This window comes from Streptomyces shenzhenensis (genome assembly GCF_003688995.1).
Taxonomy (GTDB): Bacteria; Actinomycetota; Actinomycetes; order Streptomycetales; family Streptomycetaceae; genus Streptomyces; species Streptomyces shenzhenensis_A.
The window spans coordinates 1-55,101 of sequence record NZ_PENI01000026.1 but is presented as its reverse complement, the minus strand read 5'-3'; the positions used below and the strand labels follow the sequence as shown (position 1 = coordinate 55,101).

Below are 55,101 nucleotides of genomic sequence, written 5' to 3'. Positions count from 1 at the left end.
GCGGTGTCGTCGAGGAGCCGACGCTGCGGCCCTACGCCCTGCTGTGGCTCGCCGAGCACGACGGCGCCGACGCGGAGGACGCCCACGAGGTCCTCACCCGCGAAGAGGCCACCTGGCTGTGGGTCGACACCGCCGCCGCCGTCACCGACCACGGCGAGGCGTCGATGCTTGTGCGCCATCTGGAGTCCGCGGTGCAGCCCACCGTCCCGCGGTTGCTCGCCGAGGTGCGCGCGGTGGGGCACCCGCGCACCGTGCAGGTCCTGGTCGCGCTCGCCGCCGCGCACCCCGACCCGGCGCTGGCCAAGGCGGTACGCCGGGCCGCCTTCCAGGTGCACACCGGCGGATAGGGCGCGCCGGAGCGGGTCAGATCCCTATCTCGGGGGCGTACGTCCCGAAGCTCCAGATGTTGCCCTCGGCGTCCCGGGCCGTGTAGTCCCGCGAGCCGTAGTCCTGGTCCGTCGGGGGCAACAGGATCTCCGCGCCGTGGTCCACGGCCCGCTGGTGGTGCGCGTCCACGTCGTCCACCACGATGTACACCCCCGCCGGGCCCGCGTCCCTCATCAGCGTGTCGAAGACACCGCCGCGGCCCTTGGAGCCCAGCATCACCGCGCCGTTGCCCTGCACCAGCTCGGCGTGCACCACCGAGCCGTCCTCTCCCTCGTACACCGACAGCTCGGTGAAACCGAAGGCCTCGGTGAGCTGCTCGATCGCCGCTTTCGCGTCCGCGTACAGCAGCGTCGGGTAGATGCTCGGACGCCCTCCGCCCGTGCCTGCCATGCCGATCACTCCCCTGTGTACATGCCGCACCGAGGCCCGCTCACGGGCCGGTCCGTCGCACGGATCCGATCTGCTGCCCAGTCTTGCACCCGGCACTGACAACGCCTGGCGGCAACCGGCCCGTGCTTCACCGGAACGTGTCGCAGCACCCCAAGCCCTGGTCTTCGCGTCCCACCCGAGCCGATGGCGGCCGACCCCGAGGAAGCGGCCGAGGAACGGCGCCCGCCCGGCGCCCTGCGGGGGTCGCGCGGCCGACGGGCGCGCCCCGCCGCCCCGGCACCGCCTGGCTACGCTCTGCGCCTGTTCGGTGGGCCATCGGCGCCGAAGGGGGCGTGGTCGTCCACCGCGGCGCGGGGCACCATCCTGCCCGGCGGGGGAGGACCGGAAGGGGCGCGGCGCCGCCGCCCGGGCCGTGCGCCCACCCCCGCTCCGGCCCTCGCCCTCGTACTCACCCTTTCTCCTCGTGGCCGGGCTCCTCGCCGTGCCCCACCGCGCACGGCCCCCAGGGCCACGCCGCCCCGGCGCTCCGCACCCGCGGCGCGGCCGTGGAGGCATACGACCCGACCGACGGCGAGCGGCGCCGGCGCCATGCGCACGAGGGCCGCCGCCCGCTAGGCCCTGTCGTCAAATTCCCTCCCCCAGCCTCCGGCCGGGAGGTGCCCCCAGCCTCGCGACGCCATGCACCCCCACTCGCCGCACCGGACACAGGCCCAAGTACATCCAGTACGAGGACCCACGCCCGGCACACCGAGAGCACGCTCCCCCAAGCTCTCGACTCCGCTCGACCAGGGGGGACCCCTGCGACGCCGCAGGACCCGCCCTCCGGGCGGACGACGGGAATCTGACGACAGGATCTCGCCGTGCTCCCCGCGCGCGGGCACGCGATCGCCCTCTGGGACGGCGGACTCGTCACCGACACCGACGGCCGCTCCGTGCGCTGGCACCGCCCGCTGCCCCAGGGCATGCCCGCCGTGGTCACCTCGCACCGCATCGCCGACGGGGACCTGCGCCGGGTCCCGCCCGCGCGCGAGGGCTGCGCGTTCCGCCCCGGCCGCGCCTTGCGGCGGGGCCCGAACCTGCGAACAAGCAGCCGACGGAGGGAGCCAGCCCGAGTGCTGGACCCGGGCCGCGCAGGCGGCGCCGGGGCACGGCGGGGCGCTGCCCGCAGCGGGGGAGCGGGTCGCGATCGTCGGCTGCGGCACCTCGTCGCGCAGCCCTGCGCACGGGGTGCCTGGACCGATCAGCTGGTCGCCGTCGGCGACCTGGGGCCCGTCGCCCCGCACCGGGACCCGGGAAAACCGCTTGCGCCGCCCCGTTAGACTGACCCCTATGGCCATTCTCCTCGCGCATTAGACGGCGGGAACGTCCTCAGCCGCCCATCCCGCCAACGACTTCGCCCTGGAGTCTGTCCATGATTTCCGCCTCCGGCATCGAGCTGCGCGCCGGTGCCCGCGTTCTCATCGAGAACGCCACCTTCCGTGTCGCCAAGGGCGACCGTATCGGCCTCGTCGGCCGCAACGGCGCCGGCAAGACCACCCTCACCAAGATCCTGGCCGGCGAGGGCATCCCCGCCGCCGGGACCGTCACCCGCTCCGGCGAGGTCGGCTATCTGCCGCAGGACCCGCGCACCGGCGACCTCGACGTCCTCGCCCGCGACCGCGTCCTGTCCGCGCGCGGCCTCGACGTGCTGATCCGCAAGATGCGCGAGAACGAGCAGCGCATCGCGACCGGCACGGGCGCCACCCGTGACAAGGCGATGAAGCAGTACGAGCGCCAGGAGACCGAGTTCCTCACCAAGGGCGGGTACGCCGCCGAGGCCGAGGCCGCCACCATCGCCGCCGCGCTCAATCTGCCCGACCGGGTGCTCGGCCAGCCGCTGCACACGCTCTCCGGCGGTCAGCGCCGCCGTATCGAGCTGGCCCGGATCCTGTTCTCGGACGCGGACACGCTGCTGCTCGACGAGCCCACGAACCACCTCGACGCCGACTCCATCGCCTGGCTGCGCGACTACCTGAAGACCTACCGCGGCGGCTTCATCGTCATCTCGCACGACGTCGACCTGGTCGAGACGGTCGTGAACAAGGTGTTCTACCTGGACGCCAACCGTTCGATGATCGACGTCTACAACATGGGCTGGAAGCTCTACCAGCAGCAGCGCGAGGCCGACGAGAAGCGCCGCAGGCGCGAGCGGCAGAACGCCGAGAAGAAGGCCGCCGCGCTCAACGCCCAGGCCGACAAGATGCGGGCCAAGGCCACCAAGACCGTCGCCGCGCAGAACATGGCACGCCGCGCCGACAAGCTGCTGTCCGGCCTCGAAGCGGCCCGCCAGTCCGACAAGGTCGCCAAGCTCCGCTTCCCGGAGCCCGCGCCCTGCGGCAAGACCCCGCTGATGGCCGAGGGACTGTCGAAGTCGTACGGCTCGCTGGAGATCTTCACCGACGTCGACCTCGCCATCGACAAGGGGTCGCGGGTCGTCATCCTGGGCCTCAACGGCGCGGGCAAGACCACCCTGCTGCGGCTGCTCGGGGGCGTGGAGCAGCCGGACACCGGCATGGTCGTCCCCGGCCACGGCCTCAAGCTCGGCTACTACGCGCAGGAGCACGAGACCCTGGACGCCGACCGCACGGTCCTGGAGAACATGCGCTCGGCGGCGCCCGACATGGACCTGGTCGAGGTCCGCAAGGTGCTGGGTTCGTTCCTGTTCTCCGGCGACGACGTCGACAAGCCCGCCGGTGTCCTCTCCGGCGGCGAGAAGACCCGGCTCGCGCTCGCCACGCTCGTCGTCTCCGCGGCGAACGTGCTGCTCCTGGACGAGCCGACCAACAACCTCGACCCGGCGAGCCGGGAGGAGATCCTCGGCGCGCTGCGCACCTACGCGGGCGCGGTCGTCCTGGTCACCCACGACGAGGGCGCGGTGGAGGCGCTCCAGCCGGAGCGGATCATCCTGCTGCCGGACGGCGTGGAGGATCTGTGGGGCGCCGGCTACGCGGACCTCGTCGCCCTGGCTTGATCGAAAGAATGATCCACAGGCTATGGATCATTCGGCCCATCGGTGATCCATCATCTGTGTGAGATCTCCTCGTATCCGGGTGTGTCCTACATCCATTTCACGGCCGATCCCTTTGTCGACAAGGGGTCGGCCGTGCTGCGTCTCTGACCTGCTGCTTCGCGAATGAATCCGTTCGGCGGTATCGACGGCACCCATCGGAACCAGTGATTCCACTTGTGGGGATGTGCTCCTGTCGTCAAAACCGTGTCTCACGGACCTTGCCGAATGGGTGGCCATCGGGCCCGGGAGGGGTGATCATGAGGGGACCAGAGCGCACTTCCCATGAGGAGGCACGGGTGGCCGAGACTCTGAAGAAGGGCAGCCGGGTGACCGGCGCCGCGCGCGACAAGCTCGCGGCAGACCTGAAGAAGAAGTACGACTCCGGTGCGAGCATTCGGGCGCTGGCCGAGGAGACCGGCCGCTCGTATGGCTTCGTACACCGGATGCTCAGCGAGTCGGGTGTAACGCTGCGCGGGCGTGGCGGAGCGACCCGGGGCAAGAAGGCCGCATCGTCCTGACCACCGAGCGGCCCATCGGCTTCGACGGTGGCCACCCGGCCGGTCCTCCCGCAGTGCCCCAGAGGGGCCTGGGAGCACCGCAGACCGGCGGGGTGGTTACTGTGCAGTCACTTAGCATGCCGTACGGCACTGCGTGTTGACCGCACTCATCGGAGGCGCCCCATGGCTTCGCCCGACCAGGACCTCGCTCCCGCACTCGACAAGGACGGCGTACGGCTCACCGTCGACGACACGCTCGCCACGGTGACCCTGACCCGTCCGGCCAAGCGCAACGCCCAGAGCCCCGCACTGTGGCGGGCGTTGGCCGAGGCCGGGCGGTCGCTGCCGGGCACCGTCCGGGTCGTCGTGCTGCGCGGCGAGGGCAAGTCCTTCTCCGCCGGGCTCGACCGGCAGATGTTCACCCCGGACGGCATTCCGGGCGAGCCGACGTTCACCGATCTTGCACGCCGCGACGACGCCGAACTGGACGCGAGCATCGCCGGCTTCCAAGAGGCATTCACCTGGTGGCGGCGGAACGACCTCGTCTCCGTCGCCGCCGTACAGGGGCATGCCATCGGTGCCGGCTTCCAGCTCGCCCTCGCCTGTGACCTGCGCGTCGTCGCCGACGACGTGCAGTTCGCGATGCGCGAGACCAGCCTCGGGATCGTGCCCGACCTGACGGGCACCCACCCGCTGGTCGAACTGGTCGGATACGCCCGCGCGCTGGAGATCTGCGTGACCGGACGGTTCGTCGGCGCCGAGGAGGCGGTGAGCTGCGGGCTCGCCAACCTCGCGGTGCCCGTCGGCGAACTCGACGCCGCCGTACGCGACCTGGCCGGGGCGCTCCTGGCCGCGCCACGCGACGCCGTGGTGGAGACCAAGGCCCTGCTGCGCGGGGCGGGCGCACGCGGCTACGAGGAGCAGTGCGCCGCCGAACGGGCCGCCCAGGCGCGTCGGCTGCGGGATCTGGCCGGCGTCGGCGAGTGAGGCGCGCACCGGCCCGGCGGGACGGCGCTCAGCCCACCGCGGTGACCAGCACCGCCACCGTCGGACGCCCCTCCAGCGCCGCCGCCACCGCCGTACGCACCTGACGGACCACGTCCCGCGGCCGGTGGCCCTCGGCCACCGCCAGCTCCACCCGGACATGCCGGTGCGGCAACGCGGCGGACCCGTCCCGCCGTTCGTCGCAGTGCACGCCCCGGCCCCGACCGCCCAGGCCGCCGGTCAGCCGGACCACGCCCGGCACGGACCGGGCCGCCGTCGCCGCGCGGATCTCGTCGGGGTCCGTGCCCTCCCGGGCCAGGGGCGGCTGCGGCATCCGCGCCTTCGTAGGTTCCGCCGGCCCGTCCAGCAGCTCGGTGACCCGCAGGTCCACGTCCCTGACCGTCAGCCCGAGCCGCCGGTCAGCGGCCGTGGACAGCGCCAGCCGGAGCCGGGACGCCGCCTCCGGCAGCGGCGCGGCGGCCGTCGCCGCGAAGTCCGCCGCCACCCGCAGCGGCCCCGGCGGCAACGCGCTCGGCGGCGGCGGTACGGCGGGCTCGGCCACCTCGTCCGGATCGGCGAGCGTGATCCGCAGCGCCCCCAGGCGCACCCCCGGCACCTCCGCCGCCGCGCGCCGCAGCACCGCCCGCGCCGCCGCCTCCGTGATCCAGCCGCCGTCCCGCGCGCCGCCGAGCGGCAGCAGCCTGCCGAGCCCCACCTGTTGCCGTACCGCCCGGGCCCATGGATCCTCCGCTGTCATTCCTTCAGCCTGCCCCATTCCCGGCGCACGATCCGGTCACCGCACATACCGTGGTCGAAGGACGACGACCGGAAGGGACGCACGGTGATGAGCGACACGACGGAGCAGAACCGGACGACGGGCTCAGAGGACGAGAACGAGACACCGGTGCAGACCCGCAAGGCCACCAAACGGGGCGGCGGGGACCCGGCGACCCGCGGCCGGACCACCATCGCGGACGGCGTCGTGGAGAAGATCGCCGGGCTCGCCGCGCGGGACGTGCTGGGCGTGCACGCGATGGGGAGCGGGCTGAGCCGGACCTTCGGCGCCGTCCGCGACCGGGTGCCGGGCGGTTCGAAGTCGGTGACCCGCGGGGTGAAGGCCGAGGTCGGCGAGGTGCAGACCGCGCTCGACCTGGAGATCGTCGTGGACTACGGCGTGTCCATCGGCGACGTGGCCCGGGACGTCCGGGAGAACGTGATCGCCGCCGTGGAGCGGATGACCGGCCTCGAGGTGGTCGAGGTCAATATCGCGGTGAGTGATGTCAAGCTCCCGGAGGAAGAAGAAGAGGAGCCGGAGCCGCGGATCCAGTGACGCTCGGGCGGTGACGGGACCACGCGGTTGTTGGAGCGGAGGAGGGCGGCATGAGCATGGCCGTGGTCGGCATGATCGCCGGGATGGCGCTGGGCTTCGCCGGGTACTTCGGCGGATTCGGTGCGTTCCTGCTGGTGGCGGCCCTGGGGGCGATCGGGTTCGTGGTCGGCCGGTTCCTGGAGGGCGACCTGGAACCGGGTGACTTCTTCAGGACCCGTGACGACAAGGGCGAACGGCGCCGATGACGACGGTGAGCGGTGCCGTGGGCGAGCCGGTGAGCGCAGGGGCCGACGCGGCGCGCGGTCCCGTGACCGGCGTCGTGCCCGGCGAGCGCGGCGCCACCCGGATCGCCGACCGGGTCGTCGCGAAGATCGCCGCGCAGGCCGCGCGGGAGGCCGTCGGCCGGCTCCCGAAGGACGCCGCGCCCCCGCACGCGACCGTCGTCGTGCGCCCCCCGGTCGTCGAGTCCGCCAGGACCAGGGGCACCGCCACCGCCTCGGCCCGGGTCCGCGTCCATCTCGAACTCGACTACCCGACCGACATCGGCGCCCGGTGCGCGGCCGTGCGTCGTCATGTGGCCGAGCGGGTAGGCGCGTTGGTGGACATGGAGGTGCCGGAGGTCGCCGTGGAGGTCGAGCGGCTGCATCCGGCACCGGGGCACGGCGCGGACGGGAGGACGCGATGAGTGAGCCCCAGGGCGCGGAGACCGGGGTCGTCGAGAAGTCGGCCGGCCCGGCACTCGATCAGTCCGCCTCGGCCGCGGACTACGATCCACCGCCCGCCGCGCCGGGCCCAAACGGCCGGGACGGCCGGTTCTGGTCCGTGCGCCGGGTGCCCGCCGGCATCGTCGCGCTGCTGCTCGTGCTCGGCGCGGGTGTCTTCCTGTACGACATCGCCGCCGTACGGGTCCACCAGCCCGCGATGCACTGGCGCCGCGCACTGGCCCACCAGCTCGCGCAGCGGCCCCTCGACGACATCTGGGTGCTGGCCGGCGCCGGTGTCGCCACCCTCCTCGGCCTGTGGCTGATCGCGCTCGCCGTCACGCCGGGCCTGCGGAACCTGCTGCCGATGCGGCGCAGCCACCCCGATGTCCGGGCCGGGCTGCAGCGGGCCGCCGCCGCCCAGGTGCTGCGCGACCGGGCCATGGAGGTCTCGGGCGTGCGGTCGGTACGGGTGCGGATGCGGCGCCGGAAGGCCGACGTCCGGGCCGTCGCGCACTTCCGTGAACTCGACGAGGTACGCGCCGACCTGGACCTCACGCTCGCCGCGGCGGTCCGGGGACTGGGCCTGGTCCGGCCGCCCGCCCTGTCGGTGCATGTGGCCCGGCCCGGACGGAGGGGGTGACGCGGTGCTCCGGATCGTCAACCGAGTGCTGATCGGGATCATCGGGCTGCTGCTGGTCGCCCTCGGCGGCCCGGTGCTGGCCGTGGGCCTGGGCGTCCGGCCGCCGTCCTGGTGGATCCACGGCGGGCCGCACGACGTGCTGCTCAGCGACGCCCGGCGGACCCGGTGGCAGCACGCCGGCTGGTGGTGGCCCGCGGTCATCGCCGGGCTCGCCGTCCTCGTCCTGCTCGCGCTGTGGTGGCTGACCGCGGTGCTGCGTCGCCGTCGGCTGGCCGAGGTGCTCGTCGACACGGGCGACGGCGCGGGTGCGCTGCTGCGCGGCCGGGCCCTGGAGACCGTGCTCGTCGACGACGCGGCCCGGCTGGACGGGGTGGCCCACGCCCAGGCGACGCTGACCGGCCGCCGCACCGCCCCCGGGGCCCGGATCTGGCTCCAGCTGGAAGCGGACGTCAACCCCGGCACGGCCCTGCGACAGCTCGCCGACGAGTCCCTGGCCCGCGCCCGCGACTCCGCGGGCCTGTCAGCGCTGCCGGCGGAAGTACGCCTACGCGCGGTCAAGCACCGCGCGGAGCGAGTGACTTGACGGCCGGGGCTCGCTCGGCGTCGGTGTTGTGGGGTCAGAAGCCGTGGCGCATTCCGCCGTCGACCGGGATCATGATGCCGGTCAGGTAGGAGGCGGCCGGGGACAGGACGAACGCGGCCACCCGGCCGAACTCCGCCGGCGTGCCGTACCGGCGCAGCGGGATGCGTGCCTCGTTCGCCGCCCGGGTGACCGCCGGGTCCGCGGACAGCCCGTCCAGCTCGCGCACCCGGTCCGTGTCGATACGGGACGGCAGCAGCCCCACGACCCGGATCCCGCGCGGCCCCAGCTCGTCCGCGATCGACTTGGCGAAGCCGGCCAGCCCGGGCCGCAGCCCGTTGGAGACCGTCAGCCCGGGGATCGGCTCGTGCACCGACCCGGACAGCACGAACCCGATGACACCGCCCTCCGACAGCTCGGCGGCCGCCGCGCGAGCGACCCGCACCGCGCCCAGGAACACCGCTTCGAACCCCGCCCGCCACTGTTCGTCCGTGTTGTCCGCGACGAACCCCGGCGGCGGCCCGCCGACGCTGATGAGCACGCCGTCGAAGCCGCCGAACCGCTCGCGGGCGGTCGCGATCAGCCGCGCGGCGGCGTCCGGGTCGGCGTTGTCCACGGCGACCCCGACCGCGTCGCCGCCCAGCTCGGCCGCCGCGTCGGCGACCCGCTGCCCGTCCCGCCCCGTGATGACCACCTTCGCCCCGTCGGCGACCAGTTCGCGCGCGGCGGCGTTGCCAAGGCCGCGCGTGGCCCCCGTGACGACGTACACCCGGTCCTTCAGTCCAAGATCCATGGCCCCTATCCTGCCCCGCCGCCCCCGAGCTGTACGAGGGCGGTGTTCACCAGAGCGATATGGCTGAACGCCTGCGGGAAGTTGCCCAGCTGGCGCCCGGCCACCGGGTCGTACTCCTCGGACAGCAGCCCCACGTCGTTGGCGAGTCCCACCAGCCGCTCGAACAGCTCCCGCGCCTCCTGGGCACGGCCCGTCAGATGCAGCGCGTCCGCGAGCCAGAACGAGCAGGCCAGAAAGACGCCCTCGCCGCCCGGCAGCCCGTCGATGCCGGTGCCGGAGCCGGCATAGCGCCGAACGAAGCCGTCGTGCCCCAGCTCCGCGCGGACCGCGTCCACCGTGCCGATCACCCTCGGGTCGTCCGGCGGCAGGAACCCGACGCGGGGGATGAGCAGCAGGGCGGCGTCCAGCTCCCGCGAGCCGTAGTACTGGGTGAAGGTGTTCCGGTCCGGGTCGTAGCCCTTCTCGCACACCTCGCGGTGCACCGCGTCCCGCAGCTTCCGCCAGCCCGCCATGTCCCCGGGGAGCTCGGGGTACTCCTCCAGCGTGCGCACCGCCCGGTCGGCGGCCACCCACACCATCACCTTCGAGTGCACGAAGTGCCGGCGCCCGCCGCGCACCTCCCACAGCCCCTCGTCCGGCTGCTGCCAGTGGGTGCGCAGCCATTCAAGCAGGATGTTCTGCATCGACCACATGTGCGGCTTCGGCGACAGCCCGGAACGCCGGGCCAGCCACAGCGAGTCCAGGACCTCGCCGTACACGTCGAGCTGCAACTGGCTGACGGCGCCGTTGCCGATCCGCACCGGCGCCGAATCGGCGAAGCCGGCCAGCCACGGCAGTTCGAACTCGGGCAGCCGCCGCTCACCGGCCACGCCGTACATGATCTGCAGGTCCGCCGGGTCGCCCGCGACCGCGCGCAGCAGCCAGTCGCGCCAGGCCTCGGCCTCCCTGTGGTAGCCCGCGGACAGCAGGGCGCCGAGGGTGAGGGTGGAGTCACGCAGCCAGCAGTAGCGGTAGTCCCAGTTGCGCACGCCGCCCAGTTCCTCGGGCAGCGACGTGGTGGCCGCGGCGACGATGCCGCCGGTCGGCCGGTAGGTGAGCGCCTTGAGGGTGATCAGGGAGCGTACGACGGCGTCCCGGTACGGGCCGTCGTAACGGCACCGGGCCGCCCAGCGCCGCCAGTCCCGGACGCTGGAGCCGAGCGCCTCGTACGGGTCGACCAGGCCGGGCCGCGGCTCGTGCGAGGGGTGCCAGGTGAAAACGAAGGCGACCCTCTCGCCCTCCGCGACGGTGAACTCGGAGTGCGTGCCGAAGTCCTTGCCCCAGGTCCGCACCTCGGGCTCGCTGCGCAGCCACACCGAGTCCGGTCCGGCGACGGCGACGCGGTGGCCGCCGGAGCGGCGCATCCACGGGATGATCGAGCCGTAGTCGAAGCGGAGGCGGAGCGCGCTGTGCACGGTGACGCGCCCGCTGACGCCCTCCACGATCCGGATCAGATCGGGGGCGCGGTCGCGCTGCGGCATCAGGTCGGTGACCCGGACCGTCCCCTGCGGGGTGTCCCACTCGGTGTCGAGGACCAGCGTGTCGGGGCGGTAGCCGCGGCGGGTGCACCTGTCCGCGCCCACGGGCGCGATCCTCCAGTGCCCGTTCTCCTCGTCGCCCAGGAGCCTGGCGAAGCAGGCGCCGGAGTCGAAGCGGGGCAGGCACAGCCAGTCGATCGAGCCGTCCTTGCCGACCAGGGCAGCGGTCTGTTCATCGCCGATGAGGGCGTAGTCCTCGATGCGGGGGTGCACGGGAATCCGGGTTCCCGGTGCGCCGACGGGGCAATCCGGGGCGCGGCCGGGCGGGTGATGCGCCCGGCGGTCACACGGCGGCCGGCTCCGCCCGCGGTGTCGACTCGCCGTCCGCCGTCCTGGCCCGCTCCCGCGCCTCCCGGCGGGCCAGGACGACCCAGCCGACCGGGACCGCGGCGGCGAACAGCCACCACTGGACCATGTACGCGTAGTTCAGCGGGGCGTCTTCCTTGCCCGGGTCGGAGATCTGCTGCGGGGTGTCGCCCTTCGGTTCGGGGGCCGTCTGCTCGACGTAGCCGCCGAGCACGTCGGTGCCGAGCCGCCGCGCCTCCTCCGCGCTGTTGATCAGCATGATCTGGCGGTCCGGCAGCCCCTCGACGTTCTTGATGCCGCTCGCCGCGGTCGTCTCGTCGGCCTTCAGTCGCCCCGTGATGGTGGTGCGGCCCGCGGGCGGCTCGGGGACCTTCGGGAAGGCGGTCTGGGACCCGGTCGCCGGGATCCAGCCGCGGTTGACCAGCAGCACCTTGCCGTCGCCCAGTACGAACGGGGTGAGGACATGGAAGCCGACCTCGTCGTCGGAGTTGACGCGGCGGCGGACCACGACCTCGTGGCCGGTGTCGAAGGTGCCGGTCGCGGTGACGCTGTGGTAGCGCTCCGTGCGGGTCACCCTGTGTCCGGGCGAGGTCAGCTGCTCCACGGGTACGGGCTCGGCGGACAGGGCGTCGGTGACCAACTGGTTCCGGGCGCTGCGCTCCTCGTACCGGTGCTTCTGCCAGAAGCCCAGCTCGATCATCACAGGGATCAGGAGCAGGGTGATCAGGGTGAGGATCACCCACTGCCGGGTCAACAGGAAGCGGTACACCAGTCGACCGTACAACTCCGGCGTCGGGTGCATTCAGTCGGGTACCGGTTCACACCCGGTCCACGATCCCCGTCTTCCCCGCGGAGCGGGCGCAGTGGGCGCCGCAGTACCACTGGCCGTCGGCCTCCACGCCCTGGCCGATGATCGAGACCTGGCAGTGCTCGCAGACCGGGGCCATGCGGTGGATCGCGCAGGAGAAGCAGTCGAAGACATGGACCGCGCCCTGGGCGTGCACCTCGAATGTCATTCCGTATTCATTGCCGCAAACTTCGCATTTCGCCATGGGGCTCAGAGTGGGTGGTCACTGTCGCCCGAGCGAGCGACAGCCGGGCGAGTCGCCCGCCAATCACCCGTCCGTACGGCGGCCTGCCGGCCTGGCATGCAGCTGGCTCCCGCACGGTGGCCCGGACGCGCACTGGGCCGCCCGCCGCCTGACCCCCGGCGTACCTCCGCCCGTCGCCCGCCGCACCGTCGTCCGTCGCCCGGTACGCAGTCGGCCGCCCGTCGTACGGCAGCCCGGGCGTGTGGTGTTCCGCTGTCGCGCCGTCGCCTGACACCGGCCGCACCGACGCCCGCCGCACCGACGCCTGACCCCCGGTGCACCGACGTCCGTCGCCCGGTGCGCAGTCGGCCGTCCGTCGCGCTGTCACCCGCAGGCCTGGCGTGCAGCAGGCCGCCTGTCGTACGGCGCCCCGGACGTGTGCTGGACCGCCCGGCGCACCGTCATCCGGCGCGGTGCGCAGTCGGCTGCCTGCCGCACCGTCGCCCGACACCCGCCCTCGCACCGACGTCCGTCGCACCGCGCGCAGTCGCCCGCCGCACCGGCGCCCCGCGCACCGTCCATCGCGCGGTCACTGCCGTGGGGGCGCCGGTTCCACGTCTCTCAGTAGCTGGCCGAATGCCGCCTCGTCGATCACCGGTGTCCCGTACTGCCGGGCCTTGACCACCTTCGAGGTGCCCGAGTCGGGGTCGTTCGTGACCAGCAGGCTGGTCACGCGGGACAGGCTCGTCGCCACATGCAGCCCGGCCTCGGTCGCCCGGTCCTCCAGCAGCTCCCGGTCGACCGACGTGTCCCCGGAGAACGCGACCCGCATGCCCTGCTTGAGCCGTCCGCCCACCTCCCAGCGCCCCGGGTTGGGGTAGGGGCACGCGGGCCGCCTGCGGGCGGGACGCCAACTGCTCGGCCCGTAGCCGCCGCCCGCCTGCCGGCCGATCCGCGGCGCGGGCGTGTCGTTCCACTCGGTCAGCGGCCGGCACTCCAGCAGCGGCAGGCGGACATCACCCTGTGCCGCGGCCCGCAGGCTGGGCCGGAAGGCCTCCGCGAGCACGCGCGCGTCGTCCAGCGCGTGGTGCGCCTGCCGCTGTACGACGCCGAAGTGCGCCGCCAGCGACTCCAGCTTGTGGTTGGGCAGCGGCAGCCCCAGCTCCTTGGACAGCGCGATCGTGCACAGCCGCTGACGCACCGGCGCCTCGCGCTTCGCGCGCGCGTACTCGCGTGCGATCATCTGCCAGTCGAAGACGGCGTTGTGCGCGACGAGCACCCGGTCCGCCAGCCGGTCGGCGAACTCCTCCGCGATGTCCGCGAAGAGCGGCGCCTCCGTCAGTACCTCGCTCGTCAGACCGTGGATCCACACCGGGCCCGGATCGCGCTCCGGGTTGACGAGCGTGTACCAGTGGTCCTCGACCTCGCCGTGCGCGTCCAGCCGGTAGACGGCCGCGGAGATGATCCGGTCGTCCCGGGCCAGGCCGGTGGTCTCCACGTCAACGACCGCGTATCCCCTCGGATACGCGGCCGGCCACCGGGTGGGGGAGGACGCTGCGGTCGTACGGTCTTCGAGCATGGTCACTGAGGATACGGGCCGGGACCGACAGCCCGGTCCCCGAGGCTCCCGGCGCCGCCCGTCGTACCGGATCCGGCGTCAATTCGCCTCCCGTACCACACGGTTCGGGCGCTGGTGCCGCGTCAGGCCGGCAAGGTGCGCTCGCGCCACGGCCGTTGCGCGCCCGGCGCCCGGGAGCGTCGCTGCGGGCGCGCCGGAGCGCGGGGTGCGATCCTCCGTCCTGTGACGGAACCGACGCAACCCCCGCACGACGAGCCGCACGGCGGCGCGCTCGGCTCCCGGCTGAACTGGCTGCGGGCGGCCGTCCTCGGGGCGAACGACGGCATCGTGTCCACGGCCGGACTCGTCGTCGGCGTGGCCGGGGCGACGAGCGACCGTGCCGCCCTGCTCACCGCCGGACTCGCCGGACTGCTCGCCGGTTCGATGTCGATGGCCGCGGGCGAGTATGTGTCCGTGTCGACCCAGCGGGACTCGGAGCGGGCCGCTCTGGCCCTGGAGAAGCGGGAGTTGAGGGAGCAGCCGCAGGCCGAACTGGAGGAGCTGACGGGGCTGCTGGAGGAGCGCGGGCTGTCCCGGGAGGTGGCGCGGGAGGCGGCGGAGCAGTACACCGCGCGGGACGCGCTGCGGGCCCACGCGCGCGTGGAACTGGGGATCGACCCGGACGAGCTGAGCAATCCCTGGCACGCGGCGTGGGCGAGCTTCCTGGCCTTCACGGTCGGCGCGCTGCTGCCGCTGCTCGCCATCGTGCTGCTGCCCGCGGACCGGCGGCTCCCGGTCACCGTGGCGGCCGTCCTGGCCTCCCTGGTGCTGACCGGTTGGAGCAGCGCCCGGCTGGGCGCGGCGGCCCCCGGCCGCGCGGTGCTGCGGAACGTGGCCGGCGGAGCCCTGGCCATGGGCGTCACCTACGCGGTCGGAACACTGCTCGGGGCGGTCGGGGTCTGACCCGTACGCCGGCCGACGCGCGGGGCCGCCCGACGCCGGCGGGCGGGTGGACGACGTACCGTGAAGTGGGCTCGATCACTCCCGGGCGCACCACACCCGCACCGCACCCGAAGGACCTCCGCCATGCGCGCCACCACCATCCACGCCCCGTACGACATCCGCGTGGAGAACGTGCCGGAGCCGGTCGTACGGCTGCCCACCGACGCGGTGGTGCGGGTCCTGCGCGCCTGCATCTGCGGCAGCGACCTGTGGGCCTACCGCGGCGAGGCGCCCCGGCAGCCGGGGCAGCGGATCGGACACGAGTTCCTGGGCGTCGTCGAGGAGACCGGCTCCGAGGTGGACACCGTCCGCCGCGGCGACCTCGTGGTGGCGCCCTTCAAGTGGTCCGACGGCGTCTGCGACTACTGCCGCGAGGGCCTGACCACCTCCTGCGAGCACGGCGGCTTCTGGGGCTCCGTCGGCTACGACGGCGGCCAGGGCGAGGCCGTGCGCGTGCCCTTCGCCGACGGCACCCTCGTGGCGCTGCCCAAGGACGCGGCCGGCGACGACCGACTGCTGTCCGCCTTGGTGACCCTCTCCGACGTCCTCGGCACCGGCCACCACGCCGCCCTCGGCGCCGGGGTCCGCCCCGGTGCCACCGTCGCCGTCGTCGGGGACGGCGCCGTCGGCCTGTGCGCCGTCCTGGCGGCCCGCCGGCTGGGCGCCGAACGGATCATCGCGCTCGGCCGGCACCGGGCCCGTACGGACCTCGCGCGCCGCTTCGGCGCCACCGACGTCGTCGCCGAACGCGGGGAGGCCGCCGTCGAGGCGGTGCGCGCGCTCACCCGGGGCCGGGGCGCGCACGCCGTCGTCGAGGCGGTCGGCACCGAGCAGTCGATGCAGACGGCCGTGCGGATCGCCCGGGACGGCGGCGCCATCGGCTACGTCGGCGTGCCGCACGGCAGCGGCACCGGCCTCGACCTGGGCGTCATGTTCGACCGGAACATCGCGCTGCGCGGCGGGGTCGCACCGGTGCGCGCGTACATCCCGGAGCTGCTGCCGGACGTCCTCGACGGCACCGTCGACGCCTCGCCCGTCTTCGACCTGACGGTCGGTCTGGAGGGCGTACCGGAGGGCTACAAGGCGATGGACGAGCGCACGGCCCTGAAGGTGCTCGTCACCGCCTGAGCCGTCACCCCCACCGTCCGAGCCGTCGTCAGGACCGCCTGGCTCGCCCTCAGGCCGGGTCACCAGCGGATCGGCAGCGGCAGCGCGGTCAGCAGCCCCGACACCGCGACCGCCACCCCGAGAACGATCACCTCACCCCGCGCGGGTACGTACGCGGTCAGCGGGTCGGGCGCCCGGCGCAGCCGGATCCGCGCCCACAGGGCGAGCACGGCGACGGCGGCCACCAGGATCACCTTGGCCAGCAGGGTGCGCCCGTAGGCCGTCTCCGTCAGCTGGGGCAGCACCGTGTCCGCGGGCATCCGGCGCAGGGTGCTCCACACGCCCGTGGCGGTGACCGCCGCGAGCAGGCCGGTGGCCACGCGCGCGTAGCGCCCCAGCAGCCCGGCGCCCGCCGCGCCGGCGCCGGCCCGGCGCCACAGCCGCAGCGTGCGCAGCGCGTGCAGCAGGCCGCCGGTCCACAGCGCCGCGGACGTCAGATGCACGAGGGTCAGGCCCGTACCGATCAGCGGGGTGTGCTCGGTCGTCGGGTGAGCGCGCAGCGCCTCCGCGCAGACGACCGCGGCCAGCGGCCAGAACTGGCGGCCGGGCCGGCGGCCCAGGGCGCACAGCCCGGCCAGGACGAACGCGTTGACCTCCAGCAGGGCGAGCGCGCCGTCCCGGGTGCCGTAGAGGCCGCCGATGTCGATCTGGGAGGGGCTGTGCGGCACCAGGTTGCCGGTCGCCACGACCGAGGCGAGCCCGAGCGCGGCGAGGAAACCGGCGACGGCCGCGTACGGCGCCCAGCTGCGGGGAGCGTCGGACGGCGCGCCCGGCAGCCCACGGGCCAGCCGGTTCACGAACAGCTCGCCCACCGGTACGCACAAGGCGGCGAACAGCACCGTCCGCAGCAGGGCTATGCCGCCGGCGCCCGGGGCGGCGGCCTCCCCGGTGCCGTGCAGCGCGGCGGACGGTCCCAGCAGGGGTATCAGCGCGGCCGGCGCCAGCAGGGCCAGCACGGCGGCGGCCCGGCGCGTCCCGGTCCGGCGGCCGGTGCCCCGCGTGCCGTCCGCCTCGGCGGTCGGTCGTATCGATGTCACCCCCGGATCTTCGCCAGCCGCCCCGAACGGGAGCAAGCCGGGGAAAGCAGCCGACGAAGGGACCTCCGTCCGCCCGTACGTTCCCGGCCACTTCACCCCGCCCCGCCGCCCGCGCCCCGTGCGCCCCGGTGCGCTCAGGCCCAGCGCGGTGCGTCCGTCCCCCAGGGACCGGGCGGGCGGGGCCAGTCGGCCGGGCCGTCGGTGAAGGAGAGCGCCGGTGGGGCGTACCGCAGCCGTCCGAGGGCGCTGTCCCGCTCGATGAGTCGGGGTGGGGTGCCGTCGTCGGCGTCCTGTGCCGCGTCGCCCGGCGCGTCCCGCTCCACCCCGCCGGTCAGCCAGTCCGCGGTCCGGGCCAGCGCCAGCCGCACGAACCGGCCCCGGCCGTCGTACGACCGCTCGGTCAGCGCCCGCAGCACGGCGGCGGCCAGCAGATAGCCGGTGCCGTGGTCCAGGGCCTGCGCGGGCAGCGCGCCGGGCCGTCCCGCCGTGCCCTCGACCGCCGCGATGCCGGTCGCGACCTGCACCAGGCTGTCGAAGCCGCGCCGCCCGCCCCACGGCCCGTACGCGCCCCACGCGGACACCTGCGCCACGACCAGCCCCGGCCGCCGCTCGGCCAGTGCGTGCGGGGAGAGCCCGAACCGGTCCAGGGCGCCCGGCCGGTAGCCGGTGACCACGACGTCGGCCCGGCCCAGCAGTTCCTCGAAGGTCTCGCGGCCGGTCCGCAGGTCCAGCGTCGCCGACCGCTTCCCGAAGCCGGTGTCGGCGTGCTGGTCGGGGAGTTCCGGCAGCCACGGCGGGTCCACGCGCAGCACGTCCGCGCCGAGCAGCGCGAGGGTGCGGGTGCCGACCGGGCCCGCGATGACCCGGGTCAGGTCCAGCACGCGCAGCCCGGCGGCCGGGAGCAGGGGAGAAGCCGCCAGGGGCCGGAGCACGCGCGCGTGGGCCGGGCCGGTCGTGCCGCGTTCGGCCAGCGGACGCCGGGACACCTCGGCGGCCTGCTCGTGCGCGGCCCACTGCGCGGGCGTGCGCAGTGCGACGGCGAGGCCGCCGGCCGCGTACACGCGCTCCTCCACGTCCGTCGCGGACCGCTCGGCGAGCGCGGCGGCGACCCGCTCCACGGCGGCGTCCGCCGGGAGTTCCAGCGCGCCCAGGAGCCGCCTGCGGTGGTGGGGGTAGTTGGCGTGGGTGCGCACCCAGCCGTCCGCGGTCCGCCAGAACCGGGACAGCGGCGCGAAAGCGACCGGTGCCCGCCCGTCGATCCGCAGGAGCCGCTCGCTGTGGAAGGCGGTCGCCACCGCACCGTCGTCGACCCGGACCGCGGGCACCTCGGCGAGCCCGGCCCGCCGCGCCCCCAGCTCGGCGGCGGCCAGCGCGCACACCCCCACACAGGCCCGCGCCAGCTCCCGCACCGGCAGCCGGGCGTCGAGCGCTCCCCGCCGCACGACGGTCGACACACGCGATACGAGAGCCGGATCCCCGCCGAGCGCCGCCCAGGCGAACGCGATGTCAGTCATGACTGCACTATGCAGGAGTGATGCAGGAGTTACGGGGGATCGATGCGGGCCGGTGGTGATTCGGGCACCCCGTCCACCGGGAGCGGACAGCGGCACAGGCGGGCGGCCCGGACCGGTGTGCCGGTCGCCGCCCGCCTGTGCCCGGTGTCACTTCGTCACGGCGGCCAGGGCGTTCGCCGTGCCCCAGCCGTAGAAGCCGTTGTGGTTCGTCGAGCCCTCGCACACCGCGTCGATCTTGCCGTCGCCGTTGATGTCGTACGGGTCGGTGCACGGCGTGGCGGTGGCGCCGGCGTACAGCAGCGCCTTGACCAGGGCCGGCGAGGCGTGCGGGTGGGTGGACTTGATCAGTGCGGCGACACCCGCGACGTGCGGGCTGGCCATCGAGGTGCCGGCCATGTAGCCCCACCTGCCGCCGGGCAGCGGGCCCAGGATCAGACCGCTGGTCGCCGGGGGCTCAGGCGTCTGGTAGGCGGTCGAGTCGCCGCCGGGCGCGGCGATGTCGATGACTCCGAGGCCGTGGTTGGAGAAGGAGGACTTGATGCCCTTCGCGCCGGTGGCCGCGACGGTCACGACACCCGGCAACTGAGTCGGTATGTCATAGCACTTGGAGGGGTCGATCACCCGGTCGGACGGGGTGCCGTCGTTGGGCGAGACCGGGTCGGTGATCGAGTCGGCCGCGAGGTCGTAGTTCTCGTTGCCCGCCGCGGCGACGTTGACCGTGCCCTTCTTCTCCGCGTACCGGGAGGCCCGGCCGACCGCCTCCACGAGGGCCTTCTGGTCCGGGTCGTTCTTGCAGTTGAAGTACCACGGGTCGGTGTAGTAGCTGTTGTTGGTCACGTCGACGCCGTGCTCGGCCGCCCACACGAAGCCGCAGACCACGGCCTCCGTGTAGAAGTAGCCGTTCGGGTTGGAGACCTTGATGCCGGACACCTTGACGCCCGGCGCCACGCCCGTCATGCCCACGCCGTTCTTGGCGCCCGCGATCTCGCCGGCGACATGCGTGCCGTGCGGGCTCTCGGACGCGCTGGGCCGCCAGGCGCCGTCGGTCGTGTCCGGCTTGCCCGTCACACAGTTGACGGAGGCCCGCCGGTCGAAGTTGGGCGCGATGTCGGGGTGGGTGTCGTCCACGCCGGTGTCGATGACGGCGACGGTCACCTTCGGGCTGCCGAGGGTCTTCTCGTGCGCCTTGTCCGCCTTGATGGCGGGCAGGTCCCACTGCAGGGGCTCCAGCGGGTCCTGACCGTCGACTGCCTGCGCCTCGGCGACCTCCTCGGCGCTGAGCACCTTCGGGGTGCCGACGTCCGTGGTCGACTGCGCGGGCAGCGGCGCGTTGCGCGTGGCACCGGCCGACTCGACGCCGCGCACCGTGCGGATGGTCTTGGCGAAGTCGGGGTTCGACGAGTGGACGACGATCACGCCGATCTGGTCGTACGAGGTCACCACCGTGCCGCCGGCCCGGCCGATGGCCTTCTGCACCTGCTTCGAAGTGCCGGGTCCCGGGCGGACGTTGACGACGAAGCTGAGCGAGGTCGCGTCACCCGAGGCGGCGGCCGCGGCCGTGGTCGTGGCGTCCGCGGCGGACGCGGTGACGTTCGGCAGGAACGCGAGGGCCGTGGCCATGGCCATCCCGACCGGGATCGACAGGGCGCGGACGTGGCGCGGCTTGGGTGCGGTCATATGTCTGTGTCTCCAGTTCGTTCGCTGTATGAGATACGAGCGTGCCGTGCGGGAATCCTGACGTGGGGGGGGGAGACTGCGACGTGGGGCGCAGCGGGAAACAGGCGTCAGCGGACCGCGCGGAGCGCGTTGACGATGCCGGACCCGTAGAAGCCGTTGACGTGCTTGCCGCCGACGCAGGTCGCGTCCACGACGCCGTCGCCGTCCCCGTCGTACGGGTCGGCCGGGCATCCGGGGTTGTCCGCCTGGGCCTTGAGCAGCGCCTGCAGCCGGGCCGGGGTCGCGCGCGGGTGGGTGGACTTCAGCAGCGCGGCCACCGCGGCCACGTGCGGGGAGGCCATCGAGGTGCCCTGGAGGAAGCCGTACTGGTTGTTCGGCAGCGTGGAGAGGATCCGGCCGTTCTGCGACGGCGTGTCCGGGATCTGGTACCGGTCGCCGCCGGGGGCGGCCACGTCGACGACGCCCTTGCCGTAGCTGGAGTAGTACGACTTGGCGCCCTTGACGCCGGTCGCGCTGACGGTGACCACGCCCGGCAGCTGGGTCGGCACGTCGAAGCACCGGTGCGGGTCGACGGTGCGCGGCACCGGGGTCGAGTCGTCGGGGCTCGAGTCGTCGACGAGGGCGCGCGCGTCCAGGTCGTCGTTGGAGTTGCCCGCCGAGGCGACATTGAGCGTGCCCTTGCGCTGCGCGTACAGCTGGGCCCTGTTGACCGCGTCGACGATGGCCCGCTGATCGGGGTCGTCCATGCAGTTGTACAGCCACGGATCGACGTAGTAGCTGTTGTTGGTGATCTCCACGCCGTGGTCTGCGGCGAAGACGAAGGCGCACACGACGCTCTCCGGGTAGAACAGCTGCGTCGAGTCGGGCTGTGCGACGGTGATGCTCGCGACCCGCACGCCGGGCGCGACACCCGCGACGCCTGTTCCGTTGCGGGCCGCGGCTATCTCGCCCGCCACATGCGTGCCGTGGTAGTGGTCCGCGTCCACCGGCCGCCAGGCGCCGTACGTCGTGTCCGCCTTGCCACTCACACAGTTCGCGGACTGCGCGGCCGAGAAGTTCGGGGCGATGTCCGGGTGCGTGTCGTCGACGCCCGTGTCGATGACGCCCACGGTCACCGACCTGCTGCCGGGATCGATCCGCGCGGCCTTGTCGGCGCCGATCGCCCGCAGGTCCCACTGGTCGGCCTCCAGGGGCTCCTGGCCCGGGGCCGAGCGCTGCGCGAGGCTCGCGGCCTCCGCCTTCGACAGGACCTGAACGGCGCCCTCGTCGGTGGTGCCCGCGGCGCTGAGCGGCGCGGTGCGGGTGGCGCCGGCCGACTGCACCCCGAGCACGGCGCGCATCGTGCGGCCGAAGCCGGGGTTCGACGAATGGACCACGATCACGCCGATCCGGTCGTACGTCGCGACGATGCTGCCGCCGTTCGCGGCCACCGCCTTCCGCACCGACGCGATGGTGCGATGGTCCGTCGTGGTGTTGACGACGTACGCCAGTGCCGGACCGTCCGCCGCCCGGGCCGCCGATGCCGCCGCCGGGGCAGCCGACGCCGCCGACGGCAGGAAGCCGAGCGACGCGGTCAGCGAGAGCACGACCGGCACGGCGAGGCCGAGCCGGCGTCTGGAGCGCAGATGAAACATGGGGTCTCCACATCATCCGAAAACGAAACCGCCCGAGACACAGGTGCTGCTCGGGCAGGTACATGACGGGTGGCGCAGGGCGAAACTATCTCCCCACCTCGCTGGCCAGCAATGACTTCGGAAGACGACTTCGGAAAGAACTCATAGGACTTGAACCTGTCCTCGCGTGGCGCCGTGGACCTTCGACAGGGAGCACGCGCACGATCGAGCCCCCGTCCGCACACCACTTGCGACTCGAGGAGAATCCGTGGCTACCGAGACACCGCCCCACTCTGAACCCCATCACCGACTCCCCACCACCGAGGAGTTCGTCGCGGTGCAGGAGAGCGCGGAGTTCGGTGAACTGCGCCGCTCCTACCGCTCCTACGCCTTCCCGCTGACCGTCGCGTTCATCGTCTGGTACCTGCTGTACGTGCTGCTGTCCAACTACGCGGGCGGCTTCATGGGCACCAAGGTGTTCGGCAACATCAACGTGGCCCTCGTCTTCGGACTGGCCCAGTTCCTCACCACGTTCCTCATCGCCTGGTGGTACGCGCGGCACGCCGCCGCGCAGCTGGACCCCAAGGCCGAGGCGATCAAGTCCCGGACGGAGGGCGGCGCATGAGCCCCGCGATCACCCTGGCCGCGGGCGAGGCCAGCGAGCACCGCACGCTGATCATCACCCTGTTCGCGGTGTTCGTCGCCGCGACCCTCGTCATCACCGTCTGGGCCGGCCGGCAGACCAAGGACGCCAGCGACTTCTACGCGGGCGGACGGCAGTTCACCGGTTTCCAGAACGGCCTCGCCGTCTCCGGCGACTACATGTCAGCTGCGTCCTTCCTCGGCATCGCGGGCGCCATCGCCCTGTTCGGCTACGACGGCTTCCTGTACTCCATCGGCTTCCTGGTCGCCTGGCTCGTCGCCCTGCTCCTGGTCGCCGAGCCGCTGCGCAACTCCGGCCGCTACACCATGGGCGACGTGCTCGCCTACCGGATGCGCCAGCGCCCCGTCCGCACCGCGGCCGGCACCTCCACGATCGTCGTGTCGATCTTCTATCTGCTGGCCCAGATGGCCGGCGCGGGCGTCCTGGTCTCCCTGCTGCTCGGCATCACCAGCGACGGCGGCAAGATCGCCATCGTCGCCCTGGTCGGCCTCCTGATGATCGTCTACGTCACCATCGGCGGCATGAAGGGCACCACCTGGGTGCAGATGGTCAAGGCCGTGCTGCTCATCCTGGGCGCCCTGCTGCTGACCTTCCTGGTCCTGCTGAAGTTCAACTTCAACATCTCCGACCTGCTCGGCTCGGCCGCCGACAACAGCGCCAAGGGCAGCGCCTTCCTGGAGCCCGGCCTCAAGTACGGCCTCACCGGCACCACCAAGCTGGACTTCATCTCGCTCGGCATCGCCCTGGTCCTGGGCACCGCAGGCCTGCCGCACATCCTGATCCGCTTCTACACGGTGCCCACCGCCAAGGCCGCCCGTAAGTCGGTGATCTGGGCGATCGGCCTGATCGGCGCCTTCTACCTGATGACCCTCGCCCTCGGCTTCGGCGCCGCCGCGCTGATCAAACCGGACGAGATCATCGCCTCCAACAAGGCGGGCAACACGGCCGCGCCGCTGCTCGCGCTGCACCTCGGCGGAGTGGACTCCAACTGGGGCGCGATCCTGCTCGCCACCATCTCCGCGGTCGCCTTCGCCACGATCCTCGCGGTCGTCGCAGGCCTGACCCTGGCCTCGTCCTCCTCCTTCGCCCACGACATCTACGCCAACGTCATCAAGAAGGGCGAGGCCACCGAGCAGCAGGAGCTGCGCGCGGCCCGCTGGGCCACGGTCGGCATCGGAGCCGTCTCCATCGTCCTGGGGGCCCTCGCCCGCGACCTGAACGTCGCCGGTCTGGTGGCCCTCGCGTTCGCCGTCGCCGCCTCCGCGAACCTGCCGACCATCCTCTACAGCCTGTTCTGGAAGCGGTTCACCACCACCGGCGCGCTGTGGTCGATCTACGGCGGCCTGGTCACCGCGGTCGGCCTGGTGCTGTTCTCGCCGGTGGTCTCGGGCAAGGAGACGTCGATGTTCCCCGACGTCGACTTCCACTGGTTCCCGCTGGAGAACCCGGGCATCATCTCCATCCCGGTCGGCTTCCTGCTGGGTGTCGTGGGCACGCTCCTGTCGAAGGAGACACCGGACGCCGGCAAGTACGCTGAGCTGGAGGTACGGTCCCTGACCGGCACCGGAGCACACTGAACGACCCGCAGGGACGGCCGCGTCGCAGGGATCCGCGACGCGGCCGTGTGCTGCCCCGGGGGACGGGCCGTCGGCCGATGTCAGCGGTGTCACGTAGGCTCACAGGAGACGGAAGAAGCGTGTTCGGGACGAGGGAGCGGGCCCACGTGCTCATCGACACCTACGGCCGAGTGGCCACGGACCTGAGGGTCTCGCTGACCGACCGGTGCAATCTGCGCTGCACCTACTGCATGCCCGAGGAGGGCCTGCAATGGCTGGCCAAGCCCGACCTGCTCACCGACGACGAGATCGTCCGCCTGATCGACGTCGCCGTCACCTCCCTCGGCATCAAGGAGGTCCGCTTCACCGGCGGTGAGCCCCTGCTGCGCCCCGGCCTGGTCGGCATCGTCGAGCGCGCCGCGGCCCTGCAGCCACGGCCCCGGCTGTCCCTCACCACCAACGGCATCGGCCTGAAGCGCACGGCCGCGGCCCTGAAGGCGGCCGGCCTGGACCGGGTCAACGTCTCCCTCGACACACTGCGCCCGGACGTCTTCAAGGCCCTCACCCGCCGCGACCGTCACCAGGACGTGCTGGACGGCCTCGACGCCGCCCGGGCCGCGGACCTCACCCCGGTCAAGGTCAACACGGTCCTGATGCCGGGCCTGAACGAGGACGAGGCCCCGGACCTCCTCGCCTGGGCGCTGGAGCACGGCTACGAGCTGCGCTTCATCGAGCAGATGCCCCTGGACGCCCAGCACGGCTGGAAGCGCGAGGGCATGGTCACGGCCGGGGACATCCTGGCCGCCCTGAACACCCGCTTCGAGCTGACCCCGGAGGGCGCCGGGGAGCGCGGCTCGGCCCCGGCCGAACGCTGGCTGGTGAACGGCGGCCCGCAGCGCGTCGGCGTCATCGCCTCCGTCACCCGCCCGTTCTGCGCGGCCTGCGACCGCACCCGGCTGACCGCCGACGGCCAGATACGCACCTGCCTGTTCGCCCGGGAGGAGACCGACCTGCGCGGTGCGCTCCGCTCCGGTGCGCCCGACGAGGAGATCGCCCGCATCTGGCGGCTCGCGATGTGGGGCAAGAAGGCCGGTTCCGGTCTGGACGACCCGTCGTTCCTGCAGCCGGAGCGGCCCATGTCGGCGATCGGCGGCTGAGGCGTCCGCCCGGGAGGCCCCCATGGGGGCGCGGGGAACTGCGCGACCGGCCACGACGCCGCCGCAGACGACCGACGCCCGTCCCCCGCGGCTCTCCCAGCGGAGCGCCGGAGCGCTCAGCGCTCCTCCCACTCCCGCAGCGGTACGACGTCCTTCAGGAACCCCCGCACCCCGAGAAACTGCGAAAGGTGCTCCCGGTGCTCCTCGCAGGCCACCCATGTCTTACGGCGCTCGGGCTGGTGGATCTTCGGGTTGTTCCAGGCCAGCACCCACTCGGCGGCGGCCCGGCACCCCTTGGCTGAACAGATTGCGTCACTCACCGGTCTGTCTCACAAAAGGCCCCGCACACAAGGCGACGCCGAGCAGCCACGGGGGGAGCTGCCCGGCGTCGGTCCGTCGCTCCGACGGGGGATGCGGAGCGCGTAGGAAGTATGTCACGGGCGACCCGTCACCCGGCACCGGAACAACATGATTGATCTGAAGCATTTCTTTGCGCCGGCCATGGGCCGGACGCCCGCCTCCCCGCGTCCGCGGAGCTCATGCCGGGTCGGTCCGTTCACCGCCCACCCCTGTCGCCGGATCGGCCCGCGCATGCTCCGGGTCGGGTTCCGGCCGTCCCTCCCTCGCACGCGGCGGCGTGATCATCGGCCGCAGCGGCGTGGTCACAAAGGTCGACGGGAGCGACGGCGGCCGCTCCCGGCCCGCGTTGGCGATCACCACCGCGACATAGGGAAGGAGCGCCCCGAGCACCAACGCCACGATGGCGACAGGCCGTTCGACGTTCCACAGCGCGACCGCGAGGATCACCGAGACGGTACGGACGGACATCGAGATGACATACCGGCGCTGCCGGCCGCGCACGTCCTCGGCCAGCCCGGTCCGGGCTCCGGTGATCCGGAACACCTGGACGCCGCCGTCGCCGCGCTGCTTCCGCATCACATTCCACCATCCGCCCGCTTCGGGACTCTTCCCGGCCCGTACCCACACCCGGTGTGGCACACCCGGCCAGGACAGAATCCACGTTACGCCGCCCCTGCGCCGCCTTCGAGACCGGGTCGCCTGCCGCTCGGGCGAACGTTGTGCGCCGTCTCGCGTAGCGCGCGTGCCCCATTCGGCCGTACCCGACATGCGCCGTTCGGCGGACGGTCCGACACTGGCCGTAATGCTCATGTGGAGCGGGACGAGGAGGCAGCCATGGGTTGGTTGTGGGCGATCATCGTGGGGTTCGTGCTGGGCGTGATCGCCAAGGCGGTCATCCCGGGCAGGCAGCACAGCCCGCTCTGGCTGACCACCATTTTCGGCATGCTCGGCGCCATCGTGGGCAACGCGGTCGCCCGCGCTGCCGGCGTCGCCTCGACCTCGGGGATCGACTGGACGCGGCACCTCTTCCAGCTCATCGCCGCGATCATCATCGTCTTCCTCGGGGACATGGCGTACATGGCGCTGTGGGGCAGAAGGAAGCAGCAGCAGCGGCGGGCCTGAGACCGGCGGCGGACAGGAACGAAGGGCGGCCCCGGGCGAGGGGCCGCCCTCCGTTCTCGCCTCAGGCGGACGTGACCTCGACCGCCGCCAGGTTCTTCTTGCCCCGGCGCAGCACCAGCCAGCGGCCGTGCAGCAGGTCCTCCGTGACGGGGACCGCGTCCTCGGCGGTGACCTTGACGTTGTTCACGTAGGCGCCGCCCTCCTTGACCGTGCGCCGCGCGGCCGACTTGCTGGGCACCAGGCCGACCTCCGCGAACAGGTCGGTCACCTGGCCCAGCTCGGCCACCCGGACATGCGGCACCTCGGACAGGGCGGCCGTCAGCGTCCGCTCGTCGAGCTGACCCAGCTCGCCCTGGCCGAACAGCGCCTTGGACGCGGCGATCACCGCGGCCGTCTGGTCGGCTCCGTGCACCAGCGTCGTCAGCTCCTCGGCCAGCGCGCGCTGCGCCGCCCGGGCCTGCGGACGCTCCTCGGTCTGCCGCTCCAACTCCTCCAGCTCCGTCCGGGACTTGAAGGACAGGATCCGCATGTATGCGGAGATGTCCCGGTCGTCCACGTTCAGCCAGAACTGGTAGAACGCGTACGGCGACGTCATCTCCGGGTCGAGCCAGACCGCGCCGCCCTCGGTCTTACCGAACTTGGTGCCGTCCGCCTTGGTCATCAGCGGCGTCGCCAGCGCGTGCACGCTCGCGTGCGGCTCCAGCCGGTGGATCAGATCGAGCCCGGCCGTGAGATTGCCCCACTGGTCGCTGCCGCCCTGCTGGAGCGTGCAGCCGTACCTCCGGAAGAGCTGGAGGAAGTCCATGCCCTGGAGGATCTGGTAGCTGAACTCCGTGTAGCTGATGCCCTGGTCGGACTCCAGGCGCCGGGCCACGGAGTCCTTCGTCAGCATCTTGTTGACCCGGAAGTGCTTGCCGATGTCCCGCAGGAACTCGATCGCGGACAGCCCCTCGGTCCAGTCCAGGTTGTTGACCATGACCGCCGCGTTCTCCCCCTCGAAGGAGAGGAACGGCTCGATCTGGCCACGCAGCCGGTGCACCCAGCCGGCCACCGTCTCCGGGTCGTTCAGCGTGCGCTCCGCGGTCGGGCGCGGGTCACCGATCAGCCCCGTCGCGCCGCCCACCAGCGCCAGCGGCCGGTGCCCGGCCTGCTGGAGCCGGCGCACGGTCAGCACCTGCACCAGATGCCCCACGTGCAGTGACGGCGCGGTCGGGTCGAAACCGCAATAGAACGTCACGGGACCGTCCGCGAGCGCCTTGCGCAAGGCGTCCTCGTCGGTGGACAGGGCGAACAGCCCGCGCCACTTCAGCTCGTCGACGATGTCCGTCACGGTTCTCGTGTCTCCTCGGATGATCTTCGGCCGGCCGGCCGTCGGCCGACCGGGAACGCCTACGAGGTTATACGCCCTGGCTGACAGAGCTCATGTTGAAATCGGGGATGCGCAGCGCCGGCATCGCGGCCCGGGTGAACCAGTCGCTCCACTCGCGCGGCAGCGTCTTCTCGGTCCGCCCGGCCTGCGTGGCCCGCCCCAGCAGATCCACCGGCGACTCGTTGAACCGGAAGTTGTTGACCTGCCCGGTCACCTCCCCGTTCTCCACGAGGTACACGCCGTCCCGGGTCAGCCCCGTCAGCAGCAGCGTCGCCGGGTCGACCTCGCGGATGTACCAGAGGCAGGTCAGCAGCAGCCCGCGCGCGGTGCCCGCGACCATCTCGTCCAGCGAGCGGTCCTCGCCCCCGTCCAGGATCAGGTTCCCGATCGCCGGGGCCACCGGGAGCCCGGTCAGGGCCGCGCTGTGCCGGGTGGTCGTCAGATGCTTCAGCTCGCCGTCGCCGATCCACTCCGTGGTGCGCACCGGCAGCCCGTTGTCGAACACCGACTGGTCGCCACCGGAGGAATGCGCGACCACGAACGGGGCGCTCTCCAATCCCGGCTCGTCCGGGTCGCTGCGCAGGGTCAGCGGCAGCTCGGTGAGCTTTTCGCCGAGGCGGGTGCCGCCGCCCGGCTTGGAGAACACCGTCCGGCCCTCGGCGGCGTCCCGGCCCGACGCCGACCACAGCTGGTAGATCAGCAGGTCCGCCACCGCGGTCGGCGGCAGCAGCGTCTCGTAGCGGCCCGCGGGCAGCTCCAGGCGCCGCTCGGCCCAGCCGAGGCGGACGGCCAGCTCGGCGTCGAGCGCGCCCGGGTCGACGTCCTTGAAGTCCCGCGTCGAGCGCCCCGCCCAGGCCGAGCGCGTACGGTCCGGGGACTTCGCGTTCAGCTCCAGCGTGCCGGTGGGCTGGTCGTGCCGCAGCCGCAGCCCCGTGGACGTGCCCAGATACGTGGAGACCAGTTCATGGTTGGCGAAGCCGTACAGTTCCCGGCCGCCCGCACGCGCGCGTGCGAACGCCTCGCCGAGCGCCGGGGCGAAGTCCGCGAACACCGCCGACGAGGTCTCGGCGGGCGCGTCCGTGAAGTCCGGTGCCTCCGGCACCCCCGTGATCAGCGGCTGGGCGTCCTCGGCTGGTCCGGCGCCGCGCGCGGCGGCCTCGGCGGCCCGCACCAGGGGCTCCAGCTCCTCGGCGGTCACGGCCGAGCGGGAGACCACCCCGGACGCCGTGCCCTCCTTGCCGTCCACGGTGGCGACGACGGTCAGCGTGCGCCCGCGGGTGACGCCGTTGGTGGTCAGCGCGTTGCCCGCCCAGCGCAGGTTGGCGGTCGAGTGCTCGTCGGCGATCACCACGCAGCCGTCGGCCCGGGAGAGCGCGAGGGCCTGCTCGACGACCTCGTGCGGCTTGTTGGTACGGGCGCTCATCGACCGGCCTCCTGCGTGGTATTGAGGATGTTGACGCCCTTGAAGAGGGCGGAGGGGCAGCCGTGGGACACGGCTGCCACCTGTCCCGGCTGGGCCTTGCCGCAGTTGAAGGCGCCGCCCAGCACATACGTCTGCGGGCCGCCGACGGCCGCCATGGAGCCCCAGAAGTCGGTGGTCGTGGCCTGGTAGGCGACGTCCCGCAGCTGACCGGTGATCCGCCCGTTCTCGATCCGGAAGAAGCGCTGCCCGGTGAACTGGAAGTTGTAGCGCTGCATGTCGATGGACCAGGACCGGTCGCCGACGACATAGATCCCGCGGTCGACGCCCCCGATCAGGTCCTCCGTGGCCAGCCCCGCCGGGTCAGGCCGGAGCGACACGTTGGCCATGCGCTGCACGGGCACATGCCCGGGCGAGTCGGCGAACGCGCACCCGTTGGACCGGTCGAAGCCGGTCAGCCTCGCGATGCGCCGGTCCAGCTGGTAGCCGACCAGCGTGCCGTCCTTCACCAGGTCCCAGGACTGGGCCGCGACGCCCTCGTCGTCGTAGCCGACGGTGGCCAGGCCGTGCTCGGCGGTGCGGTCACCGGTGACGTTCATCAGCTCGGAGCCGTACTTGAGCTTGCCCAACTGGTCGAAGGTGGCGAAGGAGGTGCCCGCGTAGGCGGCCTCGTAGCCGAGGGCCCGGTCCAGCTCGGTGGCGTGGCCGATGGACTCGTGGATGGTCAGCCACAGGTTGGACGGGTCGACGACCAGGTCGTACGGGCCCGGCTCGACGCTCGGCGCGCGCATCTTCTCGGCGAGCAGCTCGGGGATCCGCGCCAGCTCGTCGTCCCAGTCCCAGCCGGTGCCGGTCAGGTACTCCCAGCCGCGGCCGACCGGCGGCGCGAGGGTGCGCATCGAGTCGAACTCGCCGCTGGACTCGTCGACCGACACCGCGGTCAGCTGCGGATGCAGCCGCACCCGCTGCTGCGTGGTCACGGTCCCCGCGGTGTCGGCATAGAACTTGTTCTCGTGCACGGTGAGCAGCGAGGCGTCCACATGGTTGACGCCGTCCGCCGCGAGCAGCCGGCGGCTCCAGTCCGCCAGCAGCGCCGACTTCTCCTCGGCGGGCACCGAGAACGGATCGATCTCGTACGACGAGATCCACGTCCGGTCGGCGTGCACCGGCTCGTCCGCCAGCTCCACCACCTCGTCCGACCCGGCGGCCCTGATCACCTGGGCGGACAGCTTCGCCATCGCCACGGCCTGCGAGGCGACCTTGGCGGCGGCGTCGAGGGTCAGATCGACCCCCGACGCGAAGCCCCAGGTGCCGCCGTGCACGACCCGCACCGCGTACCCGAGGTCGGTGGTGTCGGACGATCCGGCCGGTTTGGCGTCCCGCAGCCGCCAGGACGCACTGCGCACCCGTTCGAACCGGAAGTCCGCGTGCTCGGCCCCCAGCGCACGCGCGCGTGCCAGCGCGGCGTCGGCGAGGGCCCGTAGCGGAAGCGCCGTGAAGGCTTCGTCGATGGAATGAGGCACGGAGGTCTCCCTGCTGTCGTGGCCTGTCGGTCCGATCATGTCGCGCGACCGCGCCCGCGGACCACACGTTTCCCTCCGCCGCCCGTTCTTTCTGTAGAGACCCGACAGCGACCCGCGTGCGCCACTGTCGGTGCCGGCTTCCTCGCCGAAGGGGCGCTACCGATAGATTTTCGGTGAAGCCGCCTGTCATCCAGGTGTTCGGGCGGATGTGTCAGACCGCAATCGAAAGGGTGATCCGTTGAGCCGCTCGGTTCTCGTCACCGGAGGCAACCGGGGCATCGGCCTCGCCATCGCCCGCGTTTTCGCCGACGCCGGCGACAAGGTCGCGATCACGTACCGCTCGGGCGAGCCGCCGTCCGGCTTCCTCGCCGTCAAGTGCGACATCACCGACCCCGAACAGGTGGAGCAGGCCTACAAGGAGATCGAGGCCGAGCACGGCCCGGTCGAGGTGCTGATCGCCAACGCCGGCGTCACCCGGGACCAGCTCCTGATGCGCATGTCCGAGGAGGACTTCACCTCGGTCGTCGACACCAACCTCACCGGTACCTTCCGGGTGGTCAAGCGCGCCAACCGGGGCATGCTGCGCGCCCGCAAGGGCCGCGTCGTGCTGATCTCCTCCGTCGTCGGGCTGCTCGGCTCCCCGGGACAGGCCAACTACGCCGCCTCCAAGGCCGGACTGGTCGGCTTCGCGCGCTCCCTCGCCCGCGAGCTGGGCTCGCGCAACATCACGTTCAACGTCGTCGCGCCAGGTTTTGTGGACACCGAGATGACGCAGGTGCTCAATGACGAGCAGCGTGCGGACATCGTCGCGCGGGTGCCGCTCGGGCGTTACGCGCAGCCGCAGGAGATCGCCGCGGCGGTGCGATTCCTCGCCTCGGACGAGGCCGCGTACATCACTGGAGCCGTCATCCCTGTTGACGGCGGACTGGGAATGGGTCACTGATCACCATGAGCGGAATTCTCGACGGCAAGCGTGTCCTGATCACCGGTGTGCTGCTGGAGTCCTCCATCGCCTTCCACACGGCCAAGCTGGCCCAGGAGCAGGGCGCGGAGATCATCCTGACCGCCTTCCCGCGGCCGACGCTGACCGAGCGTGTCGCCAAGAAGCTGCCGAAGCCCACCAAGGTCATCGAGCTGGACGTCACCAACAACGAGCACCTGAGCCGGCTGGCCGACGTCGTCGGTGAGGAGCTGGGCGGCCTCGACGGCGTCGTGCACTCCATCGGCTTCGCGCCGCAGGACGCCATGGGCGGCAACTTCCTGAACACCCCGTTCGAGTCCGTCGCCACGGCCATGCACGTCTCGGCGTTCTCCCTGAAGTCCCTCACCATGGCCTGCCTGCCGCTGATGCAGAACGGCGGCTCGGTCGTCGGCCTCACCTTCGACGCCCAGTTCGCCTGGCCGCAGTACGACTGGATGGGCCCCGCCAAGGCCGCCCTGGAGGCCACCAACCGCTACATGGCGCGGGACCTGGGCAAGCAGAACATCCGCTGCAACCTCATCTCCGCGGGCCCGATCGGCTCCATGGCCGCCAAGTCCATCCCGGGCTTCGAGGGCCTGGCCTCCGTGTGGGACTCCCGTTCCCCGCTGGAGTGGGACCTGAAGGACCCCGAGCCGGCCGGCCGCGGTGTGGTCGCCCTGCTGAGCGACTGGTTCCCGAAGACCACCGGCGAGATCATCCACGTGGACGGCGGTCTGCACGCCGTCGGCGCCTGAGCCCGCACTCCCGGCCCACGACCGAGGCCCTCACCCGCGCGGGTGAGGGCCTCGGCCCGTGCGGGCATCACCCGTTCGGCCCACCGGCCGGGCGCGGACCAGCCGTGACCGCGCACCCTGGAGTAGGCGTTCCCCTCGCGCATTCCCTCCCCAGCCCGGCCGAGGAGGTTCCCTTGTGCGCCTGCCCCGCAGCCTGGCCTCGGCGACCGCGGCCCTCGCGCTCGTGCTGTCCCTGCCGTACGAGGCGATGCTCCACGCGCGTCTGGACGACGACGAGGCCGCTCCGTCACCGTTCGGGGCGGAGTGCCGCACGACCGTCAGCGGGTCCCATGTGGTGGCCTACTGCCACAACCCGTACATCGACACCGATCGCGTGCGCCTGCACATCGAGTGCGCCCGCTGGTGGGACCTGGACACCGACGGCGCACCGGTCGACACCGGTCCCGCGCTGACCGTACGGCTGACGGGCCGCTGCTGGAAGGAGGTCGGCGCGGTGTGGATCAGCCACGAGAAGGCGGACTGAGCGGGCCCGGTCGGCACCGGAACGGATAGCTCGCCGCCTCCCGCCCGGCCGTCTCCGCGTCACCCGCGCGGATCGCGTCGACCAGCCGGGAGTGGTCCATGTGCGTGCCGGGTGTCAGATCGGCGCCCACGTCCGCGCGCAGCCAGTCCCGCAGCACCTCGCCCAGATCGGCGTACATGGCCGTCATGACGTCGTTGTGGGAGGCGGCCACCACCACCAGGTGGAAGGTGGTGTCGGCGGTCACGAAGGCCTCCGCGTCGCCCGACTCCCAGGCCTCCTCGCGCCGCACGAGGAGGGTCTCCAGCTGCTTCAGGTCCTTCTCGGTGCGCCGCTGCGCGGCCAGCCTCGCGGCGGCCGGCTCCAGCGTGGAGCGCAGCTCGGCGATGTGCCACGGGTCGGCCTCGGCGAAGCGCCGGTGCATCACGCCCGCCAGCTCGCTGGTCGCCACGACATAGGTCCCGGAGCCCTGCCGGATGTCCAGCAGGCCGTTGTGGGCGAGCGCGCGGACGGCCTCGCGGACCGTGTTGCGGGCGACGCCGAGCTGTTCGACCAGCTCCGGCTCGGTCGGGATGCGTGAGCCGACCGGCCACTCGCCGGTGGTGATCTGGTTCCGCAGCTCGGCGATGACCTGCTCGGACAGCGCCGAGCGGCGGGGGTGGCTCAGAGGCATGGCACACCTTCGCACGCGGGGGCCGGGTGGCGGCGACCCGGGAATGGACAACCAATCATCCCATCATTCTATGATGTCTCTCATGGCAACCGAGGAAACCCGCACGACAGACACGGCGACGCGGACCGGGGACGCGCCGCCCACCGCCTCCGACGGCGCGGCCGGCGCGCCGCACGGCGCCCCGAAAGCCGTGGCGGGCGCCACGCGCGCGTGGGGCACGCGTCTGGTCGTCGTCGGTATCGTGCTCGCCGCGCTGAACCTCCGCCCTGCCATCACCAGCCTCGGTGCCCTCCTGGAGGAGGTCCGCGACGGCCTCGGCATGAGCGGCAGCGTGGCCGGGCTGCTCACCTCCGTGCCCCCGCTCTGCTTCGCCGTCTTCGGCGTCATGGCGCCGCGGCTCGCCCGCCGCTTCGGGCCGGGCGCCGTGGTGTGCGCCGGTATGGTCGCGATCACCGCGGGTCTGGCCGTCCGGCCCTATGTCGGGGGCACCGCCGGATTCCTGGCCGCCAGCGCCCTGGCGCTCATGGGCATCGCGGTCAGCAACGTCCTCATGCCGGTCATCGTCAAGCGCTGGTTCCCGGACCGGGTGGGCTCCATGACCGGCCTGTACTCGATGGCCCTCGCCCTCGGCACCTCGCTGGCCGCCGCGGTCACCGTGCCCATGACCGACGCGCTCGGCGGCAGCTGGCGCACCGGGCTGGCCGTATGGGCCGCGCTCGCCGCCGCCGCGGTGCTGCCGTGGCTGTCGCAGGTCCGGGACCGGCGGACCGACTCCGCGCGCGAGCCGGCGCACGCGGCGGACCAGCGGCCCACGGCGGCTCCGCTGCGGATCACCCGCAGCCGTACGGCCTGGGCACTCGCCGTCTTCTTCGGGCTCCAGGCCACCGCCGCCTACATCACCATGGGCTGGATGGCGCAGATCTTCCGCGACGCGGGCGTGCCCGCGGGCACGGCGGGGCTGCTGCTCGCCGTCACCATGGTCATGGGCGTACCGCTGGCCTTCGTGATCCCGCGGCTGGCCACCCGGCTGCCCCGCCAGGGACCGATCGTGCTGGCGCTCGGCGCCTGCGGCCTGGCCGGCTACGCGGGCCTGTACCTGGCCCCGGCCGGCGGCGCCTGGGCCTGGGCACTGCTGCTCGGCATCGCCAACTGCGCCTTCCCGCTGGCCCTCACCATGGTGGGCATGCGGGCCAGGACCGGCACGGGTGTCGCCCAGCTCTCCGCGTTCGCGCAGAGCACCGGGTATCTGATCTCCATCCCCGGGCCGCTGCTGGTCGGGGTGCTCTACCAGCACAGCGGCGGCTGGGGCCTGCCCATCGCCCTCATGGCCGGCCTGATGATCCCGCAGATGGCAGTGGGCGTGCTGGCGGGCCGCAACCGAACGGTCGAGGACGAGGCAGCCCGCTGACAGCCTGGGTGCTGTCTGGTGGTCTCGGTCCGGGATCCGTCCGGTGCTGTTGACGGTCCGGGTTTCGTCCGGCCTCGCGGACGGCCGGGGAGTTGCCGGGTGCCGCTGATGGCCCGGATCATCTGGCTCCACCCTGTTCATGGCCCGGGATCCGGCTGGTGCTTCTGATGGTGCGGGCGTCGCCCGGCCTCGGCCGCGGTCCGGGTGCCGCACGGCGCTGCCGACGCCCCGGGAGCCGTCGGGCCCCGGCGGCCCGGGGACCGGCAGATGAGCCGATGGCCCCGGGAGCCGCCTGGCCCGCTGTGACAGCCCCCGGACCCCGGCCGGCGTTCGGCCGCGACCCGCCGTGTGGTTTCCGGTGCCCCGGCGGTCCGGGCGTGGGTCCGGGGTGCGAGACTGACCGCATGCCCGTGCTCGATCCGAACCCCCAGAACGGCCAGAAGAAGATGCTGATCGTCTTCGGCTCGTTCTTCGCCATCTTCGTGCTCATCGCCATCGTCGCGACCATCGCGTCCCCCTGATCACACCTCCGGCGGCCGATGGTGGGGCCAGCCCCACCATCCCCTAGGGGGTCAGTGTCAGGGTGAAGTGGGTGGATCACCGGATGGGTCGGCACCCGCGGATTGCCTACCTTCGAGAGGTGACCGCGACAGGCGGTCACCGACCACTCGGAGACCAGCGGAGGCGATCATGCCGGCCCGTACGCACACCCGGCCTCACCCGGCGACCACGGGCGGCGTCGACATCCGGCTGCCCTGGTGGGCGCTGGCCCTGCCCGTGCTCGCCTTCGTCTCCCTGCTGGTGCTGCTCCTCAACCCCTCGGACGCCCAGGCGGCCACGGGCGACCCGGCCGTCACCCACCTCCTGGAACGCGTGCAGCAGGTGCTGACCCGCTGACCGGGGGGCGGCCGGGCCGGTACGGCCGCGTGTCAACTCCCTGCGCCCCATGGCCTGTTTCATGCGAAGCTGGATCTCATGAGCGTCGCAGAACCCCGTAGGATCGTCCTCTTCCGGCATGCGAAAGCCGACTGGCCCCAGGTGACCGACCATGAGCGGCCGCTCGCCGAGCGGGGCCGCATGGACGCGGCAGTGGCCGGCCGCAGACTGGCCGACAGCGGAATCTCCTTCGACCTGGCCCTGTGCTCCACCGCGGTCCGGACCCGCGAGACCTGGAAGCTCGCCGTGCAGGAGCTCCCGCACCGGCCGAGGACCGTCTACGAGGAGCGGCTCTACGAGGCCTCGCCCGGCGAGATCATCGCCGTCCTGAACGAGGTCCCCGACGACACCCGGAACCTGGTCCTGATCGGCCACAACCCCGGTGTGCACGGCCTGGCCGAGATCCTGTCCGGTGCCGTCGACGGCGCCGCGGGCGAGCGGATGAAGCGCCGCGGCTTCCCCGCCGCCGCCTTCGCCGTGCTGACCTTCGACGGCTCGTGGAAGGGCCTGGAGCCGGGCGCCGCGGCGCTTGCGGACTACTGGGCGCCCTCCGACTGACCTCCGTACGACCTCGACGGGGCCCGGCGCCGCCGGACCCCGAGCCGGGCCGGAGGCTCAGTCCTCCTCGTGGGCGTCCGCCGCCTCGACCTCTTCGCGGGTGATGCCCAGCAGATACAGGACCGTGTCCAGGAAGGGAACGTTCACCGCGGTGTGCGCGGCCTCGCGGACGACCGGTTTGGCGTTGAAGGCGACGCCGAGACCGGCCGCGTTCAGCATGTCCAGGTCGTTGGCGCCGTCGCCGATCGCCACCGTCTGGGCGAGCGGTACGCCGGCCTCGGCGGCGAACCGGCGCAGCAGCCGCGCCTTGCCCGCACGGTCGACGATGTCCCCGATGACCCGGCCCGTCAGCTTCCCGTCGACGATCTCCAGGGTGTTGGCGTGGGCGAAGTCCAGCCCCAGCCGTTCCTTGAGATCGTCGGTGACCTGGGTGAACCCGCCGGAGACCACGCCGACTTGGTAGCCGAGCCGCTTCAGTGTGCGGATCAACGTACGCGCGCCCGGCGTCAGCCGTACATCGCCGCGCACCTTGTGCACGACCGAGGCGTCCAGCCCCGCCAGCAGTGCCACGCGCGCGTGCAGCGACTGCTCGAAGTCCAGCTCCCCGCGCATGGCGGCGGCCGTCACCTCGGCGACCTGCTGCTCGCAGCCGGCGTGCGCGGCGAAGAGCTCGATCACCTCGTCCTGGATGAGGGTCGAGTCGACGTCCATGACGACCAGCCGCTGCGCCCGCCGGTGCAGGCCCGCGGCGACGACGGCTATGTCGACACCGAGCGCCGCCGCGTCGGCCACCAGGGAGGTGCGCAGCGGTTCGGTCTCCACGCCGGACACCGCGAACTCGACCGCGGTCACCGGGTACTTGGCGAGCCGGAAGATCCGGTCGATGTTGCCGCCGACCTTCGCGATCCGGGCGGCGATGGCGGCCGTCGACTCGGCGGTGAGCGGATGGCCGAGGACGGTCACCAGGGAACGGCCGAGTCCGCGCGGACGGTTGTCGCCGCGCCCGGAGATGATCTCCGCCTGCATCCTCATCGAGTCGGCCCAGCTGTGCACCGTGGCCCGCAGATCACCCTCCAGCCCGGCGGTCGGCTGGGTCACGAGCGCGCAGAGCACCAGTCGGCCGCGGGTCACGACCTGCTCGATGTCGACCACGTCGACGGAGAAGGCGGCGAGGGTGTCGAAGAGGCCGGCCGTGATGCCCGGCCTGTCCTTGCCGAAGATCTTGACGAGGAGGGTGGGGACCTCGGAACTCTGCGAAGTGCTCATGGTGCGTCCACCGTATCCGGCACCCTGTGCCTTATGCCCCTGAGGTCCGCCTGGCGGACACGGAACAATAGGTGTCGAATCGGTGTCGGAAGCCTTGCGCCCACGCTTCTCTTCACCCACGCCCCCGACTGACCGGCCCCGTCACAGCACGCGGCCCGCAGTGACGACAGGACGACCGCGCGCCGCCGCCGGGAGACGCGCTCCTGGCGCCCGTCCGGTTCGCGCTTGCACGGCTTGCCCCGTCATCGGGCGCCCTCGCGTGTTCGCGTCTCCGCACTAGGTGCCGCTGCGGTCCGTAGCTGCGACGGGGTGGTCGCGTGCTGTCGCCCGGACGACGTGGTTCTGGCGATCGGTCGTTCCCCGTCCGGATGGGGCCGTGCGGGCCGCTCCGTCGTCGCCTGCCTTCGCGCGCATGGGCCGTCCCGCTTGCCCCTGCGGTGACCGCGGTCGGCAGCGGCGACGCGTGCCGCCGCCGGGGCCTGGCGCCCGGCCAGTTCGCGGTCGCACGGCCCGCCCCATCATCGGCCGCCCTCACACGTCCGTGTTCCTGCACCAGGTGCCGCCCGGCTCGCCCGCGTGCCGTCCGTCGCGAGGCGCGCTCCTGGATCGGTCGCGCCCGTCCGGCTGCGGCCGCGTAGGGCTGCCCTGTCGCCGACCGCCCTCGCGCGTTCGCGTCTCCGCACCACGTGCCGCCCCGTTCACCCCGCGGCGAGCGTGGTCCGCAGTGGCGACGGAGTCACCCCGTGTCGTCGTCGTGGACGGTCGGTGGAGCGTCCGGTCTCGTTGGGGGAGGCGGGTCCTCGTCGGGGCGGTACCGGGGCCGGGGCGGCGGGTCGAGCGGACGGGGCACCGTGGGGGCACCGTACGTATCGCCGGGCGGCCGGAGGTAGGGATTCGTACCGGGGTCGGGCGGTCGGTACGGCGCCCCGGGCCGGTACGGCCCGCTGCCCACGGCGTCGCCGAGCGGCCCGTACGCAGGCCCGCCGGCACCGCTCGCCGGGTCGCCCAGGGCCAACGGTGCCGCCTGCCGGCCCGCGGCCCCGGACACCCAGGCGAGCAGCGCGCCCGCCGCCCCCGCCCCGGCACCCCACGCGGCCCCGAGCAACAGGGCCGTACCGAGACGCCCATGCAGTTCGACGCCGGCGCCGAGCGCGTCGAGGCCCAGCACGGACAGCGAGGCGCCCACGGAGACATCGGCCAGCCAGGCGAGCAGCGGCAGCGTCAGCGCGGTCGCGACCCCCAGCCGCAGCGCACAGCGCCCCGCGAACCCGGCGACGCCAAGACCGTACGGACCGGGACCTCCCGCCGTCCCCGGGCCGCCACGCGCCCCCACCGGAGTCCGCACCGCGGTCAGCACCCCCGCCGACAGCATCATGAGCGCCGCCGCCACCCCGAGCAGCCACACCCGCCCGTCCAGCTCGGCCAGCCGCCCGAGCGTCACCGGCTGCTCGGGCCGCCCGGCGAGGAGCCGGTCCAGCGGATCGGGCAGCAGCACGGTCAGGGCGCCCATGGCCCGGCCGTCGAAGGGCACGAACAGCCCGAGGGGGACGCCCAGCCACACCCCGTTGGGCGCGCCGAGCAGCGCCGCACCGGCGATGCGCCGGGGACGGTCGTCGCCGATCGCCGCGTACGCCGCCGCCGCGAGCCCCGCCACGACGGCCACGACGAGCACACCGACGAGGGCCGAGACCGCCGGCCGGACCACCCGGTGCACGGCGTCCAGGCCGCGCGGCAGGGGAGTGCGGCGCGAGGCGAGCAGCGCGATCAGCAGCACGCCGGTGGACCAGCCCAGACCGCCGAGCAGGGTGGGCGCCGTGTCCACGGTGAAGCCGACCGCCGCCTTCGCGTCGATCAGGTCGCCGATCCGGTCGGGCAGCAGCCCGCCGATGTCCCCGAGGTCACCGAGCCCGGGGACACCGAGGCCACCGCCGCCCGAACCGGGCAGCTCGTCCAGCCCGAGCGCACCGCCGTCGATCGTGACGACATCGTGCCCGGCCCAGGCGAGCCCGCCCAGCATCGCCACGAACAGCGCGACCACCGCCCCGGCGCGCGCGAGGAGTTCGGACGGGGCGAGCACAACTGCGGACGCGCGCAGGGACCGCAGGAAGAACCACGACAACAGCAGGGCACCCACGAGGCCCACGCCGAGTGGCGTGATCTCGACGGCCGTATGTGTCGCCGCGCCTTTCAGCCCGAAAGCGGACAGATCTCCGGACGGCGAGAGGGAACCACCCGCCCCGAGCGCCACAACCGCCGCCGTCATCGGGCCCAGTGAGCCGGTCGAGTCGGCCTCCAGCAGATGCAGACCGAGCGCGGCCGTGCCCGCCATCCCGATCAACGCCCAGCTCACGGCGGCGATCGCGGACAACAGGACATCTCCCCACGGCAGCCGCCCGCCGTGCCGCTCGGTCCCGACTCCCATGGCAGACCCCCCGATCCGCGGCGCGGCCGTCGGCCGCGCATGCCCCCCTCGCGGGGGATTACCACTCTCCGGGCCGGTTTCAACCCCGTCAATGGAGGAAGTCGAAGCGCTGGTACGCGCTCGTGACAAGGCCCGACTTTCGGTCAGAGGTACGAGCCTGGAATAGTTCCCCACGATGTTCGACATCCCTAGACTCCCTGCGACGGGGGAAAATCGGGGGACAACTCAGTGGGGCATGGAGTGCCGGAACTCGTACTGCAATCAAACGGACAGACCTGGACGCTCGACCCGTCCAGGCCCTACACCCTCGGACGCGATCCGCAGGGAGACATCGTGTTCGACGACGCCAGGGTCTCCTGGCGGCACGCCACGGTCAGCTTCAACGGCCGCAGTTGGGTCATCGAGGACCACGGCAGCACCAACGGCACCTTCGTGCAGGGCCAGCGGATCCAGCAGCGGGAGCTCGGTCCCGGCTCGGCCGTGCACCTCGGCAACGCCACCGACGGGCCGCAGGTGACCCTGTCCGGTGCCGCGGCCGTGGCCGCGCAGCCGCAGCAACAGCCGTACGCGGCCCAGGGCGCGGGGGCCGGCTGGGCCCAGCAGCCGCAGCAGCCGGACCGGCAGCAGCCGCAGCAGGCGGTCCAGCAGCCGTCTATCCCGCAGCAGCAGGGCCCCGACGGTGGCGCGGGGGCGCCGCCGGTCTACGGCGACCGCAGCCCGACCACGTTCCACCAGTTCGCGCTCGGCCGCGTGATGCGCATCGGCCGTGCCCTGGAGAACGACCTGGTCGTCTCCGACCTCCAGGTCTCCCGCAACCACGCCGAGTTCCACGCGACGCCCGACGGCCGGATGGAGATCCGCGACCTCGGCTCCCACAACGGCACGTACGTCAACGGCCAGCCGATCGCCAAGGGCGGCTCGGCGCTGCTCGGCCCGAACGACATCGTCGGCGTCGGTCACTCCACCTTCCGTATCATCGGCGACCGGCTGGAAGAGTTCGTCGACACCGGTGAGGTCTCCTTCTCGGCCCGCCATCTGACCGTCACGGTCGACGGCGGCAAGCAGATCCTCAAGGACGTCTCCTTCGGCGTCCCGGAGAAGTCCGTGATCGCGGTCATCGGCCCGTCCGGTTCGGGCAAGTCGACGCTGCTCAAGGCGCTCACCGGCTACCGGCCCGCCAACCAGGGCGAGGTCCTCTACGACAACCGCGACCTGTACAAGCAGTTCGCCGAGCTGCGCCAGCGCATCGGTCTGGTCCCGCAGGACGACATCCTGCACAAGGAGCTGACCGTCAAGAAGGCCCTCAAGTACGCGGCCAAGCTGCGCTTCCCGGCCGACACCACGGCCGCCGAGCGCGAGGCCCGCATCGACGAGGTGCTGCGCGAGCTGAAGCTGGACATCCACAAGGAGAAGAAGGTCACCTCCCTCTCCGGCGGCCAGCGCAAGCGGGTCTCGGTGGCCCTGGAGCTGCTCACCAAGCCGTCGTTGATCTTCCTGGACGAGCCGACCTCCGGTCTCGACCCGGGCATGGACCGCGATGTCATGCAGCTGCTCCGCGGCCTCGCCGACGACGGCCGCACGGTCCTCGTCGTCACCCACTCCGTCGCCGAACTGGCCCTGTGCGACAAGCTCCTGGTGATGGCCCCGGGCGGCGCGGTCGCCTACTTCGGCCCGCCCGAGGAAGCGCTGAACTTCTTCGGCTACGACACCTGGGCCGACGTCTTCTCCGCCTTCGAGAACTACCGCGACTACGACTGGGCCGGCCGCTGGAAGGGCTCGCAGCACTACCAGATGTACGCCGCGGACATCGACGCGGTCGCGCCGCAGTCCGTACAGGTGCCGCCGATGCAGGCGATGAGGCCGCCGAAGCCGCAGGGCTGGATGTCGCAGTTCGGCACGCTGGTACGCCGCTACGTCTCGGTGATCGTCTCCGACCGGGGCTTCCTCGCCCTGATGGTGATCCTGCCGGCCGTGCTCGGCGCGGTGAGTCTGCTGATCGACGCGGATCGGGGGCTGCTGCCCAACCCGCCGCGCGCCAACGGCCAGATCGTCCCCAACGGCACCGCGACCACTGTCCTGCTGATCCTCGCGGTCGGCGCCTGCTTCGCCGGCGCCGCGAACTCCGTCCGTGAGCTGATCAAGGAACGGGTCATCTACGAGCGGGAGCGCGCGACCGGCCTCTCGCGCTCGGCCTACCTGATGTCCAAGGTCTTCGTGCTCGGCATGATCACCGTGCTGCAGGGCCTGCTGGTCGGCGTGATCGGCTTCGCGAGCCGGGAGCTCCCGGAGGAGGGCCTGGTCCTCGGCGGCGCCACGCTGGTCGAGCTGTCGCTGCCGATCATGGCGCTGGGCTTCACCTCGATGATGTTCGGCCTGATCATCTCCTCGCTGGTGAAGACGGCCGAGAAGACCATGCCGCTGCTGGTGATGTTCGCGATCATCCAGGTGGTGTTCACGGGCTGTCTGTTCGCCCTGCACGGCTCGATCGGTGTCAACGAGTTCTCGTATCTGATGCCGTCGCGCTGGGCCGTCGCCGCCGCGGGCGCCACGCTGGACTTCAACAAGATCAGCCCGCCGGAGACGGCCGGGGACACCGACCCGCTGTGGGACCACACCGTCGGCGCCTGGGGCATGGACATGGCCGCGCTGATCGCCCTCGGTGTGATCTGCGGCTTCTTCGTGGCGCGCTTCCTGCGCCGCCACGAGCCCGAGGTCATGCGCAAGTAGGCGCGTTGCGGGCTGTGAAGACGGGCCAAGGGCGGCACCCGGTCACCGGGTGCCGCCCTTCGGCGTTCACGACTGAGGCCCGCGCCCGCCTCAGTACGCGCTGTTGACGTTGTCGATCGAGCCGTACCGGTGGGCCGCGTAGTTGGCGGCAGCCGTGATGTTGGCGACCGGGTCGTAGATGTTCCAGGACGTGCCCGTGACGTGGTACGCCTTGAAGGTCGGCGGGATGACCTGGAGCAGCCCCTTGGACGGGATGCCGTTGATGGCGTTGATGTCCCAGTTGTTGATGGCGTTCGGGTTGCCGGAGGACTCCCGCATGATGTTGCGGTGCAGCCCGTAGTAACTGCCCGGGATGCCCTTGCTCTTCATGATGTCGAGGGACTCCCGGATCCAGCCGTCGAGGTTGTTGCTGTAGGTCTTCGCGGCGACCGGCTGGACGTCGAGACGCTGCGCGGACCGGCTCGCGGTCTGCTGCGCGGCGCGCTCCTGGGCGGCCTTCTTGGCGGCCGCGTTCTTCGCGGCGGTCTCGGCCTGCTGCTTCGCGGTCTCGGCCGCGGCCTTCTTCTGCGTCGCGATGGCTTCCAGCTTCACGTTCTGGGCGGCGAGCTGGTCGGTGATGGTTCCCTTGACGTCCTTGATCTGCTCGCCGCTGTACGCCACCTGGGCGGCGGGGACGGGGGCTGAGGAGGAGGTGACGGTCTCCGCGCTGCTGGGAACAGCGGAGAAGGCGACAGCGGCGGCACCGAGGGCACCGACACCGGCGATCGCGATCTTGTGCTGCTTGGTCAGCGTCCGACCGAGATCTCGAGTGCTGATGTTCTTGGGCATGGCAGATGGACCTTTTCGAATAGCGCGGAGGCCGCTTCCGTACTGCGGGGGAAATCGGTTCCTCTCCGCACGGCCGCCGCGGACGGAAATCCGCGGCGTTGAGCGACGGCAGCCATTCTTAGCGGTCGCAAAAACCCATGGCAAAGATGTGACGTACGATTCGCGGTAGTGGATGAGTGAGGGGCAAATCGGGACAAGCTGGAACGTCTTTCCCGCTCGCAGCAGTCCTATTTATCTCCTATATGTCTTCGTAAGTGATCCGCGCCCTATGTGCGGGGTCACACGGACCCGGTGTTACTCTCACGGAGAGTTGCTGTAGCAATGCTCTGTGTGAGGCTTCTCCTCCAGGAGGACGAGATGCACACCGCCGAACTCCTGCCACGGGCAGAGCCCACCCAGCACGACCTCGTGACCCCGGCTGCCCGCCCCGTCCGGCATCGGCTGTGCGAACGCCGTCCGACATGCCGACTACGGCTGGTCCCGCTCCGTGCAGGCGTAGCGGATGGGGCGCCCGTGCTCCCGCAGCAGCCCGGTGACCTCCGTCCCGGACTCCCGCGCCTGCCGCAGCCGCATACACCCGCTCGCCCAGCGGCTCCTCCAGCGCCGGCCGTGTGCCGTCCGGCAGCCGCCCTCATGTACCCGCGGGCCCGCCCGCACGCGCGCGTGGTGTCTCCGCCGTCCGGATCCCAGGGGTCCGCCCGTCACCGCGGCGGCCAGCGTCGGCGAGGCGTTCACGACCGGCAGACCCCCGGCCCACAGCAGCCGCGCGACACGAGCAGCCGTACGGCTCACCCGACACCCGCAACGCCGGCCCCGTCACCTCTCCAGCAGCGACGACGCCCCGTACCGGCCGCTCGCCGGGCGCTTGTCCAGCAGCCGCAGGAGCGCGGGCGCCCGCAGCCCCGGCTCCTCCTCGCCCAGCACCGCCGCCAGCTGCTCCAGGGCCGCCTTCGAGGCCCCGTAGCCGCCCCACGTCCTGTACGCCCCGGCCGCCGCGTCCGCCCTGCGCAGCCCGTCCAGGGGCAGCGCGGCCAGCCGCACCAGCGGCCCCGCGCCCAGCGCACGCGCCGCGGCCACCGGCTCGGACCCGTGCCCGGCGTCGGCGACCTCCCCGGTCCTGGCCTCCCCTTCGACGCACCCGTGGTGATCGCTACCGGCATGACAACCGGCCCCTCGGTCTCACCCGCCTCGGAGACGGGCCGCAACGCTCCGGGGCCCGGTACCTACACCGGTGGTCCTACGCCCACCGGCCCAGCCTCGGTGGTCACCGGGCCGATCCGCGCTGTCGTACCCCGCCGGTACCGTGAGGACATGAGTCACGGCCCCCGGTCCGGCCTCGCCGCGGTCAGTTCCGCGCTCCTGGCCATGAGCAGGCACCTGGAGGTGCGCGACGTCCTCAAGACGATCGTCGCCTCGGCCCGCGAGCTGCTCGACGCGCACTACGCCGCACTCGGCGTCCCGGACGACCACGGCGGGTTCGCCCAGTTCGTGGTCGACGGCGTCAGCGACGCCCAGTGGAAGGCCATCGGCCCGCTCCCGCGCCAGCACGGCATCCTGGCCGCGATGCTGCACGAGACCACCCCCGTGCGCCTCGCCGACGTCCGCAAGGATCCGCGCTTCGAGGGCTGGCCCGCCGCCCACCCCGAGCTGTCCGACTTCCTGGGCCTGCCGATCCGCGACGGCGACGAGGCCATCGGCGCGCTGTTCCTCGCCAACAAGCGGCGCCACCCGAAGGAACACCACCCGGACCCCGGGCAGGCCGGCGACTGCGGCTTCACCGAGGAGGACGAGGAACTCCTCGCCATCCTCGCCCAGCACGCCGCCATCGCCCTGACCAACGCCCGCCTCTACGAGCGCAGCCGCGAACTGACCATCGCCGAGGAACGCTCCCGCCTCGCCCACGAACTGCACGACGCGGTCAGCCAGAAGCTCTTCTCGCTGCGCCTGACCGCCCAGGCGGCGGCCCGCCTCGTCGACCGCGACCCGTCCCGCGCCAAGGGCGAGTTGCAGCAGGTGGCCGCGCTCGCCGCGGAGGCGGCCGACGAACTGCGCGCCGCCGTCGTCGAGTTGCGGCCCGCGGCCCTCGACGAGGACGGCCTGCTCGCCACCCTGCGCACCCAGATCCAGGTCCTCGACCGCGCCCACACCGCGCGCGTGACCTTCGCGAGCACAGGCTTCCGCGCCCTGCCGGCCGCCCAGGAGGAGGCCCTGCTGCGCGTCGCCCAGGAAGCCCTGCACAACGCCCTGCGGCACTCCGGCGCCGGGCACGTCGACGTGACCGTGAACCGGCGCGGCGGCGGGGCCGTGCTGCGCGTCACCGACGACGGCGGCGGCTTCGACCCGCACTCCGTGCACCGCGCGGGACGCCATCTCGGCCTGGTCTCCATGCGCGACCGGGCGAACGGCGTCGGCGGCGCGCTGACGGTGGAATCGGCGCCCGGCAAGGGCACCACGATCGAGATGGAGGTCCCTGGTGGCTGACGCAATCAGAGTCGTGCTCGTCGACGACCATCAGGTCGTCCGCCGGGGACTGCGCACCTTCCTGGAGGTGCAGGACGACATAGAGGTCGTCGGCGAGGCCGCCGACGGCGCCGAAGGGGTCGACCGTGCCGAGGAACTGCGCCCCGACGTCGTCCTGATGGACGTCAAGATGCCGGGCATGGACGGCATCGAGGCGCTGCGCAGGCTCCGGGAACTCGGCAACCCCGCGCGCGTGCTGATCGTCACCAGCTTCACCGAGCAGCGCACGGTGGTCCCGGCCCTGCGCGCGGGCGCCGCCGGATACGTCTACAAGGACGTGGACCCCGACGCGCTCGCCGGCGCCATCCGCTCCGTGCACGCAGGACACGTCCTGCTCCAGCCGGAGGTGGCCGGCGCGCTGCTCTCCCAGGAGGAGACCAACTCCGGCCAGGGCCGCGGAGGTTCGCTCACCGAGCGGGAGCGCGAGGTGCTCGGCCTGATAGCCGACGGCCGCTCCAACCGGGAGATCGCCCGCGCCCTGGTGCTGTCCGAGAAGACGGTCAAGACGCACGTCTCGAACATTCTGATGAAACTGGACCTCGCGGACCGCACCCAGGCCGCGCTGTGGGCCGTCCGACACGGCGTGACCGGCTGAAACGCCCGCCGAGAGGCTTCGACACCGGCAGCACGAATGGTTCCGTCGCGGGCTGAGATTCATACCGTCGTGGGAATGTCACCCGCATGGCGCACCCTCTGTGGATCTCCGGCGTTCTCCAGTGCGTGCCGCGGCGACTTGCCGCGGTGATCGCCAAGGAGGGCTTAGAAGTGAAGAACCTGAAGAAGGCAGCGGCCGTGACGATGGTGGCCGGTGGCCTGCTTGCCGCCGGCGCCGGGATGGCCTCCGCCACCGACGGCTCGTCGGCCGACGGCAAGGCCGAGCACTCCCCGGGCGTCGTCTCCGGGAACGTCATCCAGGCCCCGGTGCACATCCCGGTGAACGCGGTCGGCAACAGCGTGAACGTCATCGGTCTGCTGAACCCCGCCTTCGGCAACCTCGGCCTCAACGGCTGACAGCGGCGTCAGCGACCGCCGGCCTCCCGGAACCCCGGGAGGCCGGTCTGTTTGTCGTCCGATTCATTCGATCGGGCTGTCGGTCGCGCAGCTCCGTACCGCCCGGACCTCACCGGCGTTGATCAGCGTGCGACCCACGTCGGGTCGGATACGCACACGCAGGAGGAACGTTTCCATGAACATTGCCAAGAAGGCCGCCGTTGCCATGACCGTCGCCGGTATCGCCGCGGGCGCTTCGGCCGGTGCGGCCTTCGCCGACTCGGGAGCCGTGGGCGCGGCCGAGAACTCCCCGGGCGTCGGCTCCGGCAACGTGGTTGAGGCCCCGGTCCACGCCCCCGTCGATGTCACCGGCCTCAGCGTCAACGTGATCGGCCTGCTGAACCCGGCGTTCGGCAACCAGGGCGCCAACGGCTGACAGTCGAAGCGGGGGTCTGGGGGCGACAGCCCCCAGATACGCCCGCACCAACAGCCCAGAACACCCGGGCACCGCTCACCGCACCCCCCGCTCCCGCTCCTCCACAACGGAGTTGTACGCAGCGACCTGTGCCCGCCGCGCCGTCCGCTCCACCGGTCGCAGCGCGGCCCCCCGCGCCGCCATCTCCGACGCGCTCACCGCCCCGCCGTGCCCGTTCTCGTACGCCAGCGAGACCAACAGGCCCACCCGCCGCGCCAGCTCCAGGACCCGCACCGCCCGCGGCGGATACCCCGGCGCCAGCACCTCCCCGCCCAGCTCGGTCCGTGCCCGGTACGCGTCGATCGCCGCCTCGGCCACCGGGCCCGACCCGGCGAGATCAAGCTGCGACAGCACCTCAGTCGCCTCCCGCAGCGCCTCCGCCAGCTCCCGCTCGGCCTCGCCCAGCGACGGCACGTCGGCGGGCGGCGCCTCCCGCACCGGCAGACAGCGCCAGACGACCTCGACGTGCGCATCGCCGTCCGGCCCCGCCTCGTACACCTCGGGCACCAGCCCGAGCGCCGCACCGTGGCAGACCACCGCCTCCTCGGCCTCCAGCGCCCGCGCGTTGAACTCGGGCGGCCCGCTCAGCCCCAGCGGATGCCCGGGCTGCGGCAGCGCCACCCGCAGCCCCGTCACCCCGAGCGCCCGCAGCCGGCCAAGACCGAGGGTGAGACCGACCGGCGCCGGCTCACCCGGCAGCCCCTCCAACCGGTGCACGGCGTCCTCGGCCACGATGGCGAGCACGGCGTCGTCCGGGGAGACAAGTCCGGCCAAAAGGGCATTTCCCCAAGCGGCGAGGCGTCCTGAACGCGGTTCCGAGAGCATGCCCCCACCCTAAGGACCGGACCGATGGAATGGAGCGCGGCACCGGTGGCGTAGATTTCGTAGGGGCTGCGCCCACCGGCGCGGCGGACCGAGCCACTGGCGACCGCGACAGCGCCGAGACCGGCCACAACGACCGGCCACAATGCAAGGGGAGACAACGCGCTCATGAGCGATGTTCTGGAACTTCAGGACGTATCGGTGGTCCGCGAGGGCCGGGCTCTGGTGGACCAGGTCTCCTGGTCGGTCAAGGAGGGCGAGCGCTGGGTCATCCTAGGCCCCAACGGCGCCGGCAAGACCACCCTGCTCAACGTCGCCTCCAGCTACCTCTATCCCAGCAAGGGCACCGCCACCATCCTCGGCGAGACCCTCGGCAAGCCCGGCACGGACGTCTTCGAACTCCGCCCGCGCATCGGCGTGGCCGGCATCGCCATGACCGAGAAGCTCCCCAAGCGCCAGACCGTCCTGGAGACCGTGCTCACCGCCGCCTACGGCATGACCGCCCACTGGCAGGAGGACTACGAGGAGGTCGACGAGCAGCGCGCCCGCGCCTTCCTCGACCGCCTCGGCATGAGCGACTACCTCGACCGGAAGTTCGGCACCCTCTCCGAGGGCGAGCGCAAGCGCACCCTGATCGCCCGCGCTCTGATGACCGACCCCGAACTGCTCCTCCTCGACGAGCCGGCCGCCGGACTCGACCTCGGCGGCCGCGAGGACCTGGTCCGCCGCCTCGGCCGCCTCGCCCGCGACCCGATCGCCCCCTCCATGATCATGGTGACCCATCACGTCGAGGAGATCGCCCCCGGCTTCAGCCATGTCCTCATGATCCGCCAGGGCAAGGTCATGGCCGCCGGCCCGCTGGAACTCGAACTCACCTCCCGCAACCTCTCCCTGTGCTTCGGCCTCCCGCTCGTCGTCGAGCAGGTCGGCGACCGCTGGACCGCGCAGGGCCTGCCGCTGTCCTGACTTCCCTCGCACCCTGTCCGACCGGGGACCCACGGCCCTACCATGACCACGTGGACAACATCGACGCATGGGTGTGGTGGCTGATCGGCGCGGCGGCGCTCGGAATTCCGCTCGTCATCACCGCGATGCCGGAGTTCGGCATGTTCGCGGTGGGCGCCATCGCCGCGGCGGTACTCGCCGGCCTGGGCTTCGACGTGGTGGTCCAGGTGCTCGCCTTCGTGGTCGTCTCGGTCGCCCTCATCGCCGTCGTACGGCCCATCGCGAACCGGTACAGCAGACAGCGGCCCGAACTCGCCACCGGGGTGGACGCGTTGAAGGGCAAGCAGGCCGTCGTACTGGAGCGCGTCGATGCCTCCGGTGGCCGGATCAAGCTCGCCGGGGAGGTCTGGTCGGCACGCGCCCTCGACACCGGCCGAGCCTATGAGGTGGGTCAGGAAGTGGACGTGGTGGACATCGAGGGGGCCACGGCGATCGTCATCTGACCTGGCGGGACTCAACTGCACCGAACAGACCACGAGTTGTCCGACGGTCTGTCAGACTCGACCAGCAAGATCTTCAACAACATAAGATCTTCCGAAAGCGCCGAGGCGGAGAAGGGTACGGGGAACGACGATGGAACCGGTCATCATCGTCCTGATCATTCTGGTGGTGTTGGTCTTCATCGCCCTGATCAAGACGATCCAAGTCATCCCACAGGCCAGCGCGGCCATCGTCGAGCGCTTCGGCCGCTACACGCGGACACTGAACGCGGGCCTCAACATCGTCGTCCCGTTCATCGACACCATCCGCAACCGCATCGACCTGCGGGAACAGGTCGTCCCGTTCCCACCGCAGCCGGTGATCACCCAGGACAACCTGGTCGTCAACATCGACACCGTCATCTACTACCAGGTGACCGACGCCCGGGCCGCCACCTACGAGGTCGCCAGCTACATCCAGGCCATCGAGCAGCTCACCGTCACCACCCTGCGCAACATCATCGGTGGCATGGACCTGGAGCGCACCCTGACCTCCCGCGAGGAGATCAACGCGGCCCTGCGCGGCGTCCTCGACGAGGCCACCGGCAAGTGGGGCATCCGCGTCAACCGCGTGGAACTGAAGGCCATCGAACCGCCCACCTCCATCCAGGACTCGATGGAGAAGCAGATGCGCGCCGACCGTGACAAGCGTGCGGCGATCCTCACCGCGGAAGGTACGCGCCAGGCCGCCATCCTCACCGCCGAAGGTGAGAAGCAGTCCCAGATCCTGCGCGCCGAAGGTGAGGCCAAGGCCGCCGCGTTGCGCGCCGAGGGCGAGGCCCAGGCCGTCCGTACGGTCTTCGAGGCGATCCACGCCGGCGACCCGGACCAGAAGCTGCTGTCCTACCAGTACCTCCAGATGCTCCCGAAGATCGCCGAAGGCGACGCCAACAAGCTCTGGATCGTCCCCAGCGAGATCGGCGACGCCCTCAAGGGCCTGTCCGGCGCGATGGGCAACTTCGGCCCCCTGGGCGGCGGTTCGGGCAACAGCGCCCCGAGCACAGAACGCCGCGAGAAGCCGAGCATCGACTGATCGACCGGCGGACACCGAGGCCGAGTTCCTCCCCGCGCCCGTCAAGGGCGCGGGGAGCCGCGCGATCAACCACAGACAACCCACGCAGTCGACACCCGATACAAGCCGCTACGGCGACGGGTCAGGCAGCGTCCCGAGCCAACCAGTCAGGCAGCGCCTCGAACTCCTCGGCACCCAGCGCGAGCAGCATCGCATCGGCCGGCGTCGGCTCGAACGGCTCCCGCAGCAGCGGCATCCCCGCCTGCTCCGGAGTCCGGTCGGCCTTGCGGTGGTTGTCCTCGGCGCACGAGGCCACCGTGTTCAGCCAGGTGTCCTGGCCACCCCGGGACCGCGGCACCACATGGTCCACGGTGGTCGCCCGCCGCCCGCAGTACGCGCAGCGGTGCCTGTCCCGCACCAGCACACCCCGCCGCGACCACGGAGCTTGTCTTCGGAAGGGCACCCGTACGTATCTGCACAGCCTGATCACCCGAGGCGCCGGTATGTCCACATCGGCGCCCCGCATACGCAGTTCGGGGTGGGCCTGCTCGACGACCGCCTTGTCCTGGAGCACCAGCACGACGGCCCGGTTCAGCGTCACCGTCGACAGCGGCTCGAAGCTCGCGTTCAGCACCAGCGTGTCCCGCATCCAGCCCACCTCCCGTGTGCACCGCCCACCCCCCGGCGGGCTTGGATCAACTCTGGACGGGCGCGCCGAGATGGACAACGCAATAAAAAATGCCCGCCCCTGATCACTTCCAAGACCGGGGGCGGGCAAACGTTCCATGAACGATCGGCTGATTCGGTGCGCCGGATCAGCCCTTCGCGGGGTTCTCGTACTCGCCGATGAGCTGGGCGCGCGCGATCGCGTGGAAGCGCAGGTCGAAGCCGACGACGGCGGGGGTCACGTCGGCGTCCGCACCCAGCTTCTCCTGGTCCACCGCGTACACCGTGAAGACGTACCGGTGCGGGCCGTCGCCGGGCGGCGGCGCGGCACCGCCGAAGTCCTTCGTGCCGTAGTCGTTGCGTACGTGCACCGCGCCCGCCGGCAGACCCTCGAACGTGCCGCCGCCCGCGCCCGCCGGCAGCTCGGTCACCGAGACCGGGATGTCGAATACAACCCAGTGCCAGAAACCGCTGCCCGTCGGCGCGTCCGGGTCGTAGCACGTCACGGCGAAACTCTTGGTCTCGGGCGGGAAGCCCTCCCATCGCAGCTGCGGCGAGGTGTTGCCGGCCGCGTAGCTCTGAGCGTCCTTGAGCGCCCCGCCCTCCTCGATGTCCTCGCTGGTCACCGTGAACGACGGCACGGGCGGGTGGAAATCATGGGGGAGCGGCCGCCGCTTGAGCTCGGTCACCTCGGTACCTCCTGATCCGTTCCTGCAGAGGGACCCGAGCCTAAGCGCTCCGCTGGACATGCCGCGATGTGCCGTCGGTCGTCTGGCGGCACCATCGTGGCTGGTCGCGCAGTTCCCCGCGCCCCTTCAGGGCGCTGCCGAACCGCAGCGGACTTCACCGGACCTGCTCAGAACCAGTTGCGCCTGCTGCCGACCTCGGACAGCCACTGGTTGAGGTACGCCGCCCAATCGGTCCCGTGGAAGTCGTGCAGCCCCACCTGGAAGGACCGGAAGGTGTCGCTGCCCTCGCTGAACAGCCCGCCCTTCTTGTCCATTTCGAGCACGACGTCCATGGCGTGCTCGTCGGCCACGAAACTCAGCTCGACCTGGTTCAGACCGTGGTACTGCGACGGCGGATAGAACTCGATCTCCTGGTAGAAGGGCAGCCGCTGCCGCGTGTTCCGGATGTGACCGCGCTCCATGTCCGCGTTCTTGAAGCGGAAGCCCAGGTGGATGAACGCGTCCAGGATCGCCTTCTGCGCCGGCAGCGGATGCACATGGATCGGGTCCAGATCACCGGAGTCCACCGCGCGTGCGATCTCCAGCTCGGTCGTCACCCCGATGTGCATCCCGCGCAGCGCCTGCCCGTCGATCATCGTGACCGGCGTCTCCCAGGGGATCTCCAGCCCGAACGGCACCGCGTGCACGGCCCCCGCCTGCAGCTCGAACGCGCCACCGAGCCGCACCTTGGTGAACTCGATGTTCTGCTTGTACTCCTCGTCGCCGCTCTCCACCTCGACCTTCGCCTGCAGGCCCACGGTCAGCCCCTGGATCTCCTGGTTCACGGACCCGCCCTGGATCCGCACCTCACCCTGGACGACGCCGCCCGGCACCACGTTCTCCTCGGTGAGCACCGTCTCGACCGAAGCCCCGCCGGCCCCCAGACTCGCGAGCAGCCTCTTGAACGCCATGACTCTCCCTTTACGTACGGACCCTTGACCCCTACAAACGCGATCAGGGCGCGGCCGGTTCCGCGGCACACCCCGGCACCCGGAAGGTCCCCCGACCACCCCTGGCACCACCCGGCTGGACTACGCTCGAGGGCCATGATCGTGCCCCCGGACCGTACGCCGCTCCCCAGGAGCTTCTACAGGCGGTCAGCATGAACTTCACGGATCTTGCTCACCCGGCTGAAGAAGTCGCCCCCAAGCTGCTCGGTGCCGTCCTCACGCACGAGACCCCCGAGGGAGCCGTGAGCATCACCATCACGGAGACCGAGGCGTACTCCGGTTCGGCCGACCCCGCCTCCCACGCCTACCGAGGCAGGACGCCCCGAAACGCCGTCATGTTCGGACCCGCGGGACACCTGTACGTCTACCGGTCTCATGGACTCCACTGGTGCGCCAACATCGTCACCGGGACAGACGGCATCGCTACGGCTGTCCTCATCCGGGCAGGCAGGGTCGTCGAAGGGGAAGAGCTGGCCCGCGAGCGGCGAGGGGGCAAGGTCGAGAGTGCACGTCTCGCGCGGGGTCCGGGGAACTTCTGCCAGGCGCTCGGCATCACGGCGGAGCACAACGGCACAGACCTGCTGACCGGCGCCTCGGTCACGCTGTCCGCGGGCGAGCCAGTACCCGCCGCACTCATCCGGGTCGGTCCTCGGGTGGGCGTGAGCAAGGCGCACGACTGGCAGCACCGCTTCTACCTCGCCGGAGATCCAACGGTTTCGGCGTACCGACTGAGCCCAAGAGCCAAGTAAACGTCGGGTCTCGGCCCGAAATAGCAAGGAACTGGCCAAAGGGCCGGCCTGCCTCGTCACGGTCCTGGGCGTGGACCGAGCCCTCGACGGCACCACGCCTGTGCCCCCGGTGAGACCCCGCTGAGGGTGGCCACCGGCACCCCCGTACCCCCCGACCAGGTACGCAAGGGTCCGGGTACGGGAGTGTCCGGTGACGGCGGCGTCCACCCCTGGCGCTTCTGGGCCGCCAACGACCCGACCATGAGCCCCTATCGGGCCCAGGTACCCCGGCGTCGCTCAAGTTGACGCGTTCTGGGAAGGTGCGTAACGTAGCCCGAGCCGCTTGACCCGGGTACGGCATTCGCCAGCAGCCGGAAGCGGCCAACCCACTACTTGCGACACCCCTCGGCGAGGGCCGATTCAGCATGTCTGCATGTCTGAATTCAGGAACTCGAACTCGATTATGAGTTGCCGAAGGAATCCGCTAACGTAGTGAATGTCGAAAGGCCCCGCCGACCGGGAATCAGAGCCGAAAGGGTCTGATAGAGTCGGAAACACCGAAAGGGAAGCGCCCGGAGGAAAGCCCGAGAGGGTGAGTACGAAGGAAGCGTCCGTTCCTTGAGAACTCAACAGCGTGCCAAAAGTCAACGCCAGATATGTTGATA

Annotated in this window: 53 protein-coding genes and 5 pseudogenes (1 of these 58 only partly in view); 33 read left to right on the top strand and 25 right to left on the bottom strand. The window is 72.0% G+C overall.

Annotation, left to right across the window (positions count from 1 at the left end):
* Positions 1 to 347 carry the end of a hypothetical protein gene (locus tag CTZ28_RS32155; RefSeq protein ID WP_183154693.1) on the top strand. 1,093 nt of this gene lie to the left of the window's left edge, so only the last 347 of its 1,440 coding nucleotides appear in the window; the start codon falls outside the window, past its left edge; it ends in the stop codon at positions 345 to 347.
* A 16-nt stretch (positions 348 to 363) separates the two neighbouring features.
* Here CTZ28_RS32155 and CTZ28_RS32150 read toward each other — a convergent pair whose 3' ends face one another.
* Positions 364 to 777, bottom strand: coding sequence for a VOC family protein (locus tag CTZ28_RS32150; protein ID WP_121893322.1), 414 nt, complete (start codon positions 775 to 777; stop codon positions 364 to 366).
* 1,101 nt (positions 778 to 1,878) lie between these two features.
* Here CTZ28_RS32150 and CTZ28_RS48815 point away from each other — a divergent pair.
* The 4 genes and pseudogenes from CTZ28_RS48815 to CTZ28_RS32130 all read left to right on the top strand — a co-directional run.
* Positions 1,879 to 1,983: pseudogene (locus CTZ28_RS48815) on the top strand (sugar isomerase); the annotation flags it as partial.
* A gap of 205 nt (positions 1,984 to 2,188) precedes the next feature.
* Positions 2,189 to 3,787 carry an ABC-F family ATP-binding cassette domain-containing protein gene (locus tag CTZ28_RS32140; protein ID WP_121893239.1) on the top strand — a complete coding sequence of 533 codons (1,599 nt, stop codon included), beginning with the start codon at positions 2,189 to 2,191 and terminating at the stop codon, positions 3,785 to 3,787.
* Between the two features lie 335 nt (positions 3,788 to 4,122).
* Positions 4,123 to 4,344: a helix-turn-helix domain-containing protein gene (locus CTZ28_RS32135; protein WP_004002281.1), complete on the top strand. Its 222-nt coding sequence runs from the start codon at positions 4,123 to 4,125 to the stop codon at positions 4,342 to 4,344.
* 162 nt (positions 4,345 to 4,506) lie between these two features.
* Positions 4,507 to 5,310, top strand: a complete 804-nt coding sequence (locus tag CTZ28_RS32130; protein WP_121893238.1) for an enoyl-CoA hydratase/isomerase family protein — start codon at positions 4,507 to 4,509, stop codon at positions 5,308 to 5,310.
* A gap of 28 nt (positions 5,311 to 5,338) precedes the next feature.
* Here the strand turns inward: CTZ28_RS32130 and CTZ28_RS32125 are convergent, their stop codons facing one another.
* Positions 5,339 to 6,064, bottom strand: a complete 726-nt coding sequence (locus CTZ28_RS32125) for a nucleopolyhedrovirus P10 family protein (RefSeq protein ID WP_121893237.1) — start codon at positions 6,062 to 6,064, stop codon at positions 5,339 to 5,341.
* Between the two features lie 87 nt (positions 6,065 to 6,151).
* Here CTZ28_RS32125 and CTZ28_RS32120 point away from each other — a divergent pair, with 87 nt between their 5' ends.
* Genes CTZ28_RS32120 through amaP form a run of 5 tightly spaced genes read left to right on the top strand, consistent with a single transcriptional unit; the run spans position 6,152 to position 8,564 of the window.
* Positions 6,152 to 6,637, top strand: coding sequence for an Asp23/Gls24 family envelope stress response protein (locus CTZ28_RS32120; RefSeq protein ID WP_121893236.1), 486 nt, complete (start codon positions 6,152 to 6,154; stop codon positions 6,635 to 6,637).
* A gap of 50 nt (positions 6,638 to 6,687) precedes the next feature.
* On the top strand, positions 6,688 to 6,882 hold the full coding sequence (locus CTZ28_RS32115; protein ID WP_121893235.1) for a hypothetical protein: 195 nt from the start codon (positions 6,688 to 6,690) through the stop codon (positions 6,880 to 6,882).
* Positions 6,879 to 7,322, top strand: a complete 444-nt coding sequence (locus tag CTZ28_RS32110; RefSeq protein WP_121893234.1) for an Asp23/Gls24 family envelope stress response protein — start codon at positions 6,879 to 6,881, stop codon at positions 7,320 to 7,322. Before CTZ28_RS32115 ends, CTZ28_RS32110 begins: the two co-directional genes overlap by 4 nt.
* The gene (locus CTZ28_RS32105) at positions 7,319 to 7,981 is read left to right on the top strand and encodes a DUF6286 domain-containing protein (RefSeq protein WP_121893233.1); all 663 of its coding nucleotides are present in this window, start codon (positions 7,319 to 7,321) and stop codon (positions 7,979 to 7,981) included. Before CTZ28_RS32110 ends, CTZ28_RS32105 begins: the two co-directional genes overlap by 4 nt.
* The gene (gene amaP / locus CTZ28_RS32100; RefSeq protein ID WP_183154691.1) at positions 7,953 to 8,564 is read left to right on the top strand and encodes an alkaline shock response membrane anchor protein AmaP; all 612 of its coding nucleotides are present in this window, start codon (positions 7,953 to 7,955) and stop codon (positions 8,562 to 8,564) included. The genes CTZ28_RS32105 and amaP overlap by 29 nt, the downstream gene beginning before the upstream one ends.
* A 34-nt stretch (positions 8,565 to 8,598) precedes the next feature.
* Here the strand turns inward: amaP and CTZ28_RS32095 are convergent, their stop codons facing one another.
* From CTZ28_RS32095 to CTZ28_RS32075, 5 genes are all read right to left on the bottom strand, one after another.
* Complete coding sequence (locus CTZ28_RS32095; RefSeq protein WP_121893232.1) at positions 8,599 to 9,354, bottom strand: SDR family oxidoreductase; 756 nt, start codon at positions 9,352 to 9,354, stop codon at positions 8,599 to 8,601.
* A 5-nt stretch (positions 9,355 to 9,359) separates the two neighbouring features.
* Entirely contained in the window at positions 9,360 to 11,144 is a 1,785-nt protein-coding gene (locus tag CTZ28_RS32090; RefSeq protein WP_121893231.1) for a glycoside hydrolase family 15 protein, read from the bottom strand.
* Positions 11,145 to 11,214: 70 nt separating this feature from the next.
* Positions 11,215 to 12,006, bottom strand: a complete 792-nt coding sequence (locus CTZ28_RS32085; protein WP_310887636.1) for an SURF1 family cytochrome oxidase biogenesis protein — start codon at positions 12,004 to 12,006, stop codon at positions 11,215 to 11,217.
* Between the two features lie 49 nt (positions 12,007 to 12,055).
* Entirely contained in the window at positions 12,056 to 12,289 is a 234-nt protein-coding gene (locus tag CTZ28_RS32080) for a hypothetical protein (RefSeq protein ID WP_121893229.1), read from the bottom strand.
* 568 nt (positions 12,290 to 12,857) lie between these two features.
* On the bottom strand, positions 12,858 to 13,847 hold the full coding sequence (locus tag CTZ28_RS32075) for a DEDDh family exonuclease (RefSeq protein WP_121893320.1): 990 nt from the start codon (positions 13,845 to 13,847) through the stop codon (positions 12,858 to 12,860).
* A gap of 222 nt (positions 13,848 to 14,069) precedes the next feature.
* Here CTZ28_RS32075 and CTZ28_RS32070 point away from each other — a divergent pair, with 222 nt between their 5' ends.
* Both CTZ28_RS32070 and CTZ28_RS32065 read left to right on the top strand, forming a co-directional pair.
* Positions 14,070 to 14,789, top strand: a complete 720-nt coding sequence (locus CTZ28_RS32070) for a VIT1/CCC1 transporter family protein (RefSeq protein ID WP_121893228.1) — start codon at positions 14,070 to 14,072, stop codon at positions 14,787 to 14,789.
* 123 nt (positions 14,790 to 14,912) lie between these two features.
* A complete protein-coding gene (locus CTZ28_RS32065; protein ID WP_121893227.1) occupies positions 14,913 to 15,956 on the top strand; it encodes a zinc-dependent alcohol dehydrogenase family protein in 1,044 nt (347 codons plus the stop codon).
* A gap of 59 nt (positions 15,957 to 16,015) precedes the next feature.
* On the opposite strand, the gene CTZ28_RS32060 is transcribed toward CTZ28_RS32065, so the two are convergent.
* From CTZ28_RS32060 to CTZ28_RS32045, 4 genes are all read right to left on the bottom strand, one after another.
* On the bottom strand, positions 16,016 to 17,032 hold the full coding sequence (locus CTZ28_RS32060) for a CopD family protein (RefSeq protein WP_121893226.1): 1,017 nt from the start codon (positions 17,030 to 17,032) through the stop codon (positions 16,016 to 16,018).
* Positions 17,033 to 17,166: 134 nt separating this feature from the next.
* Positions 17,167 to 18,546: a CoA transferase gene (locus CTZ28_RS32055; RefSeq protein ID WP_121893225.1), complete on the bottom strand. Its 1,380-nt coding sequence runs from the start codon at positions 18,544 to 18,546 to the stop codon at positions 17,167 to 17,169.
* A gap of 147 nt (positions 18,547 to 18,693) precedes the next feature.
* A complete protein-coding gene (locus tag CTZ28_RS32050) occupies positions 18,694 to 20,223 on the bottom strand; it encodes a S8 family peptidase (RefSeq protein ID WP_121893224.1) in 1,530 nt (509 codons plus the stop codon).
* 107 nt (positions 20,224 to 20,330) lie between these two features.
* Positions 20,331 to 21,857 carry a S8 family serine peptidase gene (locus CTZ28_RS32045; protein WP_121893223.1) on the bottom strand — a complete coding sequence of 509 codons (1,527 nt, stop codon included), beginning with the start codon at positions 21,855 to 21,857 and terminating at the stop codon, positions 20,331 to 20,333.
* A 247-nt stretch (positions 21,858 to 22,104) separates the two neighbouring features.
* Here CTZ28_RS32045 and CTZ28_RS32040 point away from each other — a divergent pair, with 247 nt between their 5' ends.
* From CTZ28_RS32040 to moaA, 3 genes are all read left to right on the top strand, one after another.
* Complete coding sequence (locus CTZ28_RS32040) at positions 22,105 to 22,461, top strand: DUF485 domain-containing protein (protein WP_121893222.1); 357 nt, start codon at positions 22,105 to 22,107, stop codon at positions 22,459 to 22,461.
* Entirely contained in the window at positions 22,458 to 24,077 is a 1,620-nt protein-coding gene (locus tag CTZ28_RS32035) for a solute symporter family protein (RefSeq protein WP_121893221.1), read from the top strand. Before CTZ28_RS32040 ends, CTZ28_RS32035 begins: the two co-directional genes overlap by 4 nt.
* Before the next feature lie 146 nt (positions 24,078 to 24,223).
* Positions 24,224 to 25,213, top strand: a complete 990-nt coding sequence (gene moaA / locus CTZ28_RS32030; RefSeq protein ID WP_220795465.1) for a GTP 3',8-cyclase MoaA — start codon at positions 24,224 to 24,226, stop codon at positions 25,211 to 25,213.
* A gap of 116 nt (positions 25,214 to 25,329) precedes the next feature.
* Here moaA and CTZ28_RS32025 read toward each other — a convergent pair whose 3' ends face one another.
* The gene (locus CTZ28_RS32025; RefSeq protein ID WP_121893219.1) at positions 25,330 to 25,533 is read right to left on the bottom strand and encodes a hypothetical protein; all 204 of its coding nucleotides are present in this window, start codon (positions 25,531 to 25,533) and stop codon (positions 25,330 to 25,332) included.
* A gap of 217 nt (positions 25,534 to 25,750) precedes the next feature.
* A complete protein-coding gene (locus CTZ28_RS32020) occupies positions 25,751 to 26,149 on the bottom strand; it encodes a DUF3099 domain-containing protein (protein WP_121893218.1) in 399 nt (132 codons plus the stop codon).
* A gap of 258 nt (positions 26,150 to 26,407) precedes the next feature.
* Between CTZ28_RS32020 and CTZ28_RS32015 the strand changes: the two genes are divergently transcribed.
* Positions 26,408 to 26,695: a GlsB/YeaQ/YmgE family stress response membrane protein gene (locus tag CTZ28_RS32015; protein WP_121893217.1), complete on the top strand. Its 288-nt coding sequence runs from the start codon at positions 26,408 to 26,410 to the stop codon at positions 26,693 to 26,695.
* Between the two features lie 61 nt (positions 26,696 to 26,756).
* On the opposite strand, the gene tyrS is transcribed toward CTZ28_RS32015, so the two are convergent.
* The 3 genes from tyrS to CTZ28_RS32000 form a co-directional block, all read right to left on the bottom strand.
* Positions 26,757 to 28,025 carry a tyrosine--tRNA ligase gene (tyrS, locus tag CTZ28_RS32010; RefSeq protein ID WP_121893216.1) on the bottom strand — a complete coding sequence of 423 codons (1,269 nt, stop codon included), beginning with the start codon at positions 28,023 to 28,025 and terminating at the stop codon, positions 26,757 to 26,759.
* 67 nt (positions 28,026 to 28,092) lie between these two features.
* Positions 28,093 to 29,487 (bottom strand): metallopeptidase TldD-related protein, encoded by a 1,395-nt coding sequence (locus CTZ28_RS32005; RefSeq protein WP_121893215.1) that lies wholly within the window; start codon positions 29,485 to 29,487, stop codon positions 28,093 to 28,095.
* Positions 29,484 to 31,046, bottom strand: coding sequence for a TldD/PmbA family protein (locus CTZ28_RS32000; RefSeq protein WP_398657158.1), 1,563 nt, complete (start codon positions 31,044 to 31,046; stop codon positions 29,484 to 29,486). The genes CTZ28_RS32005 and CTZ28_RS32000 overlap by 4 nt, the downstream gene beginning before the upstream one ends.
* Before the next feature lie 199 nt (positions 31,047 to 31,245).
* Between CTZ28_RS32000 and fabG the strand changes: the two genes are divergently transcribed.
* From fabG to CTZ28_RS31985, 3 genes are all read left to right on the top strand, one after another.
* Positions 31,246 to 31,950 (top strand): 3-oxoacyl-[acyl-carrier-protein] reductase, encoded by a 705-nt coding sequence (gene fabG / locus CTZ28_RS31995; protein WP_121893214.1) that lies wholly within the window; start codon positions 31,246 to 31,248, stop codon positions 31,948 to 31,950.
* 5 nt (positions 31,951 to 31,955) lie between these two features.
* On the top strand, positions 31,956 to 32,723 hold the full coding sequence (fabI, locus tag CTZ28_RS31990) for an enoyl-ACP reductase FabI (protein ID WP_121893213.1): 768 nt from the start codon (positions 31,956 to 31,958) through the stop codon (positions 32,721 to 32,723).
* Positions 32,724 to 32,898: 175 nt separating this feature from the next.
* Positions 32,899 to 33,246: a hypothetical protein gene (locus CTZ28_RS31985; protein ID WP_121893212.1), complete on the top strand. Its 348-nt coding sequence runs from the start codon at positions 32,899 to 32,901 to the stop codon at positions 33,244 to 33,246.
* Here CTZ28_RS31985 and CTZ28_RS31980 read toward each other — a convergent pair.
* Complete coding sequence (locus tag CTZ28_RS31980; RefSeq protein WP_121893211.1) at positions 33,224 to 33,916, bottom strand: FadR/GntR family transcriptional regulator; 693 nt, start codon at positions 33,914 to 33,916, stop codon at positions 33,224 to 33,226. The two genes, CTZ28_RS31985 and CTZ28_RS31980, sit on opposite strands and share 23 nt — an antisense overlap.
* A 70-nt stretch (positions 33,917 to 33,986) precedes the next feature.
* On the opposite strand from CTZ28_RS31980, the gene CTZ28_RS31975 reads away from it, so the two are divergent.
* The 4 genes from CTZ28_RS31975 (at position 33,987) to CTZ28_RS31960 (ending at position 36,818) form a co-directional block, all read left to right on the top strand.
* Positions 33,987 to 35,324, top strand: a complete 1,338-nt coding sequence (locus CTZ28_RS31975; protein WP_121893210.1) for a CynX/NimT family MFS transporter — start codon at positions 33,987 to 33,989, stop codon at positions 35,322 to 35,324.
* A gap of 404 nt (positions 35,325 to 35,728) precedes the next feature.
* Positions 35,729 to 35,845 carry an SGM_5486 family transporter-associated protein gene (locus tag CTZ28_RS48810; protein ID WP_121893209.1) on the top strand — a complete coding sequence of 39 codons (117 nt, stop codon included), beginning with the start codon at positions 35,729 to 35,731 and terminating at the stop codon, positions 35,843 to 35,845.
* A 169-nt stretch (positions 35,846 to 36,014) separates the two neighbouring features.
* Entirely contained in the window at positions 36,015 to 36,221 is a 207-nt protein-coding gene (locus CTZ28_RS31965; RefSeq protein ID WP_121893208.1) for a hypothetical protein, read from the top strand.
* 78 nt (positions 36,222 to 36,299) lie between these two features.
* Entirely contained in the window at positions 36,300 to 36,818 is a 519-nt protein-coding gene (locus tag CTZ28_RS31960; RefSeq protein WP_121893207.1) for a SixA phosphatase family protein, read from the top strand.
* Positions 36,819 to 36,875: 57 nt separating this feature from the next.
* Here the strand turns inward: CTZ28_RS31960 and serB are convergent, their stop codons facing one another.
* Together serB and CTZ28_RS31950 are read right to left on the bottom strand one after the other, a co-directional pair.
* A complete protein-coding gene (serB, locus tag CTZ28_RS31955; protein ID WP_121893206.1) occupies positions 36,876 to 38,084 on the bottom strand; it encodes a phosphoserine phosphatase SerB in 1,209 nt (402 codons plus the stop codon).
* Between the two features lie 736 nt (positions 38,085 to 38,820).
* On the bottom strand, positions 38,821 to 40,506 hold the full coding sequence (locus tag CTZ28_RS31950) for a streptophobe family protein (RefSeq protein ID WP_220795464.1): 1,686 nt from the start codon (positions 40,504 to 40,506) through the stop codon (positions 38,821 to 38,823).
* A 240-nt stretch (positions 40,507 to 40,746) separates the two neighbouring features.
* On the opposite strand from CTZ28_RS31950, the gene CTZ28_RS31945 reads away from it, so the two are divergent.
* Complete coding sequence (locus CTZ28_RS31945) at positions 40,747 to 43,233, top strand: ABC transporter ATP-binding protein/permease (protein ID WP_183154689.1); 2,487 nt, start codon at positions 40,747 to 40,749, stop codon at positions 43,231 to 43,233.
* A 90-nt stretch (positions 43,234 to 43,323) separates the two neighbouring features.
* On the opposite strand, the gene CTZ28_RS31940 is transcribed toward CTZ28_RS31945, so the two are convergent.
* Positions 43,324 to 44,061 (bottom strand): transglycosylase SLT domain-containing protein, encoded by a 738-nt coding sequence (locus CTZ28_RS31940; protein ID WP_121893204.1) that lies wholly within the window; start codon positions 44,059 to 44,061, stop codon positions 43,324 to 43,326.
* 816 nt (positions 44,062 to 44,877) lie between these two features.
* A pseudogene (locus CTZ28_RS31930) lies at positions 44,878 to 45,186 on the bottom strand (short-chain dehydrogenase); the annotation flags it as partial.
* A 186-nt stretch (positions 45,187 to 45,372) separates the two neighbouring features.
* Here CTZ28_RS31930 and CTZ28_RS31925 point away from each other — a divergent pair.
* The 4 genes from CTZ28_RS31925 (at position 45,373) to CTZ28_RS31910 (ending at position 48,007) form a co-directional block, all read left to right on the top strand.
* Entirely contained in the window at positions 45,373 to 46,542 is a 1,170-nt protein-coding gene (locus tag CTZ28_RS31925) for a GAF domain-containing sensor histidine kinase (RefSeq protein WP_121893318.1), read from the top strand.
* A complete protein-coding gene (locus CTZ28_RS31920; RefSeq protein ID WP_121893203.1) occupies positions 46,535 to 47,176 on the top strand; it encodes a response regulator in 642 nt (213 codons plus the stop codon). The genes CTZ28_RS31925 and CTZ28_RS31920 overlap by 8 nt, the downstream gene beginning before the upstream one ends.
* 170 nt (positions 47,177 to 47,346) lie before the next feature.
* Positions 47,347 to 47,592, top strand: coding sequence for a chaplin (locus CTZ28_RS31915; protein WP_121893202.1), 246 nt, complete (start codon positions 47,347 to 47,349; stop codon positions 47,590 to 47,592).
* Between the two features lie 175 nt (positions 47,593 to 47,767).
* Positions 47,768 to 48,007 (top strand): chaplin, encoded by a 240-nt coding sequence (locus CTZ28_RS31910; RefSeq protein ID WP_121893201.1) that lies wholly within the window; start codon positions 47,768 to 47,770, stop codon positions 48,005 to 48,007.
* Between the two features lie 75 nt (positions 48,008 to 48,082).
* On the opposite strand, the gene CTZ28_RS31905 is transcribed toward CTZ28_RS31910, so the two are convergent.
* On the bottom strand, positions 48,083 to 48,871 hold the full coding sequence (locus tag CTZ28_RS31905) for a hypothetical protein (protein ID WP_121893200.1): 789 nt from the start codon (positions 48,869 to 48,871) through the stop codon (positions 48,083 to 48,085).
* A 165-nt stretch (positions 48,872 to 49,036) separates the two neighbouring features.
* Here CTZ28_RS31905 and CTZ28_RS31900 point away from each other — a divergent pair.
* From CTZ28_RS31900 to CTZ28_RS31890, 3 genes and pseudogenes are all read left to right on the top strand, one after another.
* Positions 49,037 to 49,567 (top strand): annotated as a pseudogene (locus CTZ28_RS31900) (ABC transporter ATP-binding protein); the annotation flags it as partial.
* 317 nt (positions 49,568 to 49,884) lie between these two features.
* Positions 49,885 to 50,316 carry an NfeD family protein gene (locus CTZ28_RS31895; RefSeq protein WP_121893198.1) on the top strand — a complete coding sequence of 144 codons (432 nt, stop codon included), beginning with the start codon at positions 49,885 to 49,887 and terminating at the stop codon, positions 50,314 to 50,316.
* A gap of 130 nt (positions 50,317 to 50,446) precedes the next feature.
* Positions 50,447 to 51,385: an SPFH domain-containing protein gene (locus CTZ28_RS31890; protein WP_121893197.1), complete on the top strand. Its 939-nt coding sequence runs from the start codon at positions 50,447 to 50,449 to the stop codon at positions 51,383 to 51,385.
* Between the two features lie 121 nt (positions 51,386 to 51,506).
* Here CTZ28_RS31890 and CTZ28_RS31885 read toward each other — a convergent pair whose 3' ends face one another.
* The 3 genes from CTZ28_RS31885 to CTZ28_RS31875 form a co-directional block, all read right to left on the bottom strand.
* Positions 51,507 to 52,013 carry an HNH endonuclease gene (locus CTZ28_RS31885; RefSeq protein WP_121893196.1) on the bottom strand — a complete coding sequence of 169 codons (507 nt, stop codon included), beginning with the start codon at positions 52,011 to 52,013 and terminating at the stop codon, positions 51,507 to 51,509.
* Between the two features lie 166 nt (positions 52,014 to 52,179).
* Entirely contained in the window at positions 52,180 to 52,719 is a 540-nt protein-coding gene (locus tag CTZ28_RS31880) for a YbhB/YbcL family Raf kinase inhibitor-like protein (protein WP_121893195.1), read from the bottom strand.
* A 167-nt stretch (positions 52,720 to 52,886) separates the two neighbouring features.
* Positions 52,887 to 53,669, bottom strand: coding sequence for a sporulation protein (locus tag CTZ28_RS31875; protein WP_121893194.1), 783 nt, complete (start codon positions 53,667 to 53,669; stop codon positions 52,887 to 52,889).
* Positions 53,670 to 53,804: 135 nt separating this feature from the next.
* Here CTZ28_RS31875 and CTZ28_RS31870 point away from each other — a divergent pair.
* Both CTZ28_RS31870 and CTZ28_RS48800 read left to right on the top strand, forming a co-directional pair.
* Positions 53,805 to 54,457: pseudogene (locus CTZ28_RS31870) on the top strand (DNA-3-methyladenine glycosylase).
* 1 nt (position 54,458) lies between these two features.
* Positions 54,459 to 54,742, top strand: a pseudogene (locus CTZ28_RS48800) (DNA-3-methyladenine glycosylase); the annotation flags it as partial.
* Positions 54,743 to 55,101 lie beyond the last annotated feature (359 nt).

What these genes read in the sequence shown, in the direction of transcription:
- CTZ28_RS32150 (WP_121893322.1), bottom strand. Translation starts at nt 777, where the DNA reads ATGGCAGGCACGGGCGGAGGGCGTCCGAGCATCTACCCGACGCTGCTG.
- CTZ28_RS32140 (WP_121893239.1), top strand. Translation starts at nt 2,189, where the DNA reads ATGATTTCCGCCTCCGGCATCGAGCTGCGCGCCGGTGCCCGCGTTCTC.
- CTZ28_RS32130 (WP_121893238.1), top strand. Translation starts at nt 4,507, where the DNA reads ATGGCTTCGCCCGACCAGGACCTCGCTCCCGCACTCGACAAGGACGGC.
- CTZ28_RS32125 (WP_121893237.1), bottom strand. Translation starts at nt 6,064, where the DNA reads ATGACAGCGGAGGATCCATGGGCCCGGGCGGTACGGCAACAGGTGGGG.
- CTZ28_RS32120 (WP_121893236.1), top strand. Translation starts at nt 6,152, where the DNA reads ATGAGCGACACGACGGAGCAGAACCGGACGACGGGCTCAGAGGACGAG.
- CTZ28_RS32115 (WP_121893235.1), top strand. Translation starts at nt 6,688, where the DNA reads ATGAGCATGGCCGTGGTCGGCATGATCGCCGGGATGGCGCTGGGCTTC.
- CTZ28_RS32110 (WP_121893234.1), top strand. Translation starts at nt 6,879, where the DNA reads ATGACGACGGTGAGCGGTGCCGTGGGCGAGCCGGTGAGCGCAGGGGCC.
- CTZ28_RS32105 (WP_121893233.1), top strand. Translation starts at nt 7,319, where the DNA reads ATGAGTGAGCCCCAGGGCGCGGAGACCGGGGTCGTCGAGAAGTCGGCC.
- amaP (WP_183154691.1), top strand. Translation starts at nt 7,953, where the DNA reads ATGTGGCCCGGCCCGGACGGAGGGGGTGACGCGGTGCTCCGGATCGTC.
- CTZ28_RS32095 (WP_121893232.1), bottom strand. Translation starts at nt 9,354, where the DNA reads ATGGATCTTGGACTGAAGGACCGGGTGTACGTCGTCACGGGGGCCACG.
- CTZ28_RS32080 (WP_121893229.1), bottom strand. Translation starts at nt 12,289, where the DNA reads ATGGCGAAATGCGAAGTTTGCGGCAATGAATACGGAATGACATTCGAG.
- CTZ28_RS32075 (WP_121893320.1), bottom strand. Translation starts at nt 13,847, where the DNA reads ATGCTCGAAGACCGTACGACCGCAGCGTCCTCCCCCACCCGGTGGCCG.
- CTZ28_RS32065 (WP_121893227.1), top strand. Translation starts at nt 14,913, where the DNA reads ATGCGCGCCACCACCATCCACGCCCCGTACGACATCCGCGTGGAGAAC.
- CTZ28_RS32055 (WP_121893225.1), bottom strand. Translation starts at nt 18,546, where the DNA reads ATGACTGACATCGCGTTCGCCTGGGCGGCGCTCGGCGGGGATCCGGCT.
- CTZ28_RS32050 (WP_121893224.1), bottom strand. Translation starts at nt 20,223, where the DNA reads ATGACCGCACCCAAGCCGCGCCACGTCCGCGCCCTGTCGATCCCGGTC.
- CTZ28_RS32045 (WP_121893223.1), bottom strand. Translation starts at nt 21,857, where the DNA reads ATGTTTCATCTGCGCTCCAGACGCCGGCTCGGCCTCGCCGTGCCGGTC.
- CTZ28_RS32035 (WP_121893221.1), top strand. Translation starts at nt 22,458, where the DNA reads ATGAGCCCCGCGATCACCCTGGCCGCGGGCGAGGCCAGCGAGCACCGC.
- CTZ28_RS32020 (WP_121893218.1), bottom strand. Translation starts at nt 26,149, where the DNA reads ATGCGGAAGCAGCGCGGCGACGGCGGCGTCCAGGTGTTCCGGATCACC.
- CTZ28_RS32015 (WP_121893217.1), top strand. Translation starts at nt 26,408, where the DNA reads ATGGGTTGGTTGTGGGCGATCATCGTGGGGTTCGTGCTGGGCGTGATC.
- CTZ28_RS32005 (WP_121893215.1), bottom strand. Translation starts at nt 29,487, where the DNA reads ATGAGCGCCCGTACCAACAAGCCGCACGAGGTCGTCGAGCAGGCCCTC.
- CTZ28_RS32000 (WP_398657158.1), bottom strand. Translation starts at nt 31,046, where the DNA reads ATGATCGGACCGACAGGCCACGACAGCAGGGAGACCTCCGTGCCTCAT.
- fabI (WP_121893213.1), top strand. Translation starts at nt 31,956, where the DNA reads ATGAGCGGAATTCTCGACGGCAAGCGTGTCCTGATCACCGGTGTGCTG.
- CTZ28_RS31980 (WP_121893211.1), bottom strand. Translation starts at nt 33,916, where the DNA reads ATGCCTCTGAGCCACCCCCGCCGCTCGGCGCTGTCCGAGCAGGTCATC.
- CTZ28_RS31975 (WP_121893210.1), top strand. Translation starts at nt 33,987, where the DNA reads ATGATGTCTCTCATGGCAACCGAGGAAACCCGCACGACAGACACGGCG.
- CTZ28_RS48810 (WP_121893209.1), top strand. Translation starts at nt 35,729, where the DNA reads ATGCCCGTGCTCGATCCGAACCCCCAGAACGGCCAGAAGAAGATGCTG.
- CTZ28_RS31965 (WP_121893208.1), top strand. Translation starts at nt 36,015, where the DNA reads ATGCCGGCCCGTACGCACACCCGGCCTCACCCGGCGACCACGGGCGGC.
- CTZ28_RS31960 (WP_121893207.1), top strand. Translation starts at nt 36,300, where the DNA reads ATGAGCGTCGCAGAACCCCGTAGGATCGTCCTCTTCCGGCATGCGAAA.
- serB (WP_121893206.1), bottom strand. Translation starts at nt 38,084, where the DNA reads ATGAGCACTTCGCAGAGTTCCGAGGTCCCCACCCTCCTCGTCAAGATC.
- CTZ28_RS31950 (WP_220795464.1), bottom strand. Translation starts at nt 40,506, where the DNA reads ATGGGAGTCGGGACCGAGCGGCACGGCGGGCGGCTGCCGTGGGGAGAT.
- CTZ28_RS31940 (WP_121893204.1), bottom strand. Translation starts at nt 44,061, where the DNA reads ATGCCCAAGAACATCAGCACTCGAGATCTCGGTCGGACGCTGACCAAG.
- CTZ28_RS31925 (WP_121893318.1), top strand. Translation starts at nt 45,373, where the DNA reads ATGAGTCACGGCCCCCGGTCCGGCCTCGCCGCGGTCAGTTCCGCGCTC.
- CTZ28_RS31910 (WP_121893201.1), top strand. Translation starts at nt 47,768, where the DNA reads ATGAACATTGCCAAGAAGGCCGCCGTTGCCATGACCGTCGCCGGTATC.
- CTZ28_RS31905 (WP_121893200.1), bottom strand. Translation starts at nt 48,871, where the DNA reads ATGCTCTCGGAACCGCGTTCAGGACGCCTCGCCGCTTGGGGAAATGCC.
- CTZ28_RS31890 (WP_121893197.1), top strand. Translation starts at nt 50,447, where the DNA reads ATGGAACCGGTCATCATCGTCCTGATCATTCTGGTGGTGTTGGTCTTC.
- CTZ28_RS31885 (WP_121893196.1), bottom strand. Translation starts at nt 52,013, where the DNA reads ATGCGGGACACGCTGGTGCTGAACGCGAGCTTCGAGCCGCTGTCGACG.
- CTZ28_RS31875 (WP_121893194.1), bottom strand. Translation starts at nt 53,669, where the DNA reads ATGGCGTTCAAGAGGCTGCTCGCGAGTCTGGGGGCCGGCGGGGCTTCG.